The sequence below is a fragment of the Chachezhania antarctica genome, from assembly GCF_003646465.1.
Lineage (GTDB): Bacteria > Pseudomonadota > Alphaproteobacteria > Rhodobacterales > Rhodobacteraceae > Chachezhania > Chachezhania antarctica.
The window spans coordinates 1-56,042 of sequence record NZ_QZEX01000002.1 but is presented as its reverse complement, the minus strand read 5'-3'; the positions used below and the strand labels follow the sequence as shown (position 1 = coordinate 56,042).

Here is a 56,042-nt window from a genome sequence, read left to right as displayed (position 1 = left end):
CCGGGCAGGGGGCGAGAAACGAAAAGTCGTACATGTTCGCGGGCGGCGAGACCGAGATGAACCCGGTGATTTCCGGCCGCCGCATCAGAAGCTGCATGCCGATCCACGCGCCGAACGAAAAGCCCGCAACCCAGCAATGCTTGGAGTTGTTGTTCATCGACTGCAGGTAATCGAGCGCGGAGGCGGCATCGGACAGCTCGCCAATGCCCTGATCGTATTCACCCTGGCTGCGGCCCACGCCACGGAAGTTGAACCGCAGCACGGTGAACCCCATGTTGTAGAAGGCGTAATGCAGGTTGTAGACGACCTTGTTGTTCATCGTCCCGCCGAATTGCGGATGCGGATGCAGCACGATCGCGATCGGCGCATCACGTTCCTTCTGCGGGTGGTAACGTCCTTCCAGGCGACCTTCGGGTCCGGGAAAAATGACCTCGGGCATAGGTAGAGGGGTCCTGTCTATTCCATCTGGCGGGCATGTCCGCCGGTGACCGGGTTTCTTGACGAAATCTTCCAGTCACCTTAGAACGGTTCTAACCGCAGGGCAGATACGTCCTGCAGCGTCAGCAGCACTTAGGCGGTGGTGGCGCAAAGGTCAACGATGCATCATGTTTTCGCCCCCTCAGGCGGCCAGCGCGAAGGAGTCTGCCGGTGAAACTTTCGACCAAGGGCCGCTACGCGATGGTCGCGCTGGCCGATATCGCGCTGCAAAAGTCCGACAAGCTTGTCACCCTGAACGAGATCGCGGGCCGTCAGAACGTGTCGCTGCCCTATCTCGAGCAATTGTTCGTCAAGCTCCGGCGCGCGGATCTTGTCGCGTCGGTGCGCGGGCCGGGCGGGGGCTACAAGCTGGCGCGCCCTGCGTCGGAAATCCGCGTGATCGACATTCTGGCCGCCGTGGACGAGAACATCGACGCGATGCACAAGGGCGCCGGCGCCTCGGGCGGGACATCGGGCAGCCGGGCGCAATCGCTGACCAACCGCCTGTGGGAAGGGCTGTCGGCCCATGTCTACGTGTTCCTGCACCAGACGCGACTGTCGGACGTTGTGGCCAACGATCTGGTCCCGTGTCCCGCGGTGCCCTCGCTTCTGTCGGTCGTCGACGAATGACACGCGCCTATCTCGACTGGAACGCCACCGCGCCGCTCAGGCCGGAAGTGCGAGAGGCGATGATCGCGGCGATGGACGTGGCGGGCAATCCGTCGTCCGTTCATGCCGAAGGTCGCGCGGCGCGGGCGCTGGTCGAAAAGTCCCGGGCGAAGATCTCGGCGGCCTTCGGGGCGGACGGGGCGGATATCGTCTTCACCTCGGGGGCTACGGAAGCCACGGCGCTGGCCATGGGCTGGCGCGCACCGTCGGGTGCAGCGGGCGACAGGCAGGTTCTGGCCTCGGCCGTGGAACATGACTGCATCGAATCCCATGCGGGCGATGCGCCCCGCCTGCCGGTGGACGGTGATGGACTTGTGCAGATGCCGGACATGGCGCGGTACACCCACAAGGGCAACATCGTCGCGATCCAGTCGGCCAACAGCGAAACCGGCGTGCTGCAACCGACGGACCAGCTCTGGCGTGACCTGAAAGCGGTGGATCCGGACGGGACCCTGTGCCTGACCGACGCGACGCAGAGCTTCGGCAAGATGCCCTTCGCCTTCAACTGGTGCGGGGCCGACATGGCCATCATCTCGGCCCACAAGCTGGGCGGCCCCAAGGGGATCGGCGCACTTGTGATGAAGCGTGGCACCGACCTTGCCGCGCGCATCACCGGCGGCGGGCAGGAGATGGGGCGCCGGTCCGGCACGGAAAATGTCATTGGAATCGCGGGCTTCGCCGCTGCAGCTGAAGCGGCGCAGCGGGATCTGGAAACCGGCGTGTGGGAGCGCGTCGCCGCAATTAGAAATATTCTAGAAAACGCTCTTGTGGCCAGCCGGAACGAGACTATTTTTGTCGGAAATGGTGCAGCGCAGATGCCTAATACATCCTGCATCGCCACGCCGGGCTGGAAGGCCGAAACGCAGGTGATGCAGATGGACCTGGCAGGCTTCGCGATCAGCGCGGGGTCGGCTTGTTCCAGCGGCAAGGTCCGCGCCAGCCGCGTCCTCGGGGCGATGGGCTACGACGATGCCACCGCCGCCTCGGCGATAAGAGTGTCGCTGGGGCCCGAGACCGAAGAAGACGACGTGCTGCGCTTTGCCGATGCATGGTGCGCACAGCGCAAGAAACATTTCGCCCGCGTCGCCTGAAAGGGTTCGCGTGCTTGAAGCTTCACCCGGAGCGATCCGGAAAAGGACGGAGGGCCCCATGGCCGATCAGACCGCCGAGCAGACAGGACCGACCGAAACCGTCGTCAAGGAAGGCGTCGATCAGGAAACCGTGGACGCCGTCCGCGAGGCCGGCAGCTACAAGTACGGCTGGCAGACCGATATCGAGATGGACTACGCCCCCAAGGGCCTGACCGAAGATATCGTCCGCCTGATCTCGTCCAAGAACGAAGAGCCGCAGTGGATGACCGACTGGCGGCTTGAGGCCTATGCCCGCTGGCTGACCAAGAAAGAGCCCGACTGGGCGATGGTCGACTACCCGGAGATCGATTTCCAGGACCAGTTTTACTACGCCCGTCCGAAGTCGATGGAGGTGAAGCCGAAATCGCTGGACGAGGTCGATCCAAAGCTTCTGGCCACCTATGAGAAGCTGGGCATTCCGCTGAAGGAACAGATGATCCTAGCCGGCGTCGAAGGCGCGGAAGACGCGCCCGCCGAAGGCCGCAAGGTGGCCGTGGATGCTGTGTTCGACTCCGTCTCCGTCGGCACGACCTTCCAGGCTGAACTGAAGAAGGCCGGCGTCATCTTCTGTTCGATCTCGGAAGCGATCCGCGAACATCCCGAACTGGTGAAGAAATACCTCGGCTCCGTCGTTCCGGTTTCCGACAACTTCTACGCCACGCTGAATTCGGCCGTCTTCTCGGATGGCTCCTTCGTCTACGTGCCGCCGGGCGTCCGCTGCCCGATGGAGCTGTCGACCTACTTCCGGATCAACGCCGAAAACACCGGCCAGTTCGAACGCACGCTGATCATCGCCGACAAGGGCTCCTACGTCAGCTACCTTGAAGGTTGCACCGCACCGCAGCGCGATACCTCGCAACTGCACGCCGCCGTGGTGGAGATCATCGCCGAAGAAGACGCCGAGGTGAAATACTCGACCGTCCAGAACTGGTATCCGGGCGACGAGAACGGCAAGGGCGGGATCTACAACTTCGTCACCAAGCGCGCCGATTGCCGGGGCGACCGGTCGAAGGTGATGTGGACCCAGGTCGAAACCGGCTCGGCCGTGACGTGGAAATACCCGTCCTGCATCCTGCGCGGCGACGACAGCCAGGGCGAGTTCTATTCCATCGCCATCACCAACAACTGGCAGCAGGCCGATACCGGCACGAAGATGATCCACCTTGGCAAGAACACCAAGTCGCGGATCGTGTCGAAGGGCATTTCCGCCGGCCATGCGCAGAACACCTATCGCGGGCTCGTGTCGATGCACCCCAAGGCCACGAACGCGCGGAACTTCACCCAGTGCGACAGCCTGCTGATCGGGTCCACCTGCGGGGCGCACACGGTGCCCTATATCGAGGTCAAGAACAACTCGGCCCGGGTCGAGCACGAGGCCACGACATCGAAGGTGGACGAAGACCAGCTGTTCTACTGCCGCGCGCGCGGCATGGACGAAGAGGAAGCGGTGGCGCTGGTCGTCAACGGCTTCTGCAAGGACGTGCTGCAGGCCTTGCCGATGGAGTTCGCTATGGAAGCCCAGCAGCTGGTTGCGATTTCGCTGGAAGGCTCGGTGGGCTAAGGCCCTCCGCCACGGATTATCCGGACGACTATGAGGGGACGCAGGACATGAGCTTCTGGAGCAAGGATGACATGATCGTCACCACCACCAACTCGATCGAAGGCCGTTCGATTGCCGAATACAAGGGCATCGTCGTGGGCGAGACGATCATGGGTGCCAACGTGTTCCGCGATTTCCTGGCCGGCGTGACCGACGTGATCGGCGGCCGGTCGGGCGCCTACGAAAGCAAGATGAACGAGGCCCGCGAAACCGCGCTCGCCGAAATGCAGAACCACGCCCGGCAGATGGGGGCCAATGCCATCGTCGGTGTCGATCTGGATTACGAGGTCGTGCGCGAGGGCATGCTGATGGTGTCGGCGTCCGGCACTGCTGTCGTGCTGTCGTAATAGGCTGAATTAAAAGATGAAATTTACCGGCCGACAGCGGTTCGCCGGTCCGAAGGAAGGATTGTACGCATGCTGAAGATCACCGATCTCCGCGCGAGCCTCGAAGTCGAGGACAAGGAAATTCTCAAGGGCGTCGATCTGGAAGTCCAGGCCGGCACCGTCCATGCGATCATGGGGCCGAACGGGTCTGGCAAATCGACCCTGTCCTATGTGCTGTCGGGCAAGGGCGGCTATGAGGTCACGCAAGGCTCCGCCATGCTGGAAGGCGCCGACCTGCTGGAGATGGAACCGGAAGAGCGCGCCGCGGCAGGCCTGTTCCTGGCGTTCCAGTACCCCGTCGAAATCCCCGGCGTGGGCAACATGACCTTCCTGCGCACGGCCGTGAACTCTCAGCGCAAGGCGCGCGGCGAGGACGAGCTGAGCGCGACCGATTTCCTGAAGGAGATCCGCGAGAAGGCCAAGGCGCTGAAGATCGACGCCGACATGCTGAAACGCCCCGTCAACGTGGGCTTTTCGGGCGGCGAGAAGAAGCGCAACGAAGTGCTGCAGATGGCCATGCTTGAACCCAAGATGTGCATCCTGGACGAGACGGACTCGGGCCTCGACATCGACGCGATGAAGCTGGTGGCCGATGGCGTGAACGCGCTGCGCAGCGAAGGCCGCGGCTTCCTTGTGATCACGCACTACCAGCGGCTTCTGGATCACATCAAGCCGGACGTCGTCCACATCATGTCGGAAGGCCGCATCGTGAAATCGGGCGGGCCGGAACTGGCGCTGGAAGTGGAACATAACGGCTATACCGATATCCTGTCCGAGGTCGCGTAATGGCATTGGCAAACCCGAAACAGACAGCGACCGAAGCGCGGATTGCCGCGCTGACGATCCCTGAAAGTGGCTGGACGGCCCCGGCGCGGAAGGCGGCACTGGCGCGTCTGCGCAAGGAGGGTCTGCCCGACCGCCGCGATGAATACTGGAAATTCACCCGCCCGGATTCGCTTGTCACCCCCGAAGTGCCAAAAGCCGCGACCTTCACCCATGACGAAGGCCCGATCTTTGGTGAGCGGGACCGGCTGAAGATCGTCTTCGTCGATGGTGTCTTCGATGCCGATGCGTCCGACGACCTTTCGATGGAAGGGATCGAGATCGGGATGCTGGCGGCCGAGCAGGGCGCCGACATCCATTGGGCACGCGATCTCTATGGCACGCTGGAAGAACGCGGGCAGGACCCTGTCGACCGGCCGCTGGCCGCGCTGAACACGGCGGCGGCCACCGATGGCGTGCTGATCCGGGTGACGGGCAAGCCGTCGAAGCCGGTCAGCCTGATCTACCGTCACCAGTCCGACACCTCGGACGCGGTGCTGCACCACGTCCTGCGCGTCGAATCCGGTGCGGCGCTGACGGTGCTGGAAAACGGCCCGGCGGCCGCGCGGCTCAACAAGGTGATGGAGATCGACATCGCCGATGGCGGTACGCTGCATCACGTGCGGGCGCAGGGACGCGACCACGACCGCCGCGCGGTGACGCACATCTTTGCCCGGCTGGGCCGCGAATCTGTGCTGAAAAGCTTCACCATGACCGCCAATGGCCGTCTGACGCGGAACGAGGCGATTGTCGAACTGACGGGCGACGATGCCGTGGTGCACATCGCGGGCGCCTGCGTGGGCGACGGGGCGAATGGTGGCGAATTCCACCACGACGACACCGTTTTCATCACCCACAATGCCGAGAACTGCGAAAGCCGTCAGGTGTTCAAGAAGGTGCTGCGCAACGGCGCCGTCGGCGTCTTTCAGGGCAAGATCCTTGTGAAGGCCGGCGCGCAGAAGACCGATGGCTACCAGAAAAGCCAATCGCTTCTGCTGGACGGGGACAGCCAGTTTCTTGCCAAGCCCGAGCTGGAAATCTACGCCGACGACGTGGCGTGCTCCCACGGTTCGACCTCGGGCGCGATCGACGAGACGGCGCTGTTCTACATGCGCGCGCGCGGCGTTCCGCACCGCGAGGCGACGGATCTTCTGACGCTGGCCTTCCTTGGCGAGGCCATCGACGAGATCGAGGATCGCGACCTGGGTGAAGAGATCCTGGCCCGTATCGAATCCTGGCTGGCCCGGCGGCGGTAAGATGAGTGTCACGCGCGATATCGCGGCCACCTATCGTGGGCCGGGCGCGGTCGTGCGACGTCTGCTGCAAGCCGGTGAGAACGAGGCGCGGGCGCTGGTCATTCTGATGAGCGCCTGTGCCCTGATCTTCGTGGCGCAACTGCCGCGGCTGGCCCGTGTCGCGCACCTGACAGGTCAGGAACTGAACGCGCTTCTGGGGGGCAGTCTTCTGGGCTGGCTCTTCATCGCGCCGCTGTTCTTCTATCTTGTTGCCGCGATCAGCCATCTGATCGCGCGTATCTTCGGCGGCCGTGGGGATTTCTACGGCGCGCGCGTCGCGCTTTTCTGGGCGCTGCTGGCCTCCAGCCCGCTGGTCCTGCTGAACGGCCTTGTCGCGGGCTTCATCGGGCCCAGCCCGGCATTGCAGATCGTGGGCGCCGCATGGCTTGCCGTTTTCGCCTGGTTCTGGTTTGCAGGGCTCAGGCAGGCAGAGCGGGCGGAGGCGGCGGCGTGATCACGAGCGTGGAATTTCGGCAGCTTGTCTGGACCTCGATCACCAATCCGGCCGATGGCGCGGAAGAGGTGATGCGCCTGAAGCCCGGGCGCGAGGCGCTTTGGACGGGCCTTCTTCTGATGGCGGCGCTGAACACCGCGCTGCTGGTCCTGTCCAATATCCTGATACCCGGACCGTGGCCCCTGCCGGGCATACTGGCCAACCCGCTCGTCTACATGGGCGTCGTCGCGGGCTTCCTGACGGTGGCGTCGTGGATGGTCTGGTGGACCGGCCGGCTTCTGGGCGGGCAGGGATCGTTCGAAGACATCCTCTGCGCCCTCGTCTGGCTGCAGGTGCTGCGTGTGTGCGTGCAGGTGGTGGCGACGGTGCTGCTCATGGTGTCTCCCCTGATATCCGGGGTCTTCGGTGTCGCGGCGGGTGTCTACGGCCTTTATGTGGGCCTTCATTTCATCAATGTCGCGCATCGGTTCTATTCCCTTGGCCGCGCCGCGCTGGCGCTTGTTGCCGCCGGGCTGGCGCTGGTGGTTGCGATGTCGATCCTGCTGACAATGCTGGGCTTCCCCGGCGTGGAGACCGCAAATGTATGACGTCGAACAGATCCGCGTCGACTTCCCGATCCTGTCGCGCGAGGTGAACGGCAAGCCGCTGACGTATCTCGACAACGGCGCCTCGGCCCAGAAGCCCCAGGTGGTGATCGACGCGATCACGCGTGCCTATTCACACGAATATTCCAACGTTCACCGTGGCTTGCACTACCTTTCCAACCTTGCGACCGACAATTACGAAGCGGTGCGCGGCAAGATCGCCCGTTTCCTTGGTGTCGCGAACGAGGACGAGATCGTCCTGAACTCCGGCACCACCGAAGGCATCAACCTTGTGGCCTACGGCTGGGCCATGCCCCGCATGGAGGCCGGCGACGAGATCGTGCTGTCGGTGATGGAGCACCACGCCAACATCGTGCCCTGGCACTTCCTGCGGGAACGGCAGGGGGTGGTGCTGAAATGGGTGGATACCGAAGCGGACGGCTCGCTCGATCCGCAGAAGGTGATCGATGCCATCGGGCCGAAAACGAAACTGGTGGCCATCACGCACATGTCGAACGTGCTGGGCACGGTGACCGACATCAAGGCGATTGCCGAAGGTGCACGTGCCGCCGGCGTGCCGGTGCTCGTAGATGGCTCGCAATCCGCGGTACACATGCCCGTCAGCATCGACGACCTGGGCGTCGATTTCTACGCGATCACGGGGCACAAGATCTACGGGCCGTCGGGTTCGGGCGCGATCTGGATCCGGTCGGACCGCATGGCCGAAATGCGCCCCTTCCACGGCGGCGGCGACATGATCCGCGAGGTCCACAAGGACACCGTTCTGTACAATGACCCGCCGATGAAGTTCGAAGCGGGCACCCCGGGTATCGTCCAGATCATCGGGCTGGGCGCTGCGCTGGATTACGTGATGGACATCGGCATGGACAGGATCGCCGCGCACGAAGCCGGGCTTGCCGTCTATGCCTCGTCGCGGCTGGACGGTCTGAACTGGTTGCAGGTGCAGGGCAAGGCGCCGGGCAAGGGGGCGATCTTTTCGTTCACCATGGAAGGCGCCCATGCCCATGACCTGTCGACGATCCTCGACAAGAAGGGCGTCGCCGTCCGCGCGGGCCATCATTGCGCGGGTCCGCTGATGGACCATCTTGGCCTGACGGCCACCTGCCGCGCCTCCTTTGGCATGTACAACACCAAAGCCGAGGTCGACCGCCTGATCGACGCGCTGGAACTGGCGCACGATCTGTTTGCCTGACGCCTGACCGTTCGGGGGTCAAGCCGCGCCTTTCGCAGCGGCTTTCCGGACACGCGGCCCGCAAAAACCTGTCATTTGGCGGGCGGAAAGGGTGCGCATTGCCGGTCCGGGCTGTTACGGTCTTCCCGACGGCACGGGTTTTTGACCCTGCACGACCTTGGCAATAACAGGACCGCTTGCGCGGGGAGACAGAACATGAGCGAACAGCCGATCTACAGCACGGGCGGAATCACGGTAACGGCGACCTCCGTCGTCATGGACGGGTATGAAACGCCGCTGGCCGATGTCGCCACTGTCTCGGTCGCGCGGAAGCGGTTCGAGATCGTCTGGACCGTCGTGCTTTGTGTCCTGCTGGTGCTGACCGCGCTGCACACGATGACCGTTTTCGACAGTACACAGAACCTGCTTGACCCGGCCGCCGATCTTGGGATCCTCTTGGGGATCGTGATCATGACGTTGATCGTCGCCAGCAAGGTGATCATGCGGCCCTATCAGCTGGTGATGGAAACCAAGGCGGGTGAGCACAAGGCCCATATCGGCCGCGACCCGAACGAACTGGAAGCCGCCAAAGCCGCCATCGACGGGGCGAAAGGGGCCGCCGTTTAACCGGCGAACCCTGTTCTATCAGGACGGATCGGCCGCGAAGGCGCACAGCGTTTCAAGCGCGCCTTCCAGCACGTCGTCGGCCACCGTCAGCGCAACGCGGATGTGGCCGGCCGCGGCCTCTCCGAAGCTTTCGCCGGGCATCACGGCGATCCGGTGACGGTCGAGCAGACGGTGAGCGAATTCCGCCCCCGACAGGCCCGTGGCCCGGATATCCAGCATCACGTACATCGCCCCCAGCGGCGGGATCGCCGTGACGGTGTTCTGCTTTGCCAGCACCTTCAGCGCCAGGTCACGGCGACGGCGGAACGGTTCGGCGACGCGTGCCTCGGCCTCTGGCCCCATGTTCAGCGCGAATTCGGCGGCGTCCTGCACGAAGCCCGGAACGCCGTAGGTGGTGTGCGTCGTCAGCTCGCCCATATGCGCGATGGCGTCGGCAGGGCCTACGACCCAGCCGCAGCGCGACCCCGTCATCGCGTGGGATTTCGAGACCGAGCCCACGACGATCGTCCGCTCCGCCATCCCTGGCAGCGCGCGGGGCGATACATGCGTGCCCTGCCAGACCTGCGTGTCGTAGACCTCGTCCGAGATCATCCACAGATCCTCGTCCCGGCAGAACGCCGCCAGATCGTCCATGGTTTCGGTATCGTAGACAGTGCCCGTGGGATTGTTGGGCGAGTTGATCAGCAGCGACTTGGCCCGGCTGCCCGCGGCCGCCGCGGCTTCGATCCCGGCCTTGAGATCCGGAATGCGCGGCTGGAACGCGTCTTCGGGGCGGGCGGCGACGATATGCGGATTCGCGCCCAGCGACAGGATCACGCCGGGATAGGTGGCGTAATGCGGCTCGATGATCAGGCCGGTATCGCCTTGGTCGAGCGCGGCGTGATGGGCCGCGAACAGGGCGAACTGGCCACCGGCGGTGATCAGCACGTTTTCCAGCGTCGCGGGCACGCCGGTCTGGCGCTGCACCCGGGCGGCGACCGTTTCCCGCAGGGAATCCGTGCCGGGCAGCGCGGCATAGCCGGTATGGCCACCTTCGGCCGAGGCATACATCGCGTCGAGGATCGCCGGATCGGTGCGTTCATCATGTTCTCCGACCGTCAGTTCGACGACCGGTTCGCCCTCCTGGATCAGGGTACGGGCACGGAAGAAAAGGTCCCACGCTCCGGACGCATTGCCGGAGAGGGACTGGATACGAGAGGAAAGTTTCATGGCGCCAGATCGGGTAACGGGGCCGGGATTGTCAACCGGACCATTCGCCCGCGGACGCGGGAACGCGGCGGCAGTCCGGGCCAGGCCATCACGCGGAAGTGCGTGACCGCCGGCGCGCCGTGGGCAATGGTGCGCTTGACGGGACCGGGGCAGGGTCCAAGTCGGAGAAGACCATGTTGCACGCGAAAGGAACCCGGTTATGGCAGAGACGGATGAGGAAACGGGATTTTATGACCGGGTCCCGAAGGTTTCGGATTTCGACTCGCTGGCGGATCCGGCGGCCTACGTGGCCTTGCCCGACGACTGGGTTCTTGGCCTTGCCGATATCGAGAATTCCACCGCGGCGATCGAGGCCGGGCGCTACAAGACCGTGAACATGGTCGGCGCGGCCGTGATCTCGGCCCAGGTGAACGCGCATGGGTCGCTGGCCTTTCCCTTCGTGTTCGGCGGTGACGGCGCTGGCTTTGCAGTGCCGCCGGACAGGCGCGCGGCGGCGGAAGCGGCGCTGGTCGCGGTCCAGGCCTGGGCACTCGAAGAGTTCGACCTGACGCTGCGCGTGGCCTTGGTAAGCGTGGCCGAGATCCGCGCGGCCGGGCACAGCCTGCAGGTCGCGCGCTACGCCGTGGCCAGCGGTGTGGACTACGCGATGTTCTCGGGCGGGGGCATGGCCTGGGCCGAGGAACAGATGAAGACCGGCGCCTTCGCGCTGGACGCCCCGGCAACGTCGGAGCCGCCCGATCTGACCGGGCTGTCGTGCCGCTGGTCGCATATCCGCGCGCAGAACGGGACCATCGTGTCGCTTGTCGTCCTGCCCGCGGGGGGTGGTGCCGGGTTCTCGGACCTGGTGCGCGATCTGGTGGGGCTGACCCGCGACGTGGCGCGGGGCGGGCATCCGGTGCCGGTCGATGGGCCCGGGACATCCTGGCCGCCGCCCGGCGCGCGGCTGGAGGCCCACGCGACCCGGGGCACGGGCGGCTTCGGGGCCGCGTTCCGCAAGGTGCTGGCCGAGACGCTGTTCAGCTTCGCCCTGTTCCGGACCAAGCTGAAGCTGGGATCGTTCGATCCCACGCATTATGCGCGGACGGTTTCGGCCAATGCCGACTTCCGCAAGTTCGACGACGGTCTGAAGATGACGCTGGACCTGGATGCCGCGACGCTTGCGGCGCTTCGGTCGCGGCTGGAACTTGCGGCCAGGGCAGGTGTCGCCCGGTACGGGATTCACGAGCAGGCGGAGGCGATGATGACCTGCATCGTGCCGGCCGTGATGCGGGACGATCACGTCCATTTCGTCGACGGGGCGAGCGGCGGCTATACGCGGGCTGCGGCAGTCCTTCGGGGCTGACGCCGGGATCGCGCCCTCGGCGGGCCCACCCGCCCGCCCCGGCGGATGCGTGCCGCATCCGCCGACCCGCCTCGGGCGCGATGCGGCGCGTTGCGCCGCGGGGGTCTGATGGGGTTGGGGTGAGGGTGCTCTGGCTCACCATGAAGAGGGTCTGCGTCCTCTTTCCGAACCCGCCATCGCACGTGCTGCCTGAACCGGGAGATCGCCCGGATCAAGGGCAAGCCGCGCGTGCCGCGCGGGGCTGGCGCCCCCTTGACGCAGACCATCCCCCGGTTCTGATCGGCAGCGCGACGGCGGTTCCGCGAAGAGGACCCGGCGGTCAGGCTGTCCTGGGGGGCAGGGCGGTGCGCGTGGCCTTGGGCAGCTTGGCACGGATCAGGTCGTAGGACGTCTCGATCCGGTGGCGCAGGTCGGTTTCGGGCGTGGACTCGTCCAGGCGGATCCAGCTGGGGTGGAAGTAGGGCGCCTTGGCCCCGGCACCGGCGTCGATCAGCATGCGGGCGGTTTCGGTATCGGCGGTCTTGACCGATACGCCCTCGCCCGAGCGGGTGCCGAAGCAGGCGAACATCTTGCCGCCGACCTTCCAGGATTCCAGCGCGCCCTCGGTGGCGTTGGCGCGTTCTGCCCCCGGAAGGGCTGCGCAGATATCGTCGATCAGGGTGCGACTCATGGGACCAGCGTGGCGCAGGGCCGGCCAGGGCGCAACAAGCAGGATAAGGCTTGGCGGAGCCGGTTCCCCGTGCTATGGCGACGCCATGAACCGTTTCGGCATCATCATTATCTGCTGCATTCCCTGCTGATCACTCCAGCGGGCCGGTTTTCTTTACCCTTTTCCAACAGAATACCGCTAGAGGCCCGCGCCCCTGATCTGACGGCCATGCGCGAAGGAGCCCTGTGCGATGACAGATATCTGGCTGCATAATTCCAAGAGCCGGACGAAGGAGCGGTTCGAGCCGCTCGATCCTGCGCTGGTGGGGCTCTATGTCTGCGGGCCGACGGTCTATGACCGGGCGCATATGGGCAACGCGCGGCCCGTGGTGGTGTTCGATGTGCTGAACCGGTTGCTGCGGCATGTCTATGGGCCGGATCACGTACGCTACGTGCGGAACTTCACCGATATCGACGACAAGATCATCGCGCGGGCCGAGGAATCGGGGCGGCCGATCGACCGGATCACGGCGGAGACGACGCAGTGGTTCCTAGACGACATGGCCGAACTGGGCGCGATGCCGCCCGATAAGATGCCGCGGGCTACGGAGTTCGTGCCGCAGATGGTGGCGATGATCGAGGGGCTGGTTGCCTCGGGCCATGCCTACGCGGCCGAGGGGCACGTGCTGTTCGCGGTCGAAAGCGACGCGGGTTATGGCACGCTGTCGGGCCGGTCGGTCGATGACATGGTCGCGGGCGCGCGCGTCGAGGTGGCGCCTTACAAGCGCAATCCGATGGATTTCGTGCTTTGGAAGCCGTCGGGAGATGACGTGCCGGGATGGGACAGCCCCTGGGGCCGTGGACGGCCGGGGTGGCATATCGAGTGCTCGGCCATGAGTTACGCTCTGCTGGGGGAGAGCTTTGACATTCACGGCGGCGGCAACGATCTGCTGTTTCCTCACCACGAGAACGAATGCGCCCAGAGCCGGTGCGCGCATCCCAAGGGCGATTTCGCGCGGTACTGGCTGCACAACGAGATGCTGCAGGTGGAGGGCAAGAAGATGTCCAAAAGCCTGGGCAACTTCTTCACGGTGCGGGATCTGCTGGATCAGGGCATTCCGGGCGAGGTGATCCGGTTCGTCTTCCTGTCGACGCATTATCGCAAGCCTATGGATTGGACGGCGGCGAAGGCGAAGGAGGCGGAAGGCGTATTGCGCGGCTGGCATCGGCTGGTGGTGGAAGCCGAGCCTTCCGGGCCGGATCAGGAACTGGTTGATCTGCTGGCCGACGACCTGAATACGGCGGGCGCGATTGCGCGGCTGCACGCCATGGCGCGGGAGATCGCGGCGAATCCGCAGAAAGATTGCCATGTCGAGAAGGGGATCTTCCTTGCCTCGGCGCAGTTCATGGGCCTGCTGACCGGAGAACTGAGCGCATGGGTTTCCGCCGGGCCGGACCTGACGGTCTTTGCCGACCGGCTTGCGGCGCTGCGCGCGGCGGCAATGGAGAGCAAGGATTTCTCGTCCGTTGACGCAATGAAGGCCGCGCTGGTCGAGGCCGGGGTGGAAGTGCGGATGAGCAAGGCCGGGGTGGAGCTTATGCCCGGGTCGGGCTTCGATGCTTCCAAGCTGGAGACGCTGGAGTGAGTGAATTTTCTCGTATTGCCCTCCAGGATTGGCTAACCCTTTGTGCAATCGTCTTGGGTCCACTAACTGCTGTGATGGTTGCGCATTACCTGCAAACCAGAGATAGGCGTCGCGAACGGCGTATGGCGATTTTCAGAACTCTAATGGGCACAAGGCGTGCACAGCTGAGTTTGGAAAGGGTCGCTGCGTTGAATTTGGTTGAAGTCGAGTTTTCGCGCAATGCTCAAGTAATCATAGAGCTCAATAAATTATTGTTACTTTACAATGATAAAGCGCGTTGGCGGAGCGCAGACAGTGAGATCCTTGAAGGGTTGATCCGAGAGGTCGAGGATCAGAACGCTCAGCTTACTTCGGAAATGGGGAAGGTCCTAGGATACGCCCACGAACAAATCAAACTTCTTCGTGGGGGCTACCGCCCAGAAGCCTTTAACATAGCTGAAGATCAGCAAAGTCAAATTCGGGAATTCGCACTGGATTTGAAAGATGGCAAGCGTGCCCTGCCAATAGAAGTGGTCGATGTTCGGCATGCGGAGAATATTTTGCGATCGGCTCGTGAGTCTCAGGAAATTCTTGAACACGCAGCTCGCAAAGAGACCAAGGATGATCAAATCAATGGCTGAACGGCTCTATCTTTACGATACCACCTTGCGGGACGGTCAGCAGACGCAGGGCGTGCAGTTTTCGACCAAGGACAAGGTGCAGATCGCGCAGGCGCTCGACACGTTGGGAATCGACTATATCGAGGGCGGCTGGCCGGGCGCGAACCCGACCGACAGTGCGTTCTTCGACGCGTCGCCCCAGACGCGGGCCCAGATCACCGCCTTCGGGATGACCAAGCGGTCGGGGCGGTCGGCGGAGAATGACGACGTGCTGGCGGCCGTGATGAACGCGGGGACCGGGTCGGTCTGCCTTGTGGGCAAGGCGCATGTATTCCACGTGGACGAGGCGCTTGGTATTCCGCGCGACGAGAATGTCGAAAACATCCGCGCCTCGATGGCGCATATCACGGGCTCCGGGCGCGAGGCGCTGTTCGATGCCGAGCATTTCTTCGATGGCTACCTGGCCGACCCGGACTATGCGTTGTCGACGCTGAAGGCGTCTCTCGATGCAGGCGCGCGCTGGGTGGTGCTGTGCGACACCAATGGCGGCACCGTCCCGGACGAGATCCGGCGCATCGTGGGTGAGGTGATCGCCGCTGGCGTGCCGGGCGAGAAGCTGGCGATCCATACCCATAACGATACCGAGATGGCGGTGGCGGGCTCGCTGGCCGCCGTTGAAGCGGGCGCGCGGCAGATCCAGGGGACGCTGAACGGGCTGGGGGAGCGGTGCGGCAATGCCAACCTGACCTCTCTGATCCCTACACTGCTGCTGAAGGAGCCCTATGCCAGTGCTTTCGATATCGGCGTATCGGTCGAGGCGCTGAAGGGGCTGACGCGGGTCAGCCGGATGCTGGACGACATCCTGAACCGTGTGCCGATGCGGCAGGCGCCCTATGTCGGCGCGTCGGCCTTTGCGCACAAGGCGGGGCTGCATGCCAGTGCGATCCTGAAGAACCCGGCGACCTATGAACATGTCGATCCGGGCGTCGTGGGCAATGCGCGCATCATCCCGATGTCGAACCAGGCAGGCCAGTCGAACCTGCGGCGCCGTCTGTCGGACGCGGGGATCGAGGTGGCCCCGGGTGATCCGGCGCTGACGCGGATCCTCGACCGCGTGAAGGAGCGGGAGACCGAGGGCTACAGCTATGACACCGCGCAGGCCTCGTTCGAGCTGCTGGCGCGGGACGAATTGGGGCAGATGCCGAAGCTGTTTCATGTCGACCGCTACCGGGTGACGGTGGAGCGACGGCAGAACGCGCGCGGCCAGCAGATCACCGTGTCGGAGGCCGTCGTGGTGGTGACCGTCGATGGCGAGAAGAAGCTGTCGGTCAGTGAAAGCTATGACGAGACGGGGTGCGACCGCGGGCCGGTGAACGCGCTCAGCCACGCTCTGGCCAAGGATCTGGGCCGCTATTCGGCGCCGCTGGAGGACATGCACCTGGTCGATTTCAAGGTGCGGATCACCCAGGGCGGCACGGAGGCCGTGACGCGCGTCATCATCGACAGCGAGGATGGCGAGGGGCATCGCTGGTCCACCGTGGGGGTCAGTCCGAACATAGTGGATGCGAGCTTCGAGGCGTTGCTGGATGCGATCCGCTGGAAGCTGATCCACGATTCCAGCAATGTGACGCCTCTGCGCGCGGTGGAGACGTAGGCACCCGTGACCCTGTCCGATGATCTGAACGGCTGCGCGGCGCTGGTGGAGCAGGGCGACCCGGACCGGTTTCTGGCGGCGATGGCGGCCCCGGTCGACGCGCGGAGGGTGCTGTTCCCGCTCTATGCCTTCAACGTGGAGATCGCGCGCGCGCCATGGGTCACGCAGGAGGCGATGATCGCCGAGATGCGGCTGCAATGGTGGCGCGATGCGCTGGCCGAGATCGCCGAGGGCGGCCCCGTCCGGCGGCACGAGGTGGCGACGCCCCTGGCTGACGTGCTGGACCGGGCCAGTGCCGAACAGATGGACGAAGCCGTGCTTGCGCGCCGCTGGGACATCTACCGCGATCCGTTCGAGGACGCGGCCGCGTTCGATGCGCATCTGGACCGGACGTCCGGCCATCTGCTCTGGGCCGCGACGCGTGCTCTGGGCGCGGGAGCGGAGGCGGAGGCGGCGGTGCGTCAGGCGGCGTGGGCCGCCGGGCTGGCCGCGTGGTTCCAGGCGATCCCCGTGTTCGAGGAGGCCGGCCGGAAGCCCCTCGTCGATGGCCGGTCGGAGGCGGTCAGGGCGCTGGCGGGCGAAGGGCTGGACCGGCTGAAGGCCGCGCGACAGGCGCGGGGGGCGATTGCCCCGTCGGCGCGGCCGGCGATGCTGGCGGTCTGGCTGGCCGGCCCGATCCTTGAGCAGGCGAAGGCCGCGCCGGAGCGTGTGGCGAACGGATCGCTGGGCGTGTCCGAGGCGCGGCGGAAGCTGTCCTTGATGGCGGCGAGCATGACCGGGCGCTGGTAGGCCACGTCACGCAAGTTGCGGCAGCCGTAGGGTGTGTGCTCTGCACGCATCATCACGCCGATCATCTGGCAGAACGACGAACAGGGCGCGGGGCACGCCTCCTTCAGTCCAGAACGCCCGGCTCTAGCCCGGATCGCTTGGCGATCCGGTTCGCGCCCGACCCGCCCCCCAGCGCGGGCGCGAATTGGTCAGGCGTTGGGCGGGACTTGAAGGTTGTTCGCTTACCTCAAGGCGGTACATGTGAGACCGCCCACCCCCGGGTCGGGCGCGAACCTGCCGTTGACCCGTCGCCTGAGGTCGAACCTCTTTCAGGCAGCATCGTAGGGTGCGTGCCCTGCACGCACCACATCCGGTCCGCAAAGGTGCGTGCAGAGCACGCACCCAACGGATCGCTCAGGACGGGGTTCGCGCCTCGGGGCGGAGGACCAGCCACAACAGGGCAGCGCCGGCCAGCACCAGCGGCGGGACCATGGCCATGGTGACGGCGTTCCAGCCTTCGACCGCCGTGCCGCCGGAGCAGTTCATCAACCCGCCGGAGGAGAGGGACGCCAGCGTCACGCCGCCGAACAGGATCAGGTCGTTCAGGCCCTGGATCCGGCCGCGTTCGGCCTTGGTATGGCTGGCTGTCAGCATCGCGGTGGCGCCGATGAAGCCGAAGTTCCAGCCTATGCCCAGAAGCACGAGCGCTCCGAAGAAGTTCAGCAGATCCACGCCCGCCAGGGCCACCATCCCGGCACAGAGCAGGATCGCAAGGCCCAGCCCCATGATCCGTTCCACCCCGAAGCGGTTGATCAGGTAGCCCGTGAAGAAGGAGGGCGCGAACATGGCCAGCACATGGGCCGACACGATGTTGCCCGCATCCGATTCCTGGAACCCGCAGCCCACCACCGCCAGCGGCGTCGACGTCATCATCAGGCTCATCAACCCGTAGGAGATCGTGCCGCAGATCATCGCCACGGCGATCCGGGGCGTCTTCAGCATCTGCCAGCGGGTGCGGCCGCCGTCTTCGCCCGCGGCCAGCGGCGGGACCTTGGGGATGTCGAGGAAGAAGAAGACGCTGGCGCCCAGCAGGTTCACGACCACGACCGCCATGTAGGTGCCCAGGAACGGGATCACCATCGACTGGCTGGTCAGCGTCGCAAGCTGCGGGCCCACCACGGCGGAAATCAGGCCGCCGGCCATGACGTAGGAAATCGCCCGGGCCTCGTATTCCTTGGGGGCCGTGTCGGTGGCGGCGAAGCGGTAGAACTGGTGCGCGCTCATGTAGATGCCGGTCAGAAGCGCGCCGACCAGCAGGATCGGGAAGGAGCCAAGGTGGAGACCCAAGGCGCCAACTGCGCCGCCCGCGGCACCACCCGTGGCGCCGACGAAGAACCCCGCGCGACGGCCGAAGCGCTGCATGAAGGCCGACAGCGGCGTGGCCGCGATCATCGAACCCAGCACGATCAGCGAGATCGGCAGTGTTGCAAGGCAGGGGTTCGTCGCAAGCGACTGGCCCGCAAGGCCCCCCACGGTGAAGATCATCGGCATCTGGGCGCCGATGGTCGCCTGCGCCAGCACAAGCACAATCACGTTGCGCTTGGCGCGGGCGGTCTGGGCATCGGGGGAAATCGTGGCGTCTGTCATGCCCGGATCTGTAGTCCCGGGCCGGGGGTCCGACAAGCCGCTTGCGCGCATTGCTACGCGACGTAGGGTGCGGCCCATGAGCGACCTGCAATCACCGGTTCTGACCGAACGGATCATCGAAGGCCCGGCCTGCCTGGCCGAAGGCGCCGCGTGGCTGGCGGTGGCCGAGCCGCGGTTCGCGCCGGTGCTGCAGGAGGTCGGGACGTTGCCCTTGCGTCTGCGACCTGACGGCTTTGCCCAGCTTCTGAGCGCGATTGTCAGCCAGCAGGTCTCGACCGCTTCGGCAGCCGCGATCTGGAAGCGGATGCAGGCGGCGAAGCTGACGGGGCCGCGCAAGGTGATGTGGGCCACCGAGGACGATCTGCGCGCCGCGGGGCTGTCGCGGCAGAAGATCCGCTATGCGAAGGCTCTGGCCGAGGCACGGATCGACTATACCGCGCTGCGCACCGCGCCGACCGACGAGGTGATCGGCACGCTGATCGCCGTGCCCGGCATCGGTGTCTGGACGGCCGAGGTCTATGCGATGTTCTCGCTGGGCCGTGCGGATGTCTTCGCGCCGGGGGATCTGGCGCTGCAGGAAGCGGCGCGCGTGCTGTTCGATCTCCCCGCGCGGCCGAAGGAGCGGGCGTTCCGCGAGATGGCCGAGGACTGGCGCCCGTGGCGGTCGGTTGCCGCGCGGGCGCTCTGGTCTTATTACCGGGTGGTGAAGAACAGGGAAGGTATTCGATGACGCGTGTACTGGAAGCCGGGCGCAAGGCGCCGGTGTCGGGGGAGGTCCGGTCGGTTGTCGTGTTCCTCCATGGCTACGGGGCGAACGGGTCGGATCTGCTGGGGCTGGCCGATCCGCTGGCCGAACATCTGCCCGACACTTTGTTCGTGGCGCCCGACGCGCCCGAGGAAGTGCCCGGCGCGCCCTTCGGCTTCCAGTGGTTCCCGATCCCGTGGATCGACGGCTCGTCCGAGGAGGAGGCCGCCCGCGGGATCGAGGCGGCCGCCGCCGACCTGAACGCGTTTCTCGATGCGCTGATGGTGGATGAAGACGTGCTGCCCGAACAGGTGGCGCTGGTGGGCTTTTCGCAGGGCTCGATGATGAGCCTGCATGTCGCCCCCCGCCGGCCCGATCCCGTGGCCGGCATCGTGGCCTTCTCGGGCCGCCTGATGGGGCCCGAGAACCTGACCGACGAGGTCGTCTCGCGCATGCCGGTGCTGCTGATCCATGGCGATGCCGATGACGTGGTCCCGCCGCAGAGCCTGCCCGAGGCGGCAGAGGCGCTGCAGGAGGCCGGGTTCAAGGAGGTCTTCGCCCATGTGATGAAGGGCACGGGCCACGGGATTGCGCCGGATGGTCTGAGCGTGGCGCTGGCGTTCTTGAGGGATAAGCTGTCGTTCTGAGGGCGGCGGTGCGTGCAGAGCACGCACCCTACGGCGGCCGCGGCGTTGGGTGCGGATTGCGCCGTCGTTTGCGCCGGATCGCTGTTGGGGGCGCTGCCCCCGCCGCGCCTTTGGCGCGACTCCCCCGAGGTATTTGGGACCAAAGAAGACTGGGATCAAAGAAGTCTGGGGCCTAGAGCTTGGGGTCGAGATCGTCCCATTGGCCTTGGGCAAGATCGGTGAGGGTCCACGGGCCGATCTGTGTGCGGATCAGGCGGAGCGTGGGGTGGCCGATGGCGGCCGTCATGCGGCGGACCTGGCGGTTGCGGCCTTCGGTCAGGGTGATTTCGACCCACGTGTCGGGGATCGACTTGCGGACGCGGATCGGAGGGTCGCGGGGCCAGAGCCAGTCGGGCTCGGGGATGGCGCGGGCGCTGGTCGCGCGGGCCGGGCCGTCCTTCAGGGTGACGCCGGATTGTAATTGGGCGATGGCTTCGGGGGTGGGCGTGCCTTCGACCTGCGCGAGATAGGTCTTGGGCATCTTGCGGCCGGGCTGGGCGATGCGGGCCTGCAGGCGGCCGTTGTCGGTGAGGAGTAGCAGGCCTTCGCTGTCGCGGTCGAGCCGGCCGGCAGGGTAGACGCCGGGGACCGGGACGTAATCCGACAGGGTCGGGCGCGGAGACCCTTCGGTGCCACGGTCGGTGAACTGCGACAGCACGCCGAACGGTTTGTTGAGGCGGATCAGGCGGGTCATGGCAGGGTCGGTCCGTCTTGCTGCGGTGCGGGGCAGGGTGTGGACAAATGTCATGCACCTGTCACGGAATCGACGTATCAGACAAGCACATCTAGTGGCAACTTGGCACTTGCCGCATTTGGAACGCGATATATAGTGACACGCAGAGGGGCCACCAATAGCGTGGTCCGGGGGCCCCTGGCAAAGGCCCGAGCGGCCGGGATCGTGCCCGGCAGGCAGGAACACGCCGGCATCGGGCGGCATCGCCCCCATCCGGCGCCTATTGGTCGCAGTCCGGGCTTGCTTTTCCCGGCTACGGTCGCTGGAGTGGGACGCGTAGGGGGCGAAGAGTGACGATGAACGGTGAATTCAGGACGGAGTTTGTACGCGAACCCGCGGCGCTGAAGCAGCACCCGGCGCTGGTGCTGAATGCCGATTACCGTCCGTTGTCGTATTATCCGCTGTCGCTCTGGCCCTGGCAGGATGCGATCAAGGCCGCGTTCCTCGACCGTGTGGATATCGTGGCCGAGTATGACGAGGTCGTGCGCAGCCCCAGCACCGTGATCCGAATACCGTCGGTGGTGGTGCTGAAAGATTATGTGAAACCTCAAAAGCGCGTGGCCTTCACGCGCTTTAATTTATTCCTGAGGGACGAATTCCGCTGCCAGTATTGCGGCGCGAAGGGCGATCTGACCTTCGATCATGTCGTGCCCCGGTCTGCCGGCGGCGTGACAAGCTGGCAGAATGTCGTGGCGGCCTGTTCAAGCTGCAACCTGAAGAAGGGCTCGAAATCGCTGCACCGGACGGGGATGTCCCTGCGCAAGCCCCCGCGCCAGCCGGGCGCCGAGGAATTGCGGAACATGGGCCGGCGGTTCCCGCCCAACTACCTGCACGACAGCTGGATGGATTTCCTGTACTGGGATGCCGAGCTTCAGGCCTGATCGCGGCGAAAGGCGGCGATCCAGATCGCGGCGAGCGCGAGGCTGAGCACAGCGTTCCACGACGCCATCGACAGGCCCAGCATCTGCCAGGCCACGACATCGCACTGTGTCAGGGGCGCCGACATGATCTGCGCCATCAGGTCCTCGCCGCTCAGGCTGCCGACGGGGCCCGACGTGCAGGTCGTGGGGCCTTCCCACCAGCCGCGTTCCACCCCGGTGTGATAGAGGCCGAAGGCGGCGGACAGGGACGTGCAGGTGGCGCCCAGCAGGCAGAGAAGACGGGCCGGGACGATCAGCGCCACGAGGCCCACAATGATCGCGGCCACATGCGGCCAGCGCTGCCAGATGCACAGCTTGCAGGGCGCCAGACCGCCCAGATGCTGGAACCCCAGCGCCCCCAGCAGCAGCGCGGCAGATCCGGCCATGGCCAGCAGTATCAGGCGGCCGCGGGTCACAGGTAGCGCACCACGACAAAGCCGCCGATCAGCACGACGACGAACACGGTGAAGACGAGGCCAAGGCGCTTTTCGATGAAATCCCGGATCGGCTCGCCAAAGTACCACAAGAGCCCCGCCACGATGTAGAAGCGCAGCGCGCGCGCCAGGATCGATGTGGCGACGAAGGTGAACAGCGGCATCGCCGTCCAGCCCGACATGATCGTGATGACCTTGTAGGGGAACGGCGTGATCCCGGCCACAAGCACGGCCCAGAAGCCGAAATCGTTGAAACGCGTGCTGAACTCGGCCATCGAATCCGCCTTGCCCATCGATTCCAGGATCGGTTTGCCGATGCTTTCGAAGGCGAAGGCACCGATGGCGTAGCCCAGAAGCCCGCCCAGTACGGACGCGACCAGCGCGACCGTTGCGATCAGCCACGCGCGCGAGGGGCGGGCCAGGATCATCGGGATCATCAGGATATCGGGCGGGATCGGAAAGAACGAGCTTTCGACGAAGGAGACAAGCGCAAGAAACCACAGCGCATGCGGCGAGTCCGCCAGCCGCATGGTTCCGTCGTAAAGGCGTTTCAGCATGGGTCGTTCCTGGCCCTGATGGTCGGTCGCGATCCCGCGAGGGCGGGCCCGTTCGCGACAAACCACGCACCGCGCGCGCGGTCAACGCGGCGCAATGGTCCAGCCGGCAAAATCCGTCTGGACTGCGCAAAGTGGTGGCTGTAGGGATGCGGGACGTGCCCAAGTGGCGGAATGGTAGACGCAGGGGATTCAAAATCCCCCGCCCTAACGGGCGTGCCGGTTCGAGTCCGGCCTTGGGTACCAATGGCTTAGCCGCATTCTCCGCATTTAACTTTAGCCTGACTCACCGCATCGATTAAACGGTTGTCGTTTCGCTGTTGTTCCATTCCCGGCTTTGCCGGGCGGCGCGGTGCGCTTGCGACGGCGAGGGTCCTGGGGCAAAGGCCGGATTTTCCGTGCGTTTTCGCCATAGGGGAATGGCTTTCCCAAAGGGTAGTTGTCCGTTTGCGCCATGCCGTCCGGCCCGTGACATGACGGTCCTTGACGCCAGTTTGGGGCGTGTCTAGCGTCTCACTCACTGGTAACGGGGCCGCTTCATCCGGGTATCGAGCGGGCATCGGGATGGCGAAGTTTCTTTACTGCCGTACTCCGAACAAATGGTAGTGTTAACCGTTTTTTTTAGGTCAATTGGTTTCTGAAAATTGGAGTTACGTCATGAAAGTGGTCATTCTGGCCGGTGGTTTGGGTACCCGGATCAGCGAAGAAACCCAGCTTCGCCCCAAGCCCATGGTCGAGATCGGCGGCATGCCGATCATCTGGCACATCATGAAGATGTATTCCGCCAACGGGTTGAATGATTTCGTGATCTGCCTTGGCTACAAGGGCTACGTGATCAAGGAGTTCTTCAAGAACTACGTGCTCCACAAGGCCAACGTCACCATCGACATGCAGACGGGCGAGACGGAGGTCCACGACCAGTTCGCCGAGCCGTGGAAGGTGACGCTGGTCGAGACGGGCCTTGAGACCCAGACCGGCGGGCGGCTGAAGCGAGTCCGCGACTACCTGGGCGACGAAGATTTCTGCATGACCTATGGCGACGGTGTGTCCGACGTCGATATCCGGGCCGAGATCGAATACCACAAGTCCCACGACAAGCTGGCGACGGTGCTGGCCGTGTCGCCTCCGGGCCGCTACGGCGCGCTGAAGATCGATGGCGACATGAACGTGCAGGGCTTCATGGAAAAGCCCCGCGGCGATGGCGGGTACATCAACGGCGGCTTCTTCGTGCTGTCGCCCAAGGTGATCGACTATATCGATGCGGACAGCGAACCGTGGGAGGGCAAGCCCCTGACCGGCATCGCCGATGACGGGCAGCTGAACGCCTACAAGCACGACGGTTTCTGGCACCCGATGGATACGTTGCGCGACCGCATGTATCTGGACAGCTTGATCGAGAAGGGCGAAGCGCCCTGGATCACCTGGAAATGAGTTCATTCTGGCAAGGCAAGCGCGTGTTCATGACCGGGCATACCGGGTTCAAGGGCGCGTGGATGTGTCTGGTGCTGGAACGTCTGGGCGCAACGGTCACCGGCTACGCGCTGGAGCCGGAAACCGAAGGCATGTTCAACGCCTGCGGTGTGAAGGACAGGATCGACCGGCATATCGTGGCCGACATCCGCGATCTTGAGCTTCTCCGCGCGGCGGTGGTGGATTGCCAGCCGGACGTGATCATCCACATGGCGGCGCAGGCGCTCGTGCTCGACAGTTACGACGATCCGGTGGGCACCTTCGATACCAACGTGATGGGGACGCTGAAGGTGCTGGAAGCGGCACGGGCCCTGACGCAGCCCTGCGCCGTGATCAGCGTCACGACCGACAAGGTCTACGAGAACCCCGAACAGATCTATCCCTTCCAGGAACGCGACCGTCTGGGCACGGGCGATCCCTACAGCACGTCGAAGGCGGGCGCCGAACTGGTCACGGCCTGCTGGCGGAAGAACTTCTTTGCCGGGACCGATATCCGGGTGGCCGCCGTGCGCGCGGGCAATGTGATCGGCGGCGGCGACTGGGCGAAGAACCGTCTGGTGCCCGATTGCATGCGGTCCTTCGTGGAAGGCCGCCCCGTCCCGATCCGCAATCCCAACGCCGTCCGGCCGTGGCAGCATGTGCTGGACCCGCTGAACGGCTACCTGACGGTGGCGGAATTCCTGATGTCGTCCGGCTTTTCCGATGCCATCGACCCGTCGTGGAACTTTGGTCCCGACGCGGGCGATGATGCAAGCGTCGCCACAATGGCGCAGCGCGCGGCGCAGATCTGGGGGCAGGGCGCCTCGATCGAGATGGCCGATGTCACGAACGCCCCGCACGAGGCCGGGCTCCTCAGGCTCGACAGCACCAAGGCGCGGCTGGAACTGCGCTGGCAGCCCATCTGGGGCAGCGACGATGCCGTGGCGCAGACCGTCGAATGGTACCGCACGTGGAACATGGGAGAGGACATGACCGCCTTCTCGTTCACCCAGATCGACAACCATCTGCACGCCGCGGGCTGGGCCATAGCGGCATGAGCGCACGGTTCGACGTCATCGACACGCCCCTTGCCGGGCTGAAGGAGCTGCGCCGCAAGCGCCTGGGCGATGCGCGCGGCTACCTTGAACGGATGTTTTGCGCCGATGAGCTGTCGGCCCTTGGCTGGCTCGGCCCGGTCGCACAGGCCAACCGCACGCTGACGGGCGAAGAGGGCACGGTGCGCGGCATGCATTACCAGAAGGGAGATCATGCCGAAGTGAAGCTGGTCACCTGCCTTTCAGGCAAGGTCTTCGACGTGGCGGTGGATCTGCGCGACGGATCACCGACCTTCGGGCAGGCCCATGGTGTGGTATTGTCGCCTGACAACGCGAATGCCCTGCTGATCCCGGAAGGGTTCGCCCACGGGTTCCAGACGCTTACGCCCGATTGCGAGATGTTCTACTTTCATTCGAAATTCTACGCGCCCGACCACGAGGCCGGGCTCGACGCCACCGATCCCGCCTTGGGGATCGACTGGCCCTTGCCGATTGCCATGCGGTCCGACCGTGACCGTTCCCTGCCGCCCTTGGCCGAAGCTCAAACACCGGGGATATCCTTTTCGTGACCGACACGCCGACCTGCCGCCATTGCGCATCGCCCCTGACCCGCACCTTCGTCGATCTGGGCACCGCGCCGCCGTCGAATTCCTACCTCACGGCGGATCAGCTGGATGGGCCGGAAACCTACTACCCGCTGAAGATCCTGACCTGCGAAACCTGCTGGCTGGTCCAGACGCAGGATTTCGCCAAGCGCGAGGAGTTCTTTTCGGAAGATTACGCCTACCTGTCGTCGGCCTCCGCCTCGTGGGTGGAACATGCGCGGGTCTACGTGGACGAGATGATTTCGCGCTACGATCTGGGCAAGGATGCGACGGTGGCCGAGGTCGCGTCGAACGACGGCTACCTGCTGAAGCACGTGCAGGATAAAGGCATCGGCTGCTACGGGATCGAGCCCACGACCAGCACCGCCAATATCGCGCGCGGCAAGGGCATCGACGTGGTTGAAGATTTCTTCGGTCGCGAGCTTGCCACGAGACTGGCGGGCGAGGGGCGTCAGGTAGACCTGACGGCGGCCAACAACGTGCTGGCCCACGTCCCCGACATCAACGATTTCGCCGGCGGCTTCGCGATCCTGCTGAAGGAGAACGGGGTTTCGACTTTCGAGTTCCCGCATCTTCAGAACCTTGTCGACAAATGCGAATTCGACACGATCTACCACGAGCATTATTCCTACCTGTCGCTGATCTCGGTTCAGCGGATCTTCGAAAAGAACGGCTTGCAAGTCTTTGATGTGGAAGAACTTCCCACCCACGGCGGCAGCTTGCGTGTTCATGCGCAGCGGTCGGACACCGGGCAGCGGGCCGTGACGCCCGCCGTCACGGCGATGATCGAACAGGAGACATCGGCCGGGATTGCGACGTGGGAGTACTATGCCGACTTTCAGGAGAAGGTCTCGAAGGTCCGCGACGCCGCGATGACCTACCTGATCGACGCGCGGAGCAAGGGGCTGCGCGTTGCGGCCTATGGTGCGGCGGCGAAGGGGAACACGTTCCTGAACTTCTGCGGCGTGAAGCGCGACCTGATCGATTTCGTCTGCGACCGGGCCGAGCTGAAGCAGGGCAAGTTCATGCCCGGCTCGCGCATCCCGATCCTGAAGCCGAATGCGCTCTACGAGGCCAAGCCCGACCGGATTCTGATCCTGCCGTGGAACATCCAGTCCGAGATCGCCAAGCAACTGGCCGATTGCGAATCCTGGGGCGCGAAGTTCGTGACCTTCATCCCCGAGGTGCAGGAATTTTCCAGCGCTGAGCTTCAGAAGGCGGGCTGATGATCGAGATCGACCCGACAGCCAAGGTCTCGGCCCTTGCCGACATCGAGGACAGCACCCGCGGGACGCTGATCAAGGTGGGGGCGGGCTCGATGATCGACAGCTTCGTCAAGGTGAAGCCGGCCGGTGGGTCGGGGGACCTGATACTTGGCGAAAGGGTCTACGTGAATTCGGGCTGCGTGTTCTACACCGGCAATGGCATCACCATCGGCAACAACGTATTGATCGCGGCGAACTGCACGTTCGCCCCGGTGAACCACGAATTCGCCGATCCGGACCGGCCGATCCTTGAACAGGGGTTCCGGCCGTCGAAGGGTGGTATCGTGGTGGAAGATGACGTGTGGATCGGCGCGGGCGTTGTACTGCTGGACGGCGCGAAGGTGGGCCGCGGCAGCGTCATCGCGGCGATGAGCCTGATCAAGGGAGAAATCCCGCCCTTTTCCATCGTCTCCGGTGTCCCCGGGAAGAAGATCGGGGTCCGCAAGTGAAGGCAACCGTCCTTGGCAGCAGCGGCTATATCGGCCAGGCCATGGCGCCATACCTGCGCGGGCTGGGCTATGACGTGGCATGCCCCGCGCGGGGAGAGATCGACGCGCTGTCAGGCGATCTGGGCGCCGTGTTCTACTGCATCGGAATCACCGGCAATTTCCGCACCATGCCGTATCAGACCGTCGACGCGCAGGTGCAGGTTCTGGCGCGGTTGCTGAGCAATCCCGACATCCGGTTCGACAGCCTGGTCTACCTTTCCAGCACCCGTGTCTATGGCACCGGGGGCGATGGCCTGGGGCGCGAGGACATGGCCCTGTCGGTCATCCCGTCGCCTGACAGCACCTATGATCTGTCGAAGCTGCTGGGCGAGGCGCTGTGCGCCGCGCATACCGGTGCGACGATGATCTCCGTCCGCCTGTCGAACGTCTATGGCCCCGACATGCGGGAGGGGACGTTCCTTGGGTCCGTCCTGAAGACCGTGGCCGATACCGGTGCGGTGGAGATCGGGGAAGACCCGGGCTCCGGCAAGGATTACGTGCCGCTGGATTACGTCGTCCGCTCGATGGAGCTTCTGGCGCGCAAGGGCGAACCGGGCTGCTACAACATCGCCACCGGCGTGACCGTGACCCATGACGACATCGCCCGCGTGCTGCGCCGCGCCGGATATACCGTGACCTTTCGACAGGGCGGCCCGCTGCGGCGGTTCCCCGCCATTTCGACCGAGAAACTGCAGGCCTTGGGTGGCTGCGGCCCGAAACCCTTGCTGGAAAGCCTGATCGACCTTATCCCGAACACTCAATCTAGAATGGTGCCCGATGACACAGAATGATCCGATCGCCCAGTTCGTCCAGGAACGGACCGAACGCATTGCCACCTATCCCGCCAAAAGCGACTGGCAGGCGGCCAGCAATACGTGGATGGAAACCGCGTTCCGCGAAATGTACATGTACAACTTCGCCTGGGCCGGCCGTCCGATCATCCAGGTGCCGGCGGATATCGTGGGGTTTCAGGAGCTTGTGTGGGAAACCCGTCCCGACGTGATCCTTGAAACCGGCATCGCGCATGGCGGATCGCTGATGCTCAGCGCGTCGCTTCTGTCGATGCTGGATGTGTGTGATGCGCTGGAAGCGGGCACCAGCTTCAACCCGGCGGAATCGAAGCGGAAGGTGATCGGTATCGACATCGACATCCGCGAGCACAACCGCAACGCCATCGAAAGCCACCCGCTGAGTTCTTACATCGAGATGGTGCAGGGCTCGTCCATCGACAAGGCCATCGCCGATCAGGCCGAGGCGCTGATCCCCGAGGGCGCGAAAGTGATGGTGGCGCTCGATTCCAACCACACTCATGATCACGTGATGGGCGAACTTGAGCTTTACGCGCCGCTGACCTCCAAGGACAGCATCTGCGTGGTGTTCGACACGGTGGTCGAGGACATGCCCGAAGACATGTTCCCGAACCGCCCGTGGGCGCCGGGCGACAACCCGAAGACGGCGGTCTGGAAGTATCTCGAACTGCTGAACGGCGAAGGCCGCACCGCGCGTGACGGCGATCCGCTGAAGCTGGAGATGCACACCGAAGCGCTGGACAAGCTGATGCTGACGGTGTGCCCGGACGGTATCCTGAAACGCGTCTAAGGGCAGGGCGAATCCATCATGCGGCTTCTGATACCGACACGCAATCGCTCGACCTCGCTGGCCGGGGTGCTGGGCTTCTATGCGCGCTTCTATCCACAGGCGCGTCTCATCATCGCCGACGGCAGCACGGAAGACTACAAGGCGCAGAACGCGGCGCTGTGCACCAAGACGGAGCTGGACATCGATTATCGCCCCTTTGACAGCGAGATGTCCCTGTTCGACCGCCTGCTGACGGTGCTGTCGGATATCGACGACGACTACATCGTCATGGCCGCCGATGACGATTACGCCATCCTCGAAACGCTGGAAATGGGGCGCAAGCGGCTGGAGACCGATCCCGATGTCGTCTGCGTGGCGGGCTATCTTGTCCACATCATGGTCAAGACGGCCGCCACGGCAGGTGTGCGGCTGGATCCGGCGCGCACGATTGCACAGCCCACGTTCGCCGGGCGGATGCGCGGCTTTTCCCAGCTGCCCTTCACCACGACCTATGCCGTGGCGCGGCGCGAGCACCTGATCCGGCGGTACGAGTTCCTGAAGGACTGGCACGTGCCGGGCTTCTTCGACCTTGCCGTGGGCCTGATGGACCTGTCCTACGGCAAGATCGTGGGTCTGCCCAAGCTGGGGTTCTACTGCACGCGCAATTACGTCCACAGCTACTTCCGCATGGCCGATGAAGAGACGTTCCTGAACCACGCCGACGAGGTGCTGCGCCTGATCGAGCTGATGACCGAACGGCTGGTGCTGATCGACGGGATGGATCGGGAAACGGCGCACATGACCGTGAAACGCTCCGTGAACCGGCGGATCAGCGCGCTTGCGGGCTCGCCCCCGCACAAGCAGGCCGGGTTCAAGGATGTACCGCCCTACCAGTCGAAGAACGTCCAGCAGGCCAAGTTCCATTTTGACGAGATGTTCGAGCCGGGCACCGACACGCGCGGACAGTATCTTGACCGGATGACCTTCATCGCCAGGAACCTGTCGACGACGCTGACGTCTTCGGACAACAAAGGGGAGGAGGCGACCTATGTCAAACTCTGACACCGCGAAGCCCGCCGAAGCGACACAAGCGAAACCCGACCACGGACTTGGCTTCGTGAAGGACGTGTCGTTCCCGTTCCTGCTGGTCGAAGACGACACTTTCGTGATCGACCCGCCAGCGACCGAGGAAGAACCCGCCGCCCCGGTCTTCGAGTTCGACCCCCCGACGACGCGCAAGATCGGGCTTCACCGCGAACTGCCGGCGGTGCTCGACCATTACGACGTCGACAAATCGGCGGCCGCACTGATGCTGCCCATCGTGCTGGGCCGGACGGAACTCACCCCGCTCCAGAAGGCGCTGTTGCAGGCGGCAACGGGGCGGCCCTTTACCCATGACACGCTCCAGCGGATCATGCGCGCGGCCGATTTCCCGCCTCAATACGGGCATTTCCTGAAGCGGCTGAACGAGATCGCGGCCCAGGACACGGGGGAACGGATCGGCCGGCCGGCGCTGGATGAACTGCTTCGGATCGTGTCGAAGGCGCAATCAATCGAGGACGGGATCGTCACGCAGGCCAATATCGACTGGCAATCCGACGACCGCTTCGAAGCCGCCTACCAGAAGGCCCGCCACTTGTCCGCATGGGGCCGCGACGTTCGCTGGCGGATGCTGACGCTGATGCGGATGGCCAAACATGCGGCGCGGCTGAAGGGCGATTTTGTGGAATGCGGGGTCGACAAGGGCGGCTCCTCCCAGGCGGTGATCGCCTATCTGGGGGACGACGCCTTCGCCGACCGTCGGTTCTTCCTGTTCGACACCTATCGCGGGCTGGAACCCGACCAGTTGACCGAAGAGGAACGCACCGTCAGCCTGATCAAGGACGAACGCTATCCCGATGTGCTGTCCCACGTGAAGAATATCACCAAGGATCAGCCGTTCACGCGCGTCGTTCCCGGCATCGTGCCCGAGACGCTGGAGCAGTTCGATGGCGAGAAGGTGGCGTTCCTGCATATCGACATGAACGTGGCCGAACCCGAGGTGGAGGCGTTGCGATACTTCTGGCCGAAACTCGTCCCCGGCGCGCCGGTGATCTTCGACGATTACGGTTTCGAACAGCACGGGCCCCAGCGCCGCGCCCTGAATGCGCTGGCCGAGGAACTGGGGGTCGAGATCATGCCGCTGCCCACCTGTCAGGGCCTGCTCATGAAACCGTCGGTCTAGGCGCGCCCTATGACACGTCCTCATATCCTTGGTCTTGGCCAGTCGAACCTTGCCAACTACTGCGGCGAACGCCGGTCGGTGCCGGGCTCCGATGTCGTGCTGCTGGGGGAAACCCTGCCGCTGGCCGATCCTGTGCCGGGCGGAACGGGCGATCTGGGCAGTGTCTGGACCCGGCTGGCCACCCCGGACCGACCCATTCGCGTCACGCTCGCGGCGCAGGGCGGGACGTCCATCGAAGAATGGGCGCCGGGCGGGCCGTGCTTCGAGATGCTGCAAACCCGTATTGACGCAGGCGACTGCAAGGGGGTGACCCAGGTCGTCTTCCAGCAGGGCGAAAAGGATACGCTGCTGGAAACGACGCAATCCGATTACGTCGCCACGTTCCGGCGCATGTACGACGCGGTGGTCGACCGGATCGGCCAGACGCCCTGGCTCCTGTGCCAGAGTTCCTACCGGATGGGCGTGGTTTCGCCGGCGGTGATCGCGGCGCAGGTTGAACTTGCCGACACCATCCCGGACATTAGTGCCGGACCGAACCTTGACCGTCTGGGCAGCGATTTCCGCCGCGACGATACGCATTTCAACGATGCGGGCCTCGAGGCCTACGCGGCCGACCTTGCCCGCCTGCTTTCCTTCTGAGCGATTGGACGAGAGATACATGGAACAACCCGCCGGACCGAAGAACTACGGCATTCTCGTTGCCTGCATGCCGAAAAGCGGATCGACCTTCCTGTCGACGATGGTCGCCTCGGTTCCCGGGTTCCGCAAGGAAAAGGCCGTGCCGTCCTACCGCCGGCGCGAACAGGAGCTGGTGGAAAAGGAACTGCGCGAGGCCTTCGACACCACCCGCATCCTGCGTCAGGCGATCCGGCGCAGCGACCTGTTGAAACAGATCCCGTCGCCCCGCGGTTTCGTCTTCCAGCACCATGTGAAGCACAATTACGAAACCCAGAACCTGATCGACCAGTTCGGCATCGTGCCCGTGGTTCTGGTGCGCAACCTGTTCGACGTGGTCTATTCGCTGCGCGATCACTTCGCCAAGGAAAGCGTGTTCACGCCCGCCGCCTACGTCACCGAAGAGATGGCGCAGTGGGAAGACACCAAGATGCACGCGTTTATCGTCGACATGGCCATTCCGTGGTACATCCATTTCTATGTCAGCTGGTACCTGTCGGACGAAAAGCTGATGCTGCGGTACGAGGACCTGGTGCAGGATCCCGCCGCGGTGCTGAAGCAGGTGCTGGATTACAGCGAGGTGCGCGCAGGCCCGCCGGCGATCAAGGCCGCGGTCGAAATGGCCGGCGCCAGCGCCACGCGCAAGAACGTGGGCGTGGCCGGACGGGGCGAGGGTCTGGACGAGGCGCTGAAGGACAAGGTTCGCAACATGTGCGCCTACTATCCCGACATCGATTTCAGCCCGATCGGTATCGGCTAGACGCCGGTTGCGGTCATGACATGATGGGCCGGCAAATCGGGAACGGGCCGGACCGGGCTGACACTACACGTCGGGGAGCAAGAAGAACGTGCGAGAAGACCTCCTCGTAACCGATGCGGCGGACCGCGGCCCCGGCACGCTCAGGGCCGCCATCGTGGCCATGAACAAGGCGCCGGACACACCGTACCGCATCCTCTTCCACCTGCCGGACGGGCAGCATGGGATCAGGCTTAAGAAAAGTCTTCCGGATATCGCGGGCCGGGGCCTGATCGATGCGCCCGTCGGCGAAGACGGCGCGCCGTTAATCACGGTGCACGGGGCGGATTCCCAAAAGGATTGCGTGCTCAGGGTGGAGGCCAGTGCGCCCTGCGAGATTCGCAACCTGATCCTTACGGGCGCCATGGTGGGCCTTGTGCTGAAGGGCGCCGGCGGACATGCCGTCTGCAACTGTATCCTGACCCGCAACACCATCGGCCTTTTGGTGAAAAGCGACGATTGCCGGGCCGACGGGGTGATCGCGACACGCAACCGCGCGCAGGGGATCAGCGTGCTCGAGGTCGACCGGTTCACCCTGACGGACAGCCGCGTCGGCTGCGACCGGAGTGGCACGGAGGCCGAACCCAACCGCAGTGGCCTGGTGCTGAGCAACGCGCAGGACTGCCGGGTCGGGCCGGGCAACGTCATCTCGGGCAACCGGGTCTACGGGCTTTCAATCGTCGGCGGGCGCTCGCGCGGGAACCACGTGTTCGGCAATTTCATCGGTTGCGATGCGACCGGGGCTCAACCAGTGCCGAACACCCGGTCGGGCATTCTGGTCTTTCATGCGTCGGACAACGTGATCGGCGGCGCCCGGCCCGAACAGCGGAACGTGATCTCGGGCAATCTGCGCAACGGCGTGAACATCGACAGTTCCGCGATGCGGCCGCTGTCGGCCATGTCGGAAGAGGATATCGGCGTGGGCCCCCGCAGCCCGTCGAGGCGGAACCGGGTCATCGGCAACCATATCGGCGTCGATGCGTCCGGCACTGCAGCGCTGCCCAATGGGTTGAGCGGCGTCCTTCTGTTCATGAGCCAGGACAACCAGATCGGCGGCGCGGCGCCCGGAGAAGGCAATGTCCTGTCGGGGAACGCGCGGTTCGGGATCAACGTCACGGGACCGAACCCGGACCGGCCGAACTGGCGTCTGTTCGCGCTGGACCGTAAGGCGAACGAAGTGATCCAGACCGTCCCCGATGACGAGGCGACGCCCCTGACGGACGAACCCGGCAACCGGATCCTGGGCAACATCATCGGGGCCGATGCCACGGGCCAGCGCGCGATCCCCAACGGAAACTCCGGCATCGGCGTCTTTTACATGCCCAACACGGTGATCGGCGACGAGGAGCCGGGCAGCGGCAACACGATTTCCGGCAACACCCAGCACGGCGTGACACTGAGCGGCGATCTGGTCCGGCGGACGCAGTTCAGCCACAACCGGATCGGCACCGCGGCCACGACCGACGATGAAATCCGCAACGAAGGCATCGGCATCCTGTTCCGCAACACGGGCGAGGCGCTGGACCTTGGGACGCTGCGGGACTTCGGCAATTTCATCCCCCAGAACCGCCGCAGCGTCGTCATCCGCAACGAACCGGCGCAGTCCGACGCGACGGCTGGCGAGGCCGAGGCATGAATGCCGGGCACGCCCGTTGACACAATCGCTTACAGTGACCGATGCGGCGGACCACGGGGCAGGGACGCTGCGCGCCGCGCTGGAACAGTCTAACGCCCAGCCCGGATTGTCCTTCCGCGTCGTCTTCGATCTGCAACCGGCCGGGACGATCCGGCTGGAAGCCCCGCTGCCCGAACTGGTCGGCTGTGTTTCGATCGAAGGCCCCGTGGACGCGGCGGGCGAGCCTGCCGTCACGATCGACGGCACCCTGCTTGGCGACGTGGGCACGGCGATCGCAATCGCCTCGCCCAACCCATGCCGGTGCGAGAACCTGATCGTGGAGGGCGCTTTCCTGGGCATCGCGCTTCGCGGCCGTGCCGGGCATGTCGTTCACAACTGCATCCTGCGCAGGAACGGCGTGGGGCTTCAGGTCGAAGCCGATGAATGTACCGCCGAAAGGCTGGTCGTCGTCGGCAACCGCGTTGCGGGACTGGCGGTACTCGGCGGTCGGGGGTTCCAGCTGACCGACAGCCGCATCGGCTGCGACCGCGCCGGAACCACGGCCCAGGGCAACCTCCAGGGGATCGTGGCCTATGGCACCCGCGACAGCCGGATCGGGCCGGGAAATGTCATTTCAGGTAATGACCTCTATGGCCTCGTGCTGGGCGGGGATACGCGGCGGACCCGTGTCTTTGGCAATGTCATCGGCTGCGACATGGCCGGGCAGCAGGCTCTGCCCAACGGCAGGACGGGGATTTTGGTCTATCACGCGTCCGACAATTTGATCGGTGGGGCGGCAGCCGGTGAAGGCAACGTGATTTCAGGCAACACCCGCAACGGCATCAATGTCGACAGTTCCGCCCCGCGACCCGAGAATGACCTGCCCGAGACCTACATGCTGCCGGCCGGCCGCACCCCGGCGACGGGCAACCGGATCGTCGGGAACCATATCGGCGTCGATGCCGCGGGGCGCACGGCGCTGCCGAATGGCCTGAACGGCGTGTTGCTCTTCATGAGCCAGGGCAATCATGTCGGCGGGGCGGGCGATGGCGAAGGCAACGTCATTTCCGCCAACAAGCGCTTCGGCATTCTGGTTATGGGCCCGAATCCCGACGCACCGAACTGGCGGGCCTTTGCGCGTGATGTCCGGAGTGGCGATGTTGTCCGGACGGTCCCGGACACGGTTCTGGAGCCTCTCGAAACCATGCCGGGGAACGCGATTGCCGGAAACATCATCGGCGCGGACGTGGACAGGGCCCGGGCCCTGGGCAATGGCAATTCCGGTATCGGGATCTTTCACATGCCGAATGCCCGGATCGGCAATGATGGCGTGCTGGGGGGCAATACGGTGTCGGGAAACGCGCTCCACGGGATCACCGTGGTGGGGAGCGCCGCGACAGGCACATGCATCAGGAACAACCGGATCGGGGTCGGATCGAGGCCGGAGGCGGATCTGAAGAACGGGAAGACGAGCGTGCTCTACCGGGATGTCGCGGACGCCCGCGATGCCGACGGGCTGGGCGCGGACGGGAACGTCCTGTCGGCGGACCCGCGCGTGGTTGTCGTCCATCACAATCCGCCGGTCCCGCTGCCGCTGGACGGAAAGCCAACGATCGCCGCGTAACGCGCGTCGGATCAGCGGGAAAAACAATCCGGATATTGGCGGACGATCTCGGGCAGGCGGTCGATGGTGCCTGACAGGTGCTTGCGCATCGCGTCGACCGCACCGTGACGGTCGCCCGCGTGGATCGCATCGAGGATCGCGGCGTGACCGTCGATCACCGACTGCATCTTTCCCTTGCTGGGCAGGTCGAGGGTGCGCAGCCGCGACATCTGGCTGGATCGTTCGCGCACCAGATCGTGCAGCCCCTCGTGCCCCGCGACGCGGAACAGCTGGCGGTGGAAATCCTCGTCCAGTTCCCGGAACAGGGCGATCTGGTCGGGATCGTCGGCCAGCGCCGTCTGCATCTTCAGGATACCGCGGGCCTTGCCCAGATCGGCGGCGGCGCCCTGTGCGGCAAGGTGGTTGATCACCTCGCATTCGATGCCCGTGCGCAGGAAGCTTTCCTCGTGCAGGCGCGCGCGGTCGATATAGGTCACCTCGGTACGGGACTGGCGGTAGGACACGACAAGCCCCACCTGTTCCAGCCGTAGCATCGCTTCGCGGATGGGCGACTGGCTGACGCCGAAGGTTTCGGCCAGATCCGCCCGCGACAGCCGCGTGCCGGGCGGCAGGGTCATGGCAATGATGCGCGCGCGCAGTTCCTCGAACACCCGGGACGAGGCGGGGACATGCGCGCTCATCGCCGGGGTTCCGGTCATCGCGAAACGGGTATCGGTGTCCTGGTCAGTCACTCGGATGCGGTTCCCTTGTTCAGACGCATCACATTATTGCGTCCGGCAGCATTGTCGAGATGCCCGGCACGGCCGTCAGCAGCACGAAGAAAATCAGCAACGCCAGGAAGAACGGCGCCGCGGCGCGGGAATAGGCGCCTGTCTTGACGTTCAGGATGCCGCAGACGGTGAACATGATGACACCTACGGGCGGCGTGAGCCCACCGAGGTTGATCAGGAAGATGATCAGGATGCCCATGTGGATCGGGTCGAACCCGGCCGTGATCAGCACCGGCATGACGATGGGCGTGATCAGCAGGATGTTGGCCGCCCCTTCAAGAAACATGCCCGACACCACCAGCACCAGCACCACCATCAGCAGGATCACGGTCGGATCGGTGGACAGGGAGGTCGCGAAGGCCGTGATCTCCTGCGGGGCGCGTTCGATGGTCATGGCATAGCCCAGAACGCCGGCCATCATGATCAGCAGCATGATCATGCCCAGATCCTGTGCCGAATCCTCCAGCGCCTCGCGCATCTTGGCTAGATCCAGTTCGCGGTAGACGAAGAGGCCAAGGAACAGCGCGTAGAAGACAAGGAAGGCCCCGGCCTCGGTCGCGGTGAAGATGCCGAAGCGGAAGCCCACGATCAGGATGACCGGGAACATCAGCGCCCAGACGCTTTCGCGGAAGCTCTCCCACAATTCGCGGCCCGAGGGGACGGTCGGGATGTCGGGCGCGTAGCCCTTGCGCTTGGCCACGATCCAGGCGGTGGCCATCAGCGTGACGGTCAGCACGATGCCGGGGATCACGCCCGCAAGGAACAGGCGGCCGATCGAGACCTCGTTGATATAGCCGAAGAGGATCAGCCCGATGGACGGCGGGATTGTTGCCGTGATGATCGACCCGAAGGCCAGGATCGCGGCCGTCACGGCGGGCGAATACCCCTGCGCGATCATCGACGGTCCTAGCAGGCGGCTTTCCATCGAGGCGTCGGCCACGGCCGACCCGGAAATCCCGCCCATCATGAAACTGAGCACGATGGAGACCTGCGCCAGACCACCGGCCATCCACCCCGTCAACAAGCGCGAGAAGCCGACAAGGCGGCGGGTGATCCCGGTCACGTTCATCAGGTTGCCCGCAAGGATGAAGAAGGGCACGGCCAGCAGGGGAAAGCTTTGCGTGGCGGCCACCATCTTCTGCACGGCGACGGTGGGCGGCATGGTGCCCGACAGGATGAAGACCGGGATCGCGGCCAGGCCCAGGGCGAAGGCCACGGGCTGGCCCGCGAACAGGAAGATCGCGAAGAGCGCGGCAATAAGGATGAGCATGGTGTCAGGTTCCGGCGGCCGGGCCGGGCAGGGTGCCCGTGGCGGTCTGAAGAAAACGGGTGAAGACGGTGCGCAACATCAGGGCGAAGCCCACGACCATCGAGGCATGAAGCCATGATCCGTGCATCTGGGTGGCTCCGAAAAGCCTGGGATGCATCAGAACCGTGTTCCGCCAGGCATAGACCAGCAGCAGTACCAGCAGTGCGGCCAGGATGGCCATGTTGACCAGCTGAAGGATCCTCTGCGCGCGGGGGCTCATCGCGTCGATCAGGATCGACAGGCCGAAATGGCGCCCCTTTTGCAGCGCCAGATCAGCCGACAGGATGCACAGCCAGACAAAGGCTAGCTGCGCGACCTCGATCGACCAGATGATCGGCGACCCCACGGCCCGTGCGATGGACGCCACGGCCACAAGGCACACGATGGCGACGAGGAGGGCTACGGCACAAAGGCTTTCGACCCGGAACAATGCCCGTTCGACCCGGGCCAACAGGTGCATCATGTTGCTCCCCCCTCGTGCCAGTTCATTTCGACAGCACGTCGTTCACGATGGCCGCTTCCTTTTCCAACTCGAGCAGCTGGTACACACTCGACGCGGCCTCCTTGAAGGGAGCAAGATCGACCTCGCTGACGGTGACGCCCGAGGCAGCGACATCTTCCAGCGCCTGTTCGCCCAGCTCGATGGTCAGGCCCGAGGCATAGCGCCCGTTCTCGACCGCCAGATCTCGTACGATCTCTTGCTGTTCGGGGGTCAGTTCGTTCCAGCTGTCGGCCGACACGACCAGCGCGGTGACAAGCTGGATATGGCCCGTCTTGGTGACGTTCTTGATCACCTCGTACAGCTTCGCGCCCTTGATCGCTGTGGGCTGCGCCTCGGCCGCGTCGATGGTGCCAAGTTGCAGGGCCGAATAGACCTCTCCCCACGCGATGGGTGTGGGTTCGGCGCCCATGGCGCGGATCGTTTCGATCCAGACCGGCGCGCCGATGGTGCGCATCCGTACGCCCGACAGGTCTTCCGGCCCGGTGATCGGCTTCTGCGTCAGCGCGTGGCGCGGACCCTGGTACCAGTTGGAGGCCAGCATCACGAGCCCGGCCTTGTCCGTCAGCTCCTCTCCCCACGCCATGTAGGGTTCGGACAGGGCGAACTTGTCCGCGTCTTCATAGGTTTCGAACAGGAACGGCGCCGACATGATTGCCAGCGACGGCACGAAGGACGAAAGGCGGGCGACGTCCGTCACCGTGCCCACGTTGGCGCCGGCACGCGCCTGGTCCAGCATCTCGGTCGTGTCGCCGAGTTGGCTGTTGTGGAAGATGTCCACCTGAACCTCGCCGCCCGTCGCCTCGGCGACTTCCGCGGCGAACTTGTCCAGTCCTTGGCCCATCGGGTCGCCGGGGGCGAGCACCGTTCCGATGCGCAATGTCGTTTCGGCCTGCGCGGGCGCTGCAAAGGCAAGGCCCGCGGCAAACAGCGCCGCCAGGGCGCGTGGTCCGCAAAGTGGTTTCATGTCGTCCTCCCAATCGGATCTGAGCAAACTAATATTTTAGTTGCAGTGGCACATTAGGTGTGCGATCCAGAATTTGTCAACGGATTTATCGGCCCGGGTTGCGGGACGAAGGGGAGGGGGCAGAGTGACAGGGGAAACCGGCGATCAGCACACCAGCGGCTTCGCGCCTGTCGGCCAGGTCACCGCGGCCCTGGGCGAAAGCCCGGTCTGGTCGGTGGAGGAGCAGGCGCTCTGGTGGGTGGATATCGACGGGCAGCTGTTGCTGCGCACCGATCCGGAGGGCCAAACCCGCACATGGACCACGCCCGAGATGCCGGGGTTCGTTCAGCTCTCCACGGACGGCGCGCCGGTTGTGGGGATGGAGACGGGGATCTTCCGGTTCGACACCGGGCCGGCCACGTTCTCCCGCATTGCCGACCTTCCCCAGATTGGCGTGCGCTGCAACGATGCCTGCACCGACAGCGACGGTAGGCTCTGGTTCGCGACGATGGACCCGGAGAACCGCAAGCCCATCGGCACGCTCTTCCGCCTTGATCCGGATGGATCGATCACATCCATCCTGAACGGACTTCTGACGGCCAACGGCCTTGCATGGGACGCTGCGCGCGCGCGGCTCTATTTCTCGGATTGTCACGCCACGGTGCAGACCGTCTGGACGCTGCCCGTCGAAAACGGCATTCCCGCGCTGGACCGCCGGGCCGAGTTTCGCATTTTCAACGATCTTCCGGGCCGCCCCGACGGCGCGGCGCTGGATGCAGACGGAGCCTACTGGATCGCCGGTGTCGGCGGGGCGGAACTGTACCGCTTTTCCCCCGACGGCACCCTGATGGAACGCCACGCCATCCCGTTTCCCGCGCCCACCAAGCCCGCTTTCGGCGGCGCGGACGGGCGGCGGATCTACCTGACCTCGGCCCATCGCGACGGGGCAGGCGGCGCGCTTCTGGCGTGGGACGGGCCGGTCCGGGGCGCGCGCACAACACCATATGGCAGGAAAACACCCGCATGACTCATCGCAAGACACCGGAAGACCTGCGCTCCGCCCGCTGGTTCGCGCCCGACGACCTGCGCAGCTTCGGCCACCGGTCGCGGATGATGCAGCTGGGACTGGCCGAGGAGGAGTTTCAGGGCAAGCCAATCATCGGCATCCTGAACACGTGGTCGGAACTCAACACCTGCCACTCCCATTTCCGGGAACGCGCGCAGGACGTGAAACGCGGCGTGCTGCAGGCCGGCGGGTTTGCCGTGGAACTGCCCGCGCTGTCGCTGGATGAAAGCAACCTCAAGCCTACCTCGATGCTCTTCCGCAACATGCTGGCGATGGAGACCGAGGAGATGATCCGTGCGCACCCGCTGGACGGCGTGGTGCTGATGGGCGGTTGCGACAAGACCACGCCGGGGCTGGTGATGGGGGCCATCAGTGCGGGCGTGCCGATGATCTACCTGCCGGCCGGCCCGATGCTGCGCGGAAACTATGCCGGGGGCACGCTGGGCTCTGGCTCGGACGCGTGGAAATACTGGGACGAACGGCGTGCCGGCAAAGTGTCGGACGCCGATTGGCAGGGCATCCAGGGCGGGATCGCCCGGTCGGCCGGAACCTGCATGACCATGGGCACCGCATCGACCATGACGGCGATTGCCGAAGCGATGGGGCTGTGCCTGCCCGGGGCGTCCTCGATCCCGGCGGTGGATGCCAACCACCAGCGCATGGCGTCCGCCTGCGGACGGCGGGTGGTCGAAATGGTGTGGGAAGACCTGACGCCCGACAGGGTTATCACGGACGCCGCCGTGCGCAATGCGGCCATCGTGGCGATGGCCACGGGCTGTTCCACCAATGCCGTCGTCCACCTGATCGCCATGGCGCGCCGCGCGGGCGTGGACCTGGCGCTGGACGATTTCGACGCCCTGGGCCGTACCACGCCGCTGATCGCCAACGTCCGCCCCGCGGGCAAGGATTACCTGATGGAGGATTTCTATTACGCCGGCGGCCTGCGCGCGCTGATGAAGCAGATCGAACCGATGCTGGACGCGACGGCGCTGACCGTGACGGGCGAGAGCATGAGTGCCAACCTGGAGGGCGCGCAGGTCTACAACGACGACGTGATCCGGCCGCTGTCGAACCCGGTCTACCACGAAGGATCGCTGGCTGTGCTGCATGGAAACCTTTGCCCCGACGGCGCGGTGATCAAGCCCGCGGCGTGCGATCCGAAGTTCTACAATCACGAAGGCCCGGCGTTGGTCTTCGACGACTACTCGGCGATGAAGAAGGCCGTCGATGACGAGGACCTTCAGATCACGCCCGACCACGTGATGATCCTGCGCAATGCCGGACCGCAAGGCGGCCCCGGTTTCCCGGAATGGGGCATGCTGCCGATCCCCAAGGCCTTGATCAGGCAGGGCCATCGCGACATGCTTCGGATCTCCGACGCGCGGATGTCGGGAACGTCCTATGGCGCCTGCGTCCTGCACGTCGCGCCCGAGGCATTCATCGGCGGCGCGCTGGCGCTGGTCCAGACGGGCGACATCATCCGGCTGGATCTGCCGGGACGGCGGCTCGACATGCTGGTGGACGAGGCGGAACTGGACCGCCGCCGCGCCGCGTGGACCGCGCCCAAGCCGCGCTATTCCCGTGGTTATGGCTACCTGTTCCAGACCCATGTCACGCAGGCCAACCTGGGCTGCGACTTCGATTTCCTTGAAACCGGGTTCGGCGCCACGGCGGGCGAACCCGACATCTTCTGAGGCCACAGATGACCGACTACATCCTTTCCGACGACACGCGCGAGACGCTGATGCGCATCTCCACCGCGTCGATCTGCACCGCGCTGTTCAAGCGGGGGCTGCGCAACCAGTACGTGCAGGGCGTCCGGCCCGTAGCGCCAAAACCTGAAAACATGGTGGGGCAGGCCTTTACCCTTCGCTACATTCCCTCGCGCGAGGATCGCAATCCGATCACCGTCTTCCGCAATCCCGACCACCCCCAGCGCGTCGCAATCGAGACCTGCCCGCCGGGCTGGGTGCTGATCATGGATGGCCGCAAGGACGCGCGCGCGGCCACCGCCGGGTCGATCCTTGTGACGCGGCTGGCGCTCCGGGGCGGGGCGGGGATCGTGTCGGACGCGGGCTTCCGCGATTTCGACGGCATCGGCGCGCTGGACATGCCGGCCTTTTGCGCGGGGCCGTCGGCGCCCACGAACCTGACACTACACGAGGCCATCGACATCAACGTCCCCATTGCCTGCGGCGATGCGGCGGTGTTCCCGGGCGACGTGGTGGTGGGCGACCATGACGGCGTGGTGATTCTGCCGGCGCATCTGGCCGACGAAATTGCAGCGGAATGCGCCGGGATGGAGGATTTCGAGGAATTCGTCCGTCAGGAAGTGCTGGCGGGAACGCCGGTGATCGGGCTCTATCCGCCGACGCATGACGACACGCTGACACGGTTCGAAGACTGGCGCGCACGTCACAAGGACTGACGTGCGGAAGGGTCCGGCGCCATGCCGGGCCGCTTCACTTGCCGGGCGGCAGCAGGCTGCCCGCGCCCCCGGTCAGATCCATCAGCATCTCCTGTATCGTGATCGCGCCGGGATTGGCGTCCGCGCCCTCCTGCAGCACGCGGATGGCCGTCTGCTGATCGCCCTGCGCCAGCGCGATCCGGGCCTGCATGACCCACGCATCCACCTGCTGCGGATCCAGACGCGCGGCTTCCGCAAAGGCGGAGGCCGCGGCGGGCAGGTTGCGGTTCACCAGCGCGGTGCCGCCCAGTTGCAGATGCGTTTCCGGGAAATCCAGCCGGCTTTGGACCGATGCCTGCCATTCGCCCAGCGCGGCACGCAGATCGGCCATTGCCACCGCGTCCATGCGCCCCGGCTGGCCGGTCAGCATCGCCTGTGCCGCGGACATGCGAACGGCGCGGACTGGATCGTCGAGCAGGTCGGGCAGGTTCTCGGCCCGCGCTTCCGGCCCCGTCCGGCGTTGCAGCCGCGCGGCGGCGGCGCGAACCAGCGGGTCGGGATCGTCGAAGAGCTTCACCATCTCCTCGGCCACCGCCGGATCGCTTGTGTTGTCGAGTAGCCAGAGCGCGGTGGCCCGCACCAGACCGGGCTGATCCTGCGCAGTCGCCAAGGTTTCAAGCTGAGGCGTGGCCGCGTGCGGATCGCGGCGGCCGGCGGCGATGATCTCTCCGTAATGGGGCCCGCGCTTGTCGCTGTCGGGGAACCATTCGGCAATCTGGTCGGCGGCCCATTTCGCCGTCTTGTCCGCGTGACAGGTCGAACACGCGTCGGGTGCGCCTGTCACCGGGAACAGGTCCGGCCGCGGGATGCGGAAGGAGTGATCCGCCCGCCAGTCGTTGCCCATGTAGACGCGTTCGACCATGTGGCAGTTCTTGCACATCGCCCCGTCAGAGCCTTTCGGGTGATGCGTATGCTCCGGCCCGTCGAAGACCTTCAGCGGCAGGTCGGGGAACCGCGGATTGCCGGCCGGGCTGTGGCACTGGGCACAGACTGCGTTGCCATCGGCCTTCAGCGTCGCCTCGTGCGGCAGGTGGCAATCGTTGCAGGACACGCCTTCGGCATACATCTTGGATTGCAGGAACGAGCCATAGACATAGACCTCGTCCAGGATCTGCCCGTCAGCCTCGTAGAGGCCCGCATGCAGCGGGACGATGTTGTAGGCGTCGTTGAAGGGCAGTCCCGGCGGCGGGTTGCCATCGTAGAAATGCTCGCGCCGGGAATGGCAGGTGCCGCACTGGTCGATTGCCGCGGCCGGGTCGGACATGTCTACGGGGAAGCCATAGGCGGCGGGCGGCGGGGTTTGGGTGGTCTCAAGGCTTTCGACCCATTTCACATGGGCCGCGCCGGGGCCGTGACAGGCCTCGCACCCCACGCCGATCTCGACCTGGGTCGAGGCATAGCTGCGGGTCTCGGAATCGTAGTTCGCCGTAAAGCCTGTGGCGTGGCACGCCGCGCAGCGGCCGTTCCAGTTCTTGTAGACGCCGCTCCAATGCAGGGAATCGTCGGGCGGGTAGTCGCTTTCCGGGTACAGGTGGAACCAGCGTTCCTGTTCCGTGTCCCAGACCACGTCGAAGCTTTGCAGGCGGCCCGGTTCGGTTTCCAGCACGTATTGCTGCAGGGGTTCGATCCCGACGACGGAATGGACGGGATATTCGGTGGTGACGCCGTCGATCTCGGTCACCGAAATGCGGGGCGTGCCGTCAGCTGACAGGCTGAACCGCGCCTCCATGTCGCCCTGATGGAAGGACGTGCCGTCGAAATCGGCGACGATGTTTTCCGGTGACGTTTCCGTCCACGCCAGCGCGTGGTGCGATTGCCGCCAGTCCTCGCCTGCCTGTTCGTGGCAGCTGATGCAGGTGTCCGACCCAAGGTAGCCGCGCGCATCCGGAAGCTCCAGATCCTCGGCGAACACGGGCTGGGACAGTGTGAGAAGCAGAAGGCAGCTCAGGCGGTAGAGCATCGGGTCGAACCTCTTGGCTGTGCGGGGCAGGGGCTCCGCTCGCTCACTCATCATCAACAACGCGCGCGCCAACCGGGGACCGCGACTGCCGACCGAAAAGTCGGATTTTGATGTCACCGTGCACCAAGACGCAAGGGAGGTCCACAGGGCAGCCCATTGCCCGATATGTTGCTCATCGCGGTGTGATCGGGCGCGGCCCGGGGTGCCCCTGGGCGGGACGTTAAATGGACGTGGCATTGGCATAGGTCCGTGACGGGGGCCGGTCATGCCGTGAACACGGCGGGCGGGGATCCGCCGGGAGAAAGCCTTGCGGTTGCGCGGGAAATGGTAAACCTTCGCATCAGGCGAAGAGCGCCACCGACCGTGGCGGGCAGGCCGCCGCACGACAATACAGGCTGCCGGCCAGGGCGGCGCACGACCGTGGAGACACTCTCATGACCGATGAAACCGCCACGCCCCGTGCCCGGATCGACACGCTGCGCGAACGGATGCGGGGGGCGATCATCGGCCAGACCGACGTGATCGAACGGCTGCTGATCGGTCTGCTGGCCAATGGCAACCTGCTGGTCGAAGGCCTGCCGGGGCTGGCCAAGACGCGCGCGGTCAAGGCACTGGCGAAGAACCTTGAATGCAAGTTCTCGCGCATCCAGTTCACGCCCGATCTGCTGCCGTCCGACGTCACGGGGACGGAAGTCTACGTGCAGTCCGACGAAGGGAGCTCGTTCCGGTTCGATCCGGGTCCGATCTTCGCCAATCTCGTCCTGGGGGACGAGATCAACCGCGCCCCCGCCAAGGTGCAGGCGGCACTGCTGGAAGCGATGGAGGAACGGCAGGTCACCGTCGCGGGCACCACCCACAAGATGGAACCGCTGTTCATGGTGATGGCCACCCAGAACCCCATCGAGCAGGAGGGTACCTATCCGCTGCCCGAAGCGCAGATGGACCGGTTCCTGATGCACGTGAACATCACCTATCCCCCGGTCGAGGACGAGGTCGAGGTGATCCGCCTTGTCCGTGCCGAGGAGATCGCCGCGCAATCGGCAGGCACCCCCGCCGAACGCCCCGCACCCATCCCGCAAGACGCCGTCTTCGCCGCCCGGCGCGAGATCGCGGCCCTGCACATCGCGCCCGAGATGGAGCGCTATATCGCCGACCTGATCGACGCGACCCGCCACCCCGAGGCCTATGGCGACGATCTGAAACGCTGGATCGAGATCGGCGGCTCGCCCCGCGCCTCGCTGGCGCTGGACAAGTGCGGACGCACGCGGGCGTGGCTGGAAGGCCGCGACTATGTCGACCCGGAAGATATCCGCGCCGTGATCCCCGACGTGCTGCGCCACCGGCTGGGCCTGAGTTACGAAGCGCAGGGCGAAGGCGTCACGCCCGATGCCGTGGTGGCCGAACTGGTACGCCAGGTCGCGCTGCCCTAGGAGATACGCGATGCGAGACCGCGCCGCCCGTATCCGGACCGGAACCCTGCCGCGGCAGGGCGAAGCCACGCGCGACCCGCGGATCCACACCGATCTGGGCCACCTGCGCAGCCTTGAAGGCCCGGCGCGCGGGCTCAGCTTCCTGCCGCACCAGCCGGTGCAATCGGTGTTGAACGGCCGCCATGCCTCGCGCCTGCGGGGGCGGGGCCTGAACTTCGAGGAACTGCGCACCTACCTGCCGGGTGACGACATCCGCGCCATCGACTGGAAGGTGACGGCGCGCACTGGTGAACCCCATATCCGCGTGATGACCGAAGAACGCGACCGCCCGGCGCTGCTGGTGGTCGATCAGCGGATGAGCATGTTTTTCGGCACGGTCCGCAACATGAAATCCGTCACCGCCGCCGAAGCTGCCGCCATTGCCGCGTACCGGATCCTGGATCAGGGCGACCGGGTGGGCGGTATCGTCTTTGGCGACACGCTTCTGGCCGAAATCCGCCCCCAGCGCAGCCGCCGCGCGCTGAACCGGTTTCTCACGGCGCTGGCCGATGCAAACGGGCTGCTGAACGCCGAAGCGCCCACCGTCGCGCCCATCGGGCTGTCCCACGTCCTGCGGTCCGTCGCGCGGATCGCCAAGCGCAATCACCTGATCGTGGTGCTGTCCGATTTCGACGGCGTGGACGATGAAACCGCGCGAATCGTGTCGGGCCTGTCGCAGCATAACGACCTGATTCTTGTTTCCGTGACCGACCCCAGCGCCGGGAGCCTGCCCAAGGGCCTGAAGCTGGTCGTGACGGACGGAGAGCTGCAGGCCGTGATCGACACGAACACCCCCGGCACCCGCCGCGGGTTGCAGGAGATGGCCGAGGGCCGGCTGGCCGAGGTGCTCGACTGGCAGCGCCGGTTCGGCGTGGCGATCCTGCCGCTGACAGCGGGAGAGGAAACGCTGCCGCAACTGCGCCGCCTGATGGGGTTAGGTCCGCGATGAACGGGGATGACACCACAGCCGAGGCGCCGGAGAACCTTGTCAGCCTGATCGACAGCCTTGTCGATCCGGTGCCGCCGCCGCCGGTTTCTATGATGCCGCAGACATGGGGCTGGGCGGTGCTTGCCGGGTTACTCGTCCTGCTGATCGCCGTCCTTGTCTGGCGCGCCGTCGCCCGTCACCGCGCCAATGCCTATCGCCGTGCCGCGCTGGCCGAACTGGCAGCGGTCCAAACTACCGCCGGCCTCGCCACGCTTCTGCGCCGCACGGCGCTGGCGGTCTACCCGCGCACTCAGGTGGCGGGACTGTTGGGCCCAGATTGGACCGGGTTCCTTGACCATACCGCGCCCAAGGCTTTTGAGACCTCGGCTCAAGAGGAACTGCGCGCGCTCTATCGCGATGAAGCCGCCGTGCCGTCGCAACAGCTTCGCGAGGCGGCCGCGCGCTGGATAGAAACCCACCGGGTGGACCTGGCGGAAAACCCAGACGGGGAGGTCACCGCATGATCTCTCTCGCCGCCCCCTGGGCGCTTGTGCTCCTCCCGCTGCCGCTCCTGATCTGGCGCTTCGCCCCGGCGCACCGGGAACGCGAAAGCGCGCTGCGCTTCCCGTTCTTCCGCCGCATCGCCGAGGCCAGCGGCGCCGAGCCGCGCGCCGGGGCCGTTGTCCGCCGCAGGCCGGTGCTGGCGATGGTCGTCGCAACGCTCTGCTGGGTGCTGACGGTCGTGGCGCTGGCACGTCCCGAACAACTGGGCCAGCCCGTCACCGTGGAACGCGCCGCGCGCGACGTGGTGCTGGGCATCGACCTTTCGGGTTCCATGGACGCCCGCGATTTCACCGCGCCCGATGGCACCCGCAAGCAACGGCTGGAGGGCGTGCGCGAGGTCGTCCGATCCTTCGTCGCAGGGCGGGAGGGGGATCGCATGTCGCTGATCGTCTTCGGCTCGTCCGCCTTCCTGCAGGCGCCGCTGACCGACGATCTGGACACGATCATCGAACTGCTGGACCAGACGCAGGTGGGCATGGCCGGGCCGCGCACCGCGCTTGGCGACGCCATCGGCCTTGGCATCCGCACGTTCGAGGAAAGCGATATCGACCAGCGGCTGATGATCCTGCTGTCCGACGGTTCGGACACCGCCAGCAAGATGAGCCCGGTCAACGCCGCCGAAATCGCCAATGACCGCGGGGTCGAGATCTTCACCATCGGCGTGGGCGATCCCGACGCCACGGGCGAAGACCGCGTAGACCTTGCAACGCTGCAGACCATCGCCGACCGCACCGGCGGCCAGTATTTCTTTGCCGAGGACGAAGCCGCGCTGCAGGCCGTCTACGACCGGATCGACGAGCTTGCCCCGCGCGAGGTCGAAACCCTGTCCTTCCGCCCGCATACCGCACTGTCGTGGATCCCGCTGGCACTGGCGGCCCTGCTGGGAACGGCGGCGACGGGCGGTCTGTACCTTCAATCCCGGCGCGGCAGGCGTGCCGCCGGGCAGGGGGTGCGCGCATGACCCTGCCGCTGTTCATCGAGGCGTTTCATTTCCTGCGGCCCCTGTGGCTGCTGGCGATCCCCGTGATCCTTCTCCTGTGGTGGTTGATCCGCCGCGGCGAAGGCGGGCGGCATCCCGATACCGAAGGCATCGCGCCCCATCTGCGCAGCGCCCTGACCGTCGGCCATCAAAGCCGCCGCCGGTTCCGGCCGGTGGACAGCGTGGGCCTGTTCCTGATCCTTTCCGCCCTTGGCGCCTCCGGCCCCACGTGGTCGCGCGAGCCCGATCCCTTCGCCGCGCAATCTGCGCCCGCTGTCATCGTGCTGGCCGTGACAGAGAGCATGGAGACCACCGACATCGCTCCGTCACGGCTGGAACGCGGCAAGCAGAAGATCCGCGATCTGCTGGAGCTGCGGGCAGGGGCTTCGACCGCGCTGGTGGCCTATGCCGGGACGGCCCATGTCGTTTTGCCGATGACCGAAGACATCGCCATCGTGCGCCCCTATCTCGAAGGTCTCTCGCCCGAGGTGATGCCCGTCCCCGGCAACCGCGCGGCCGAGGCGCTGACGCTGGCCCAGACGCTTCTGGCCGGGCAGACCGCGCCGGGGGCCGTGCTGTTCGTGACGGATTCCATCGACCCCGCCGATGTCGCCGCGATGAACGCCAGCGACCTGCCCATGGCCGTCCTGTCGATGCGGCCGCAGGGCAGCAACGATCGCGGGCTGGATGCGCTCGACGCGCGGGTGGTCGAGGTCACGCCCGATGGCGCCGACATTCGCCAGCTCGACAGCCTGCTGAACGCCGCCTACCTGCGCGCGCAGCTGGCCGATGCCGAACAGCCGTGGGAAGATCGCGCGCATCTGCTGGCCTGGCCCGCCATGCTGCTTCTGCTGTTCTGGTTCCGCCGCGGCTGGGCCATTCGCTGGAGCGTTGTCGCGGCCCTCGCGGTCCTGTCGCCCGGAACGGCCCGCGCGGATGGGGTGGCCGACTGGTTCCTGACCCCCGACCAGCAGGGCCAGCGCGCGTTCGAGCGCCGCGAATATGCCCGTGCGGCCGACCTGTTCGTCGATCCGCTGTGGCGGGGCTACGCGCTCTATCGCAGCGGGCAATATGACGAGGCGATCACAGTGCTCGACCGTGTGGACACCGCCCAGGCGGCCTTCATTCAGGGCATGGCGCATATCAAGTCGCGGACCTACCGCGACGGGGTGCGCAGTTTCGAGACCGTGCTGGAACGTGATCCCGACTATCCCGGCGCGGCCGAGAACCTTCAAACCGCGAAGCGGATCGTCGCGTACGTGGAAGGCGTGCAGGCGGCCGAGGACACGGGAGAGGAGATGGGGATCGGCGCCGACGAGGAAGTGTACGACAATGAAAGCGGCATGGGGGAAGAGACCCAGCGGCCGGGCGGGGCCGGGGACGGCACGGGGCTTTTGACCGCCGATCAGTGGATGAACACCGTCGATACCAGCACCGCGGATTTCCTGAAGCTCCGGTTTCAGCTTGAAGCCTCGCAGCGCACCACGGGGGATGGCGGATGAAACGGATTGTCCTGATCCTGTGCCTGCTGTTGCCCACGCTCCTGCATGCGCAGGACGACGGCCCGCGCCTGACCGTCGATTTCCCGGAAGACGAAGCGATCCCGGGCCAGCCGCTCAGCCTGCGACTGACGGTGCTGGTGCCCACCTTCATGCCGAAACCGCCCGTCTGGCCCGGCTTCGAGATGCCGAACCTGCAGGTGCGCCTGCCCGAACGGTCGACGACGCCGATCTCGGAACGGATCGAGGGCGAGACCTGGTCGGGCATCACCCGCAATTACCGCCTGTCGCCCATGGTGCCAGGCCGGTTCGATCTGCCCCCGCAGGAGGTGACGGTGACATGGCGCGACGCGTCGGGCGCCGATAGCGTGACCGTGCTGACGACCGATGCGATCTCGTTCTCGGGCGTGGTGCCGGACGGCGCGCAGGATCTCGACCCGTTCATCGCGGCCTCGGACCTGACTTTGACGCAGGAGATCGCGGGCGATCCCGCCGCGATGGATGCCGGCAGCAGCTTCACCCGCACCGTGACCGCCGAGCTGAAGGGCCTGGCCCCGATGTTCCTGCCCGGCTTGCAGCATCCCGCGCCCGTCACCGGCCTCGCGGCCTATCCCGACGCGCCGGTGCTGATCGAAGCCGACGAACGCGGCCGGGTCAGCGGCACCCGTTCGGAAACCGTGACCTTCGTCGCCGAAGGCGGCGGGTCGGGCCAGTTGCCGGGTTTAACGCTGCGCTGGTTCGATCTGGACGACCGGACGGTGAAGACGGCCGAGGTGGAGGCGATCGACGTCGCAATCTCGGGTCCGCCGGCGCGCGCCGCCGATCCCGGCTGGAACCGGCGGCTGACGATTGCCGCCGTGACTGGGGTTCTGGTTCTGGGGCTTGCGGCATGGCTCGGCCGACGATTGGCGCCGAAACTGCGGGCCGGGTTGGCCCGCCGTCGCGCGCGGGTCCTTGCGTCGGAGGCCTACGCTTGGCGCCAGCTTCGGCAGGTCCTGAACGCGGGCGGCCCGGCCGGGCTGCGCCAGGCGCTGGACACCTGGGCCGCGCGTGTCGACGGGGCGGATCCCCGACGTGACCCGGAGGTCCGCCAAGCGCTTCTGTCGCTTGGCGCGGCGGAGTATCGCGGCGCCGGGTCCCCATCGACTCGACCGACCGCGCTGGCGGCCCTCGATCGCGCCCTGAGGGCTGCACGCCGGCGACGTAGGAACCCGCGGCGCGCACGCGGGCTGCCACCGCTCAATCCGTCCGGGTAGCGATGTATTGGATTTGCGTCGCAAAAGCGGCGTTTGAGGCTTGGATGAACGTCAAACCCTTGGACCATTAGCGACCGTGTAAACCGAACGGTTTTTGGCGCAATATGGGTTAAGTGGCGGAGGGGGTAGGCCTGACGTCAAACCTTCTCCAGTTGCTAAATTGCTGAATTTACTAGATGATTGCCGCTGATAGCGTAACTCGACATCTGCTGGACGTCGGTCCGTCTCAGCATTGACCGTCAATAGCGGTTGGACTGGGCCCTCGGACGCTATGGGATACTCGACCAAGAAGGGGACGCGGCCTTTGAATTCGACCGAACGTCAGAAAATGCTAGCGGGTCAATGGTATACGTGTCTCGACGATGAGTTGGAAGCGTTGCGGATGACCGCTCGCAATGCGGTGCACGAGCATAACTGCCTCACTCCCGATCTGCGCGGCGCGATGGGCCCTCTGCTGGCTACCCTCTTTGGAGGCGTCGGAAAGGATGTTTTCATCGAGGCTCCGTTCCACTGCGCCTATGGTTTCAACATCACGCTGGGGGACGGCGTCTACATCAACGCAAGCTGCACGATCCTCGACAGCGGTGTCGTGACGATAGGTGCGCGGTCGCTGCTGGGCCCGGCGGTCCAAGTCTACTGCGCGCAGCACAACAAGGACCCCGACCTGCGCGCGCAAGGTCAGGAGATCGCCCGGCCCGTCGACATCGGATGCGATGTCTGGATCGGTGGCGCTGCCGTCATCCTGCCCGGCGTGACCATTGGGGACGGCGCGATCGTCGGCGCGGGCAGCGTCGTGACACGAAGTGTTGCCGCCAGAGGCATCGTGGCCGGCAACCCTGCGCGGTCGGTGGACAGAGGTTGCGGCTAGCGACTGCGGCGCGCCAGGATCGTAAAGGACAGCGGCAGCCATGGCTTGTCGGGCCAGCGGAAGAGCCCGTCCTCGCCTTTCTCCAGCACCGAGAACATGCGCCATGCCACGGCTTCGTGTTCGCGTAGAGCCCTGATCTCCAGTCCTTGTTCAATGAGAGCAGAGGCGATTTCGCCCAATCCGTGCATCCATGCGTAGACGCGGCTATTTTTCAGTGTCGCGCTAGCGTTGGAGTAATCCTGCGTTTCGTCCAGCTCAAGCGGCTCGCGCTCGAAATAGGGAGCGAACCAGCCAGGCTTGCCCGGGGTGCCGGTCACGCAATCGTCGAACACGAGAGCTGAGGGGTGCCCATCGGCCAGATAGAGCACGCCGCCCGGTTTCAGGCACGCCGCGACGATGGCCGCCCATTTCGTCACGTCGGGCAGCCAGCCGATGCAACCCCAGGTGACGTAGACGAGATCGTAACAGCCGGTGTCGGGCAGGTGGTCGAGTGTGTCGTAGACATTGCATTCGATAAACGATGCGCGCTCCGCCAGCCCCAGTTCGGCGGCAAGCGCGGTGGCCGTCCGGATCGCCTCGCCCGAAAAATCCACGCCGGTCACGATCGCGCCACGCTGCGCCAATGCGAGGCTGTCCGCCCCGAAATGGCATTGCAGGTGCAGCACTCGCTTGCCGTCGAGCGGGCCGACCAGTTCGGGCAGTTCCCGCTCTTCCAGCGCGTCGAGGCGGCCGTGGCCATCCCGCAGGCCGGACAAGTCGATGCCCCCCGGCGCGAGGTGGACCCCCACCCGTTCGTCCCAATTGGCGCGGTTCAGGTCATAGATCGCGTCGAGTTCCATTTCGAGCACCCTCAGTATCGGCTGAAGCATCGGACACCTCCGACAAACATCGGATGGCGAAAAATCATTCACGTGCAAAGTTGACCCTTGGTACAGTCACGGTGTTCCCGTCAATCCTGCCCATGTTTCCCGGAGTGGTTCGCTCGGGCAACGCAATGGCACGGTCCGTTCCCGTCTATCGAAGGGTCAACCCTATCTGTTCCTTCAGCCAATCCCGCAGCAGCCGAACGCCTTCCGATTCCGCCATCTCAGATGTTGTGACCAACCATTAGGCCGACGACACTCGAACCGGCGTTCCGACCGGCCTGAGAAGCCCGTGCCGGATGTCGTCCTCGATCAGCAGGCTTCTCCCGAGAGCGACGCCCAGGCCACCGATGGCGCCCTGAAGCATGAGGTCTGCGCGGTCGAAATGTTGTGAAGGCTTGATGCGACCGTCGTTCAGACCCAGAAGTTCCCAATAATCCTCCCAGGTCGTTCCGGTCCGGAATTTCTCGGCGCCGCTATCCGCGAGGATGGGGACGCTTCCATCTCTCAGGCCGGCTTCCTGAAGTCGGTCAGCACCGGGATAGGATGTTCCGATCACCGGCTGGATGTGGCATTTCGACAAACGTATGGCGTGCAGTCCCGGATAGGGACCCGGGCCGAACCGGAACCCGGCATCGACGTCGCCCGTGTCGAAGCTTGCGAGGCCTTCACGCACGTCTATCGACAGGTCTATCCCGGCGCGCTGCGCATCCGGCAGTCGAGCGATCAGCCATTTTCATCGCAAGCGAAGAATGAAGCGAAAGTCGGATCGAGTTTCTCGACTTCAGCGCACGCGCGGCGACCAGCGCGCTCGACTTCGTCCAACGAGCGGTTTGCGGCCTGACACAATATTTCGCCTGCACGATTGGGGCGCACGCGGCGTGTTGTTCGGTCAAAGAGGGCCAACCCGAGCGCCGCTTCCAAGGCGCGGATGCGATGGCTGACCGCGCTGGGATCCAGCCCGAGATCCTGCGCTGCCCCGGCAAAGCTGCCGTGACGAGAAACAGCCGTGAGCAATGTAATGGACTGAACCAGCTTCGTCAGCGAGGCATCACTCGGAGATCCAACCATGAGATGCTTTCACTGTTTCATGTTGGATAGCATCTTGGTCGAGATGCCCATTTCATCCACCTGTATGACACCAGCGATCGATGATCGTCGTGAGACCAAGTGAATATTTCACATCAATCGGCGCGATTGTCCAGATGGAACGCCCAAGCCGACTGAAACCGGAGACCACAACATGCACACTGTCGATCACACTGTCCCGACGAAACCGGACCTCGAGCGTATCCGAGAATCGGACACTTTCAGGGTCGCGTTGATCCTCGCGGTCTTTGCCGCCACGGCTATGGCGCTTTCGGCTCTCTCGAACGATTTCGGCCTCGCGACGCAGCCCTCCGCTCAGGCAGCGGGCATCGAGGAGTGGCACGGCAATGTCGCCCGGTCAGGCAGATAGACAGGAATGGAGAGACCGATGTCAAAACATGACGAGCAAGCCAGACTTGCCGTTGCCGTACACGTCGTCAATGCGTTCACCTTGAACGGCTCCGGCGGCAATCCGGCCGGTGTGGTCCTCGACGCCGACGCGTTGAACGAAGCCGCCATGCAGTCGATCGCCGCGCAAACGGGGCTGTCGGAGACGGCCTTTGTGTCCCGGTCGCCGACCGAAGGGGCCCGGCTCGACTTCTTCACGCCGACCCGGCGCATCGCGCATTGCGGGCATGCCACCATCGCGGCATTCGCGTTGATGCGCGCCGAAGGGCGCATTTCGGACGGGCCCACGTCGAAACAGACGGTCGACGGCCCCCGACGCATTCATGTCCGGGACGGTGCGGTATTCATGGAGCAACAGGCGCCCCGCTATCTGACGCAGGCGGACTGGGCCGGAACGGGTGTGGCACAGGCCGACGTTCTGGCGGCGATCGGGCTGAGTGCGGACCGTGCGGATCTGCGCGTCGCGCCCCAGGTCGTCGACACCGGCAACCGGTTCCTTCTGATCGGTGTGGCAAGCGAGGCAGACCTCGCCGGACTCGGTGTGGACCAGGGGGCGGTGGCGCGGATCAGCGATGCGCTGGACTTCATCGGCTTCTATGTATTTGCCGCCACGGGCGATCGAGGCTTCGCCCATGCCACCACGCGCATGTTCGCACCTCGCTATGGCATCCCGGAGGAAAGCGCGCCACGGGCATGGCCGCCGGTCCGCTCGCCTGCCTTCTGCACGACGTCCTGGGCGACCGGCGGACGCATTTCGTCATCGAACAGGGACGCTTCATGTGTGAATCTCGGAGGCAAACTGGGCCACGGAAACGGTGGGATTACCTGACCGTCGCGGAGTAAAATTCCGCCATTCTGACACCCGAGGCGGAAGCTGAGGGTCGGGAGATGTATTCTGTGGAATTGT

General features: G+C 65.2%; 58 protein-coding genes and 1 tRNA gene (1 of these 59 running past the window's edge). 44 read left to right on the top strand and 15 right to left on the bottom strand.

Going from position 1 to position 56,042, the window contains the following annotated elements; translation table 11 throughout:
• Positions 1-439 carry the 5' portion of an alpha/beta hydrolase gene (locus tag D4754_RS04105; protein ID WP_121061666.1) on the bottom strand. It extends 215 nt beyond the left edge of the window, so 439 of the gene's 654 nt are visible here — the first part of the coding sequence; its start codon is at positions 437-439; its stop codon lies off the left edge, out of view.
• A 209-nt stretch (positions 440-648) separates the two neighbouring features.
• Here D4754_RS04105 and iscR point away from each other — a divergent pair, with 209 nt between their 5' ends.
• From iscR to D4754_RS04055, 10 genes are all read left to right on the top strand, one after another.
• Positions 649-1,107 carry a Fe-S cluster assembly transcriptional regulator IscR gene (iscR, locus tag D4754_RS04100; protein WP_121061665.1) on the top strand — a complete coding sequence of 153 codons (459 nt, stop codon included), beginning with the start codon at positions 649-651 and terminating at the stop codon, positions 1,105-1,107.
• Positions 1,104-2,237 (top strand): cysteine desulfurase family protein, encoded by a 1,134-nt coding sequence (locus D4754_RS04095; protein ID WP_121061664.1) that lies wholly within the window; start codon positions 1,104-1,106, stop codon positions 2,235-2,237. Before iscR ends, D4754_RS04095 begins: the two co-directional genes overlap by 4 nt.
• 58 nt (positions 2,238-2,295) lie before the next feature.
• Positions 2,296-3,837, top strand: a complete 1,542-nt coding sequence (gene sufB, locus D4754_RS04090; protein ID WP_121061663.1) for a Fe-S cluster assembly protein SufB — start codon at positions 2,296-2,298, stop codon at positions 3,835-3,837.
• Between the two features lie 71 nt (positions 3,838-3,908).
• Entirely contained in the window at positions 3,909-4,223 is a 315-nt protein-coding gene (locus D4754_RS04085; protein ID WP_121062211.1) for a YbjQ family protein, read from the top strand.
• A 69-nt stretch (positions 4,224-4,292) separates the two neighbouring features.
• Positions 4,293-5,048 carry a Fe-S cluster assembly ATPase SufC gene (gene sufC, locus D4754_RS04080; RefSeq protein ID WP_121061662.1) on the top strand — a complete coding sequence of 252 codons (756 nt, stop codon included), beginning with the start codon at positions 4,293-4,295 and terminating at the stop codon, positions 5,046-5,048.
• Complete coding sequence (locus D4754_RS04075) at positions 5,048-6,340, top strand: SufB/SufD family protein (protein WP_121061661.1); 1,293 nt, start codon at positions 5,048-5,050, stop codon at positions 6,338-6,340. Before sufC ends, D4754_RS04075 begins: the two co-directional genes overlap by 1 nt.
• Before the next feature lies 1 nt (position 6,341).
• Positions 6,342-6,833, top strand: a complete 492-nt coding sequence (locus D4754_RS04070; RefSeq protein ID WP_121061660.1) for a YIP1 family protein — start codon at positions 6,342-6,344, stop codon at positions 6,831-6,833.
• Entirely contained in the window at positions 6,830-7,420 is a 591-nt protein-coding gene (locus tag D4754_RS04065) for a Yip1 family protein (protein WP_163025770.1), read from the top strand. Before D4754_RS04070 ends, D4754_RS04065 begins: the two co-directional genes overlap by 4 nt.
• Positions 7,413-8,630 (top strand): cysteine desulfurase, encoded by a 1,218-nt coding sequence (locus D4754_RS04060; protein WP_121061658.1) that lies wholly within the window; start codon positions 7,413-7,415, stop codon positions 8,628-8,630. The genes D4754_RS04065 and D4754_RS04060 overlap by 8 nt, the downstream gene beginning before the upstream one ends.
• 195 nt (positions 8,631-8,825) lie before the next feature.
• Positions 8,826-9,236 (top strand): DUF6232 family protein, encoded by a 411-nt coding sequence (locus tag D4754_RS04055; RefSeq protein ID WP_121061657.1) that lies wholly within the window; start codon positions 8,826-8,828, stop codon positions 9,234-9,236.
• A gap of 18 nt (positions 9,237-9,254) precedes the next feature.
• On the opposite strand, the gene D4754_RS04050 is transcribed toward D4754_RS04055, so the two are convergent.
• Positions 9,255-10,445 carry a pyridoxal phosphate-dependent aminotransferase gene (locus D4754_RS04050; protein ID WP_121061656.1) on the bottom strand — a complete coding sequence of 397 codons (1,191 nt, stop codon included), beginning with the start codon at positions 10,443-10,445 and terminating at the stop codon, positions 9,255-9,257.
• 199 nt (positions 10,446-10,644) lie between these two features.
• On the opposite strand from D4754_RS04050, the gene D4754_RS04045 reads away from it, so the two are divergent.
• Entirely contained in the window at positions 10,645-11,787 is a 1,143-nt protein-coding gene (locus tag D4754_RS04045) for a DUF3095 domain-containing protein (protein WP_121061655.1), read from the top strand.
• A gap of 319 nt (positions 11,788-12,106) precedes the next feature.
• Here the strand turns inward: D4754_RS04045 and D4754_RS04040 are convergent, their stop codons facing one another.
• A complete protein-coding gene (locus D4754_RS04040) occupies positions 12,107-12,457 on the bottom strand; it encodes an MmcQ/YjbR family DNA-binding protein (protein WP_121061654.1) in 351 nt (116 codons plus the stop codon).
• A gap of 229 nt (positions 12,458-12,686) precedes the next feature.
• Here D4754_RS04040 and cysS point away from each other — a divergent pair, with 229 nt between their 5' ends.
• The 4 genes from cysS to D4754_RS04020 are packed head-to-tail and all read left to right on the top strand — an operon-like array spanning position 12,687 to position 17,123.
• Entirely contained in the window at positions 12,687-14,081 is a 1,395-nt protein-coding gene (cysS, locus tag D4754_RS04035; protein WP_121061653.1) for a cysteine--tRNA ligase, read from the top strand.
• The gene (locus tag D4754_RS23830; RefSeq protein WP_163025769.1) at positions 14,078-14,701 is read left to right on the top strand and encodes a DUF6680 family protein; all 624 of its coding nucleotides are present in this window, start codon (positions 14,078-14,080) and stop codon (positions 14,699-14,701) included. Before cysS ends, D4754_RS23830 begins: the two co-directional genes overlap by 4 nt.
• The gene (gene cimA / locus D4754_RS04025) at positions 14,694-16,334 is read left to right on the top strand and encodes a citramalate synthase (protein ID WP_121061651.1); all 1,641 of its coding nucleotides are present in this window, start codon (positions 14,694-14,696) and stop codon (positions 16,332-16,334) included. Before D4754_RS23830 ends, cimA begins: the two co-directional genes overlap by 8 nt.
• 6 nt (positions 16,335-16,340) lie before the next feature.
• Complete coding sequence (locus D4754_RS04020) at positions 16,341-17,123, top strand: squalene/phytoene synthase family protein (protein WP_121061650.1); 783 nt, start codon at positions 16,341-16,343, stop codon at positions 17,121-17,123.
• Positions 17,124-17,516: 393 nt separating this feature from the next.
• On the opposite strand, the gene D4754_RS04015 is transcribed toward D4754_RS04020, so the two are convergent.
• Complete coding sequence (locus D4754_RS04015; RefSeq protein WP_121061649.1) at positions 17,517-18,749, bottom strand: MFS transporter; 1,233 nt, start codon at positions 18,747-18,749, stop codon at positions 17,517-17,519.
• Between the two features lie 76 nt (positions 18,750-18,825).
• Here D4754_RS04015 and D4754_RS04010 point away from each other — a divergent pair, with 76 nt between their 5' ends.
• Positions 18,826-19,479 carry a DNA-3-methyladenine glycosylase family protein gene (locus D4754_RS04010; RefSeq protein WP_121061648.1) on the top strand — a complete coding sequence of 218 codons (654 nt, stop codon included), beginning with the start codon at positions 18,826-18,828 and terminating at the stop codon, positions 19,477-19,479.
• Positions 19,476-20,141, top strand: a complete 666-nt coding sequence (locus tag D4754_RS04005) for an alpha/beta hydrolase (protein ID WP_121061647.1) — start codon at positions 19,476-19,478, stop codon at positions 20,139-20,141. Before D4754_RS04010 ends, D4754_RS04005 begins: the two co-directional genes overlap by 4 nt.
• A 172-nt stretch (positions 20,142-20,313) precedes the next feature.
• Here the strand turns inward: D4754_RS04005 and D4754_RS04000 are convergent, their stop codons facing one another.
• Positions 20,314-20,874: a pseudouridine synthase gene (locus D4754_RS04000; RefSeq protein WP_121061646.1), complete on the bottom strand. Its 561-nt coding sequence runs from the start codon at positions 20,872-20,874 to the stop codon at positions 20,314-20,316.
• A 335-nt stretch (positions 20,875-21,209) separates the two neighbouring features.
• Between D4754_RS04000 and D4754_RS03995 the strand changes: the two genes are divergently transcribed.
• Positions 21,210-21,794, top strand: a complete 585-nt coding sequence (locus D4754_RS03995; protein WP_121061645.1) for an HNH endonuclease — start codon at positions 21,210-21,212, stop codon at positions 21,792-21,794.
• On the opposite strand, the gene D4754_RS03990 is transcribed toward D4754_RS03995, so the two are convergent.
• Both D4754_RS03990 and D4754_RS03985 read right to left on the bottom strand, forming a co-directional pair.
• A complete protein-coding gene (locus D4754_RS03990; protein ID WP_121061644.1) occupies positions 21,785-22,249 on the bottom strand; it encodes a disulfide bond formation protein B in 465 nt (154 codons plus the stop codon). The genes D4754_RS03995 and D4754_RS03990 overlap by 10 nt on opposite strands.
• Positions 22,246-22,824, bottom strand: a complete 579-nt coding sequence (locus D4754_RS03985; RefSeq protein ID WP_121061643.1) for a YqaA family protein — start codon at positions 22,822-22,824, stop codon at positions 22,246-22,248. The genes D4754_RS03990 and D4754_RS03985 overlap by 4 nt, the downstream gene beginning before the upstream one ends.
• A gap of 157 nt (positions 22,825-22,981) precedes the next feature.
• On the opposite strand from D4754_RS03985, the gene D4754_RS03980 reads away from it, so the two are divergent.
• From D4754_RS03980 to D4754_RS03915, 14 genes are all read left to right on the top strand, one after another.
• Positions 22,982-23,067 (top strand) — tRNA-Leu (locus D4754_RS03980).
• A 411-nt stretch (positions 23,068-23,478) separates the two neighbouring features.
• A complete protein-coding gene (rfbF, locus tag D4754_RS03975) occupies positions 23,479-24,252 on the top strand; it encodes a glucose-1-phosphate cytidylyltransferase (protein WP_121061642.1) in 774 nt (257 codons plus the stop codon).
• Positions 24,249-25,328 carry a CDP-glucose 4,6-dehydratase gene (gene rfbG / locus D4754_RS03970; RefSeq protein ID WP_121061641.1) on the top strand — a complete coding sequence of 360 codons (1,080 nt, stop codon included), beginning with the start codon at positions 24,249-24,251 and terminating at the stop codon, positions 25,326-25,328. The genes rfbF and rfbG overlap by 4 nt, the downstream gene beginning before the upstream one ends.
• On the top strand, positions 25,325-25,894 hold the full coding sequence (locus D4754_RS03965) for a dTDP-4-dehydrorhamnose 3,5-epimerase family protein (RefSeq protein WP_121061640.1): 570 nt from the start codon (positions 25,325-25,327) through the stop codon (positions 25,892-25,894). Before rfbG ends, D4754_RS03965 begins: the two co-directional genes overlap by 4 nt.
• Positions 25,891-27,156: a class I SAM-dependent methyltransferase gene (locus tag D4754_RS03960; RefSeq protein WP_121061639.1), complete on the top strand. Its 1,266-nt coding sequence runs from the start codon at positions 25,891-25,893 to the stop codon at positions 27,154-27,156. Before D4754_RS03965 ends, D4754_RS03960 begins: the two co-directional genes overlap by 4 nt.
• Positions 27,156-27,644, top strand: coding sequence for an acyltransferase (locus tag D4754_RS03955; RefSeq protein ID WP_121061638.1), 489 nt, complete (start codon positions 27,156-27,158; stop codon positions 27,642-27,644). The genes D4754_RS03960 and D4754_RS03955 overlap by 1 nt, the downstream gene beginning before the upstream one ends.
• Positions 27,641-28,474: an NAD-dependent epimerase/dehydratase family protein gene (locus D4754_RS03950; protein WP_121061637.1), complete on the top strand. Its 834-nt coding sequence runs from the start codon at positions 27,641-27,643 to the stop codon at positions 28,472-28,474. Before D4754_RS03955 ends, D4754_RS03950 begins: the two co-directional genes overlap by 4 nt.
• Complete coding sequence (locus D4754_RS03945; protein ID WP_121061636.1) at positions 28,461-29,282, top strand: cephalosporin hydroxylase family protein; 822 nt, start codon at positions 28,461-28,463, stop codon at positions 29,280-29,282. Before D4754_RS03950 ends, D4754_RS03945 begins: the two co-directional genes overlap by 14 nt.
• An 18-nt stretch (positions 29,283-29,300) precedes the next feature.
• Positions 29,301-30,323: a TIGR00180 family glycosyltransferase gene (locus D4754_RS03940; RefSeq protein ID WP_121061635.1), complete on the top strand. Its 1,023-nt coding sequence runs from the start codon at positions 29,301-29,303 to the stop codon at positions 30,321-30,323.
• Positions 30,310-31,485, top strand: coding sequence for a TylF/MycF/NovP-related O-methyltransferase (locus D4754_RS03935; RefSeq protein ID WP_121061634.1), 1,176 nt, complete (start codon positions 30,310-30,312; stop codon positions 31,483-31,485). The genes D4754_RS03940 and D4754_RS03935 overlap by 14 nt, the downstream gene beginning before the upstream one ends.
• 9 nt (positions 31,486-31,494) lie before the next feature.
• Positions 31,495-32,124: a sialate O-acetylesterase gene (locus D4754_RS03930; protein ID WP_121061633.1), complete on the top strand. Its 630-nt coding sequence runs from the start codon at positions 31,495-31,497 to the stop codon at positions 32,122-32,124.
• Positions 32,125-32,143: 19 nt separating this feature from the next.
• A complete protein-coding gene (locus D4754_RS03925) occupies positions 32,144-32,920 on the top strand; it encodes a sulfotransferase domain-containing protein (RefSeq protein WP_163025768.1) in 777 nt (258 codons plus the stop codon).
• An 88-nt stretch (positions 32,921-33,008) separates the two neighbouring features.
• Positions 33,009-34,592, top strand: a complete 1,584-nt coding sequence (locus D4754_RS03920) for a NosD domain-containing protein (protein ID WP_121061631.1) — start codon at positions 33,009-33,011, stop codon at positions 34,590-34,592.
• Between the two features lie 16 nt (positions 34,593-34,608).
• Positions 34,609-36,195 carry a NosD domain-containing protein gene (locus tag D4754_RS03915; protein WP_163025767.1) on the top strand — a complete coding sequence of 529 codons (1,587 nt, stop codon included), beginning with the start codon at positions 34,609-34,611 and terminating at the stop codon, positions 36,193-36,195.
• A gap of 11 nt (positions 36,196-36,206) precedes the next feature.
• Here D4754_RS03915 and D4754_RS03910 read toward each other — a convergent pair whose 3' ends face one another.
• From D4754_RS03910 to D4754_RS03895, 4 genes are read right to left on the bottom strand one after another with little or no spacing between them, the layout of a single operon-like run.
• Entirely contained in the window at positions 36,207-36,926 is a 720-nt protein-coding gene (locus tag D4754_RS03910; protein ID WP_205589579.1) for a GntR family transcriptional regulator, read from the bottom strand.
• Positions 36,927-36,954: 28 nt separating this feature from the next.
• Entirely contained in the window at positions 36,955-38,235 is a 1,281-nt protein-coding gene (locus tag D4754_RS03905) for a TRAP transporter large permease (protein ID WP_121061629.1), read from the bottom strand.
• 4 nt (positions 38,236-38,239) lie between these two features.
• On the bottom strand, positions 38,240-38,737 hold the full coding sequence (locus tag D4754_RS03900) for a TRAP transporter small permease (RefSeq protein ID WP_205589578.1): 498 nt from the start codon (positions 38,735-38,737) through the stop codon (positions 38,240-38,242).
• A 22-nt stretch (positions 38,738-38,759) separates the two neighbouring features.
• Positions 38,760-39,740, bottom strand: a complete 981-nt coding sequence (locus D4754_RS03895) for a C4-dicarboxylate TRAP transporter substrate-binding protein (RefSeq protein ID WP_121061628.1) — start codon at positions 39,738-39,740, stop codon at positions 38,760-38,762.
• A gap of 124 nt (positions 39,741-39,864) precedes the next feature.
• Between D4754_RS03895 and D4754_RS03890 the strand changes: the two genes are divergently transcribed.
• The 3 genes from D4754_RS03890 to D4754_RS03880 are packed head-to-tail and all read left to right on the top strand — an operon-like array spanning position 39,865 to position 43,213.
• Positions 39,865-40,746: an SMP-30/gluconolactonase/LRE family protein gene (locus D4754_RS03890; RefSeq protein WP_163025766.1), complete on the top strand. Its 882-nt coding sequence runs from the start codon at positions 39,865-39,867 to the stop codon at positions 40,744-40,746.
• Positions 40,743-42,479 (top strand): L-arabinonate dehydratase, encoded by a 1,737-nt coding sequence (gene araD, locus D4754_RS03885; RefSeq protein WP_121061626.1) that lies wholly within the window; start codon positions 40,743-40,745, stop codon positions 42,477-42,479. Before D4754_RS03890 ends, araD begins: the two co-directional genes overlap by 4 nt.
• Before the next feature lie 8 nt (positions 42,480-42,487).
• Positions 42,488-43,213: a ribonuclease activity regulator RraA gene (locus D4754_RS03880; protein WP_121061625.1), complete on the top strand. Its 726-nt coding sequence runs from the start codon at positions 42,488-42,490 to the stop codon at positions 43,211-43,213.
• A 34-nt stretch (positions 43,214-43,247) separates the two neighbouring features.
• On the opposite strand, the gene D4754_RS03875 is transcribed toward D4754_RS03880, so the two are convergent.
• A complete protein-coding gene (locus D4754_RS03875) occupies positions 43,248-45,263 on the bottom strand; it encodes a multiheme c-type cytochrome (RefSeq protein ID WP_240453749.1) in 2,016 nt (671 codons plus the stop codon).
• Positions 45,264-45,646: 383 nt separating this feature from the next.
• Here D4754_RS03875 and D4754_RS03870 point away from each other — a divergent pair, with 383 nt between their 5' ends.
• From D4754_RS03870 to D4754_RS03840, 7 genes are all read left to right on the top strand, one after another.
• Positions 45,647-46,642, top strand: a complete 996-nt coding sequence (locus D4754_RS03870) for an AAA family ATPase (RefSeq protein WP_121061623.1) — start codon at positions 45,647-45,649, stop codon at positions 46,640-46,642.
• Positions 46,643-46,652: 10 nt separating this feature from the next.
• Positions 46,653-47,630 (top strand): DUF58 domain-containing protein, encoded by a 978-nt coding sequence (locus D4754_RS03865; protein ID WP_121061622.1) that lies wholly within the window; start codon positions 46,653-46,655, stop codon positions 47,628-47,630.
• The gene (locus tag D4754_RS03860; protein WP_121061621.1) at positions 47,627-48,133 is read left to right on the top strand and encodes a DUF4381 domain-containing protein; all 507 of its coding nucleotides are present in this window, start codon (positions 47,627-47,629) and stop codon (positions 48,131-48,133) included. The genes D4754_RS03865 and D4754_RS03860 overlap by 4 nt, the downstream gene beginning before the upstream one ends.
• Positions 48,130-49,134, top strand: coding sequence for a VWA domain-containing protein (locus D4754_RS03855; RefSeq protein WP_121061620.1), 1,005 nt, complete (start codon positions 48,130-48,132; stop codon positions 49,132-49,134). The genes D4754_RS03860 and D4754_RS03855 overlap by 4 nt, the downstream gene beginning before the upstream one ends.
• Positions 49,131-50,654, top strand: a complete 1,524-nt coding sequence (locus D4754_RS03850; RefSeq protein ID WP_121061619.1) for a VWA domain-containing protein — start codon at positions 49,131-49,133, stop codon at positions 50,652-50,654. The genes D4754_RS03855 and D4754_RS03850 overlap by 4 nt, the downstream gene beginning before the upstream one ends.
• Positions 50,651-51,907, top strand: a complete 1,257-nt coding sequence (locus D4754_RS03845; RefSeq protein ID WP_121061618.1) for a BatD family protein — start codon at positions 50,651-50,653, stop codon at positions 51,905-51,907. The genes D4754_RS03850 and D4754_RS03845 overlap by 4 nt, the downstream gene beginning before the upstream one ends.
• Positions 51,908-52,178: 271 nt before the next feature.
• A complete protein-coding gene (locus tag D4754_RS03840; protein WP_205589577.1) occupies positions 52,179-52,775 on the top strand; it encodes a maltose acetyltransferase domain-containing protein in 597 nt (198 codons plus the stop codon).
• On the opposite strand, the gene D4754_RS03835 is transcribed toward D4754_RS03840, so the two are convergent.
• The 3 genes from D4754_RS03835 to D4754_RS03825 form a co-directional block, all read right to left on the bottom strand.
• On the bottom strand, positions 52,772-53,644 hold the full coding sequence (locus D4754_RS03835; RefSeq protein ID WP_121061616.1) for a class I SAM-dependent methyltransferase: 873 nt from the start codon (positions 53,642-53,644) through the stop codon (positions 52,772-52,774). The genes D4754_RS03840 and D4754_RS03835 overlap by 4 nt on opposite strands.
• A 238-nt stretch (positions 53,645-53,882) precedes the next feature.
• Positions 53,883-54,314: a LysR substrate-binding domain-containing protein gene (locus tag D4754_RS03830; RefSeq protein WP_240453748.1), complete on the bottom strand. Its 432-nt coding sequence runs from the start codon at positions 54,312-54,314 to the stop codon at positions 53,883-53,885.
• Positions 54,315-54,364: 50 nt separating this feature from the next.
• Positions 54,365-54,709 carry a LysR family transcriptional regulator gene (locus D4754_RS03825; protein ID WP_121061614.1) on the bottom strand — a complete coding sequence of 115 codons (345 nt, stop codon included), beginning with the start codon at positions 54,707-54,709 and terminating at the stop codon, positions 54,365-54,367.
• A 172-nt stretch (positions 54,710-54,881) separates the two neighbouring features.
• Between D4754_RS03825 and D4754_RS03820 the strand changes: the two genes are divergently transcribed.
• Together D4754_RS03820 and D4754_RS03815 are read left to right on the top strand one after the other, a co-directional pair.
• A complete protein-coding gene (locus D4754_RS03820) occupies positions 54,882-55,097 on the top strand; it encodes a hypothetical protein (RefSeq protein WP_121061613.1) in 216 nt (71 codons plus the stop codon).
• Positions 55,098-55,115: 18 nt separating this feature from the next.
• Entirely contained in the window at positions 55,116-55,964 is an 849-nt protein-coding gene (locus D4754_RS03815; protein WP_163025765.1) for a PhzF family phenazine biosynthesis protein, read from the top strand.
• The last annotated feature ends 78 nt before the right edge of the window (positions 55,965-56,042 follow it).

What these genes read in the sequence shown, in the direction of transcription:
- D4754_RS04070 (WP_121061660.1), top strand. Translation starts at nt 6,342, where the DNA reads ATGAGTGTCACGCGCGATATCGCGGCCACCTATCGTGGGCCGGGCGCG.
- D4754_RS03840 (WP_205589577.1), top strand. Translation starts at nt 52,179, where the DNA reads ATGGGATACTCGACCAAGAAGGGGACGCGGCCTTTGAATTCGACCGAA.
- D4754_RS03935 (WP_121061634.1), top strand. Translation starts at nt 30,310, where the DNA reads ATGTCAAACTCTGACACCGCGAAGCCCGCCGAAGCGACACAAGCGAAA.
- D4754_RS03865 (WP_121061622.1), top strand. Translation starts at nt 46,653, where the DNA reads ATGCGAGACCGCGCCGCCCGTATCCGGACCGGAACCCTGCCGCGGCAG.
- D4754_RS04060 (WP_121061658.1), top strand. Translation starts at nt 7,413, where the DNA reads ATGTATGACGTCGAACAGATCCGCGTCGACTTCCCGATCCTGTCGCGC.
- D4754_RS04075 (WP_121061661.1), top strand. Translation starts at nt 5,048, where the DNA reads ATGGCATTGGCAAACCCGAAACAGACAGCGACCGAAGCGCGGATTGCC.
- sufB (WP_121061663.1), top strand. Translation starts at nt 2,296, where the DNA reads ATGGCCGATCAGACCGCCGAGCAGACAGGACCGACCGAAACCGTCGTC.
- D4754_RS04045 (WP_121061655.1), top strand. Translation starts at nt 10,645, where the DNA reads ATGGCAGAGACGGATGAGGAAACGGGATTTTATGACCGGGTCCCGAAG.
- D4754_RS03875 (WP_240453749.1), bottom strand. Translation starts at nt 45,263, where the DNA reads ATGAGTGAGCGAGCGGAGCCCCTGCCCCGCACAGCCAAGAGGTTCGAC.
- D4754_RS03870 (WP_121061623.1), top strand. Translation starts at nt 45,647, where the DNA reads ATGACCGATGAAACCGCCACGCCCCGTGCCCGGATCGACACGCTGCGC.
- D4754_RS03880 (WP_121061625.1), top strand. Translation starts at nt 42,488, where the DNA reads ATGACCGACTACATCCTTTCCGACGACACGCGCGAGACGCTGATGCGC.
- D4754_RS04055 (WP_121061657.1), top strand. Translation starts at nt 8,826, where the DNA reads ATGAGCGAACAGCCGATCTACAGCACGGGCGGAATCACGGTAACGGCG.
- rfbG (WP_121061641.1), top strand. Translation starts at nt 24,249, where the DNA reads ATGAGTTCATTCTGGCAAGGCAAGCGCGTGTTCATGACCGGGCATACC.
- sufC (WP_121061662.1), top strand. Translation starts at nt 4,293, where the DNA reads ATGCTGAAGATCACCGATCTCCGCGCGAGCCTCGAAGTCGAGGACAAG.
- cimA (WP_121061651.1), top strand. Translation starts at nt 14,694, where the DNA reads ATGGCTGAACGGCTCTATCTTTACGATACCACCTTGCGGGACGGTCAG.
- rfbF (WP_121061642.1), top strand. Translation starts at nt 23,479, where the DNA reads ATGAAAGTGGTCATTCTGGCCGGTGGTTTGGGTACCCGGATCAGCGAA.
- D4754_RS03925 (WP_163025768.1), top strand. Translation starts at nt 32,144, where the DNA reads ATGGAACAACCCGCCGGACCGAAGAACTACGGCATTCTCGTTGCCTGC.
- D4754_RS04085 (WP_121062211.1), top strand. Translation starts at nt 3,909, where the DNA reads ATGATCGTCACCACCACCAACTCGATCGAAGGCCGTTCGATTGCCGAA.
- D4754_RS03815 (WP_163025765.1), top strand. Translation starts at nt 55,116, where the DNA reads ATGTCAAAACATGACGAGCAAGCCAGACTTGCCGTTGCCGTACACGTC.
- D4754_RS03945 (WP_121061636.1), top strand. Translation starts at nt 28,461, where the DNA reads ATGACACAGAATGATCCGATCGCCCAGTTCGTCCAGGAACGGACCGAA.
- D4754_RS04010 (WP_121061648.1), top strand. Translation starts at nt 18,826, where the DNA reads ATGAGCGACCTGCAATCACCGGTTCTGACCGAACGGATCATCGAAGGC.
- D4754_RS04040 (WP_121061654.1), bottom strand. Translation starts at nt 12,457, where the DNA reads ATGAGTCGCACCCTGATCGACGATATCTGCGCAGCCCTTCCGGGGGCA.
- D4754_RS04015 (WP_121061649.1), bottom strand. Translation starts at nt 18,749, where the DNA reads ATGACAGACGCCACGATTTCCCCCGATGCCCAGACCGCCCGCGCCAAG.
- D4754_RS04000 (WP_121061646.1), bottom strand. Translation starts at nt 20,874, where the DNA reads ATGACCCGCCTGATCCGCCTCAACAAACCGTTCGGCGTGCTGTCGCAG.
- D4754_RS03965 (WP_121061640.1), top strand. Translation starts at nt 25,325, where the DNA reads ATGAGCGCACGGTTCGACGTCATCGACACGCCCCTTGCCGGGCTGAAG.
- D4754_RS03900 (WP_205589578.1), bottom strand. Translation starts at nt 38,737, where the DNA reads ATGATGCACCTGTTGGCCCGGGTCGAACGGGCATTGTTCCGGGTCGAA.
- D4754_RS03905 (WP_121061629.1), bottom strand. Translation starts at nt 38,235, where the DNA reads ATGCTCATCCTTATTGCCGCGCTCTTCGCGATCTTCCTGTTCGCGGGC.
- D4754_RS03825 (WP_121061614.1), bottom strand. Translation starts at nt 54,709, where the DNA reads ATGGTTGGATCTCCGAGTGATGCCTCGCTGACGAAGCTGGTTCAGTCC.
- D4754_RS03985 (WP_121061643.1), bottom strand. Translation starts at nt 22,824, where the DNA reads ATGCTGAAACGCCTTTACGACGGAACCATGCGGCTGGCGGACTCGCCG.
- D4754_RS04095 (WP_121061664.1), top strand. Translation starts at nt 1,104, where the DNA reads ATGACACGCGCCTATCTCGACTGGAACGCCACCGCGCCGCTCAGGCCG.
- cysS (WP_121061653.1), top strand. Translation starts at nt 12,687, where the DNA reads ATGACAGATATCTGGCTGCATAATTCCAAGAGCCGGACGAAGGAGCGG.
- D4754_RS03835 (WP_121061616.1), bottom strand. Translation starts at nt 53,644, where the DNA reads ATGCTTCAGCCGATACTGAGGGTGCTCGAAATGGAACTCGACGCGATC.
- D4754_RS03850 (WP_121061619.1), top strand. Translation starts at nt 49,131, where the DNA reads ATGACCCTGCCGCTGTTCATCGAGGCGTTTCATTTCCTGCGGCCCCTG.
- D4754_RS03930 (WP_121061633.1), top strand. Translation starts at nt 31,495, where the DNA reads ATGACACGTCCTCATATCCTTGGTCTTGGCCAGTCGAACCTTGCCAAC.
- D4754_RS03955 (WP_121061638.1), top strand. Translation starts at nt 27,156, where the DNA reads ATGATCGAGATCGACCCGACAGCCAAGGTCTCGGCCCTTGCCGACATC.
- D4754_RS03995 (WP_121061645.1), top strand. Translation starts at nt 21,210, where the DNA reads ATGAACGGTGAATTCAGGACGGAGTTTGTACGCGAACCCGCGGCGCTG.
- araD (WP_121061626.1), top strand. Translation starts at nt 40,743, where the DNA reads ATGACTCATCGCAAGACACCGGAAGACCTGCGCTCCGCCCGCTGGTTC.
- D4754_RS03860 (WP_121061621.1), top strand. Translation starts at nt 47,627, where the DNA reads ATGAACGGGGATGACACCACAGCCGAGGCGCCGGAGAACCTTGTCAGC.
- D4754_RS03895 (WP_121061628.1), bottom strand. Translation starts at nt 39,740, where the DNA reads ATGAAACCACTTTGCGGACCACGCGCCCTGGCGGCGCTGTTTGCCGCG.
- D4754_RS03940 (WP_121061635.1), top strand. Translation starts at nt 29,301, where the DNA reads ATGCGGCTTCTGATACCGACACGCAATCGCTCGACCTCGCTGGCCGGG.
- D4754_RS04005 (WP_121061647.1), top strand. Translation starts at nt 19,476, where the DNA reads ATGACGCGTGTACTGGAAGCCGGGCGCAAGGCGCCGGTGTCGGGGGAG.
- D4754_RS03855 (WP_121061620.1), top strand. Translation starts at nt 48,130, where the DNA reads ATGATCTCTCTCGCCGCCCCCTGGGCGCTTGTGCTCCTCCCGCTGCCG.
- D4754_RS03845 (WP_121061618.1), top strand. Translation starts at nt 50,651, where the DNA reads ATGAAACGGATTGTCCTGATCCTGTGCCTGCTGTTGCCCACGCTCCTG.
- D4754_RS03820 (WP_121061613.1), top strand. Translation starts at nt 54,882, where the DNA reads ATGCACACTGTCGATCACACTGTCCCGACGAAACCGGACCTCGAGCGT.
- D4754_RS04050 (WP_121061656.1), bottom strand. Translation starts at nt 10,445, where the DNA reads ATGAAACTTTCCTCTCGTATCCAGTCCCTCTCCGGCAATGCGTCCGGA.